The sequence below is a fragment of the Pseudomonas sp. Irchel s3h9 genome (genome assembly GCF_900187475.1).
GTDB lineage: Bacteria > Pseudomonadota > Gammaproteobacteria > Pseudomonadales > Pseudomonadaceae > Aquipseudomonas > Aquipseudomonas neuropathica.
In genome coordinates, this window is the sequence record NZ_FYDH01000011.1 from 172,449 (window position 1) to 228,345 (window position 55,897).

Genomic DNA, 55,897 nt, shown 5'->3' on the forward strand with positions numbered 1-55,897 from the left:
TGAAGAGAAATCCCGTGCCAAAGAGCGCGTGTACTCGTTCCGCGACAGCAAGCACCGCTGGGACCCGAAAAACCAGCGTCCAGAGCTGTGGAACGTCTACAACGGCAAGGTCAACAAGGGCGAATCCATTCGTGTGTTCCCTCTGTCGAACTGGACCGAACTGGACATCTGGCAGTACATCTACCTCGAAGGCATCCCGATTGTGCCGCTGTACTTCGCCGCTGAACGCGAAGTGATCGAGAAGAACGGCACGTTGATCATGATCGACGACGAGCGCATCCTCGAGCACCTGTCCGACGAAGACAAAGCGCGCATCGTCAAAAAGAAAGTGCGTTTCCGTACCCTTGGCTGCTACCCGTTGACGGGCGCCGTGGAGTCCGAGGCCGAAAGCCTCACGGACATCATTCAAGAAATGCTCCTGACGCGAACTTCCGAGCGCCAGGGCCGAGTCATCGACCACGATGGCGCCGGCTCGATGGAAGATAAAAAACGTCAAGGCTATTTCTAAGGGGCTGTCATGTCGCACGTATCTGATTTGATCAGCGAGGACATCCTCGCCTACCTGGGCCAGCACGAACGTAAAGAGCTGCTGCGCTTTTTGACTTGCGGTAACGTCGATGACGGCAAGAGCACCCTGATCGGGCGCCTGCTGCACGACTCGAAGATGATCTACGAAGATCACCTCGAAGCGATCACCCGCGACTCGAAGAAAGTTGGCACCACCGGTGACGACATCGATCTGGCGTTGCTGGTCGACGGCCTGCAGGCCGAGCGCGAGCAGGGCATCACCATCGATGTCGCCTACCGCTATTTCTCCACCGCCAAACGCAAATTCATCATCGCCGACACCCCCGGCCATGAGCAGTACACCCGCAACATGGCCACCGGAGCGTCCACCTGTGACCTGGCGATCATTCTGGTCGACGCGCGTTACGGCGTGCAGACCCAGACCCGTCGCCACAGCTTCATTGCGTCCTTGCTGGGGATCAAACACATCGTCGTCGCCATCAACAAGATGGACCTGAAAGACTTCGATGAAGGCGTGTTCGAGTCGATCAAGGCTGACTACCTGAAGTTCGCCGAAGGCTTGAAGATGAAGCCGACCAGCATGCACTTCGTGCCGATGTCTGCCCTCAAGGGCGACAACGTGGTGAACAAGTCCGAGCGCTCGCCGTGGTACACCGGCCAGTCGCTGATGGAAATCCTCGAGACCGTGGAAGTGGCGGGCGATCGCAACTTCACCGATCTGCGCTTCCCGGTGCAGTACGTCAACCGTCCGAACCTCAACTTCCGTGGTTTCGCTGGCACGCTGGCCAGCGGCATCGTGCACAAGGGTGACGAAGTCGTGGTGCTGCCGTCGGGCAAAAGCAGCCGGGTGAAATCCATCGTCACCTTCGAAGGTGAATTGGAACACGCCGGTCCAGGTCAGGCCGTAACGCTGACCATGGAAGACGAAATCGACATCTCCCGTGGCGACCTGTTGGTGCATGCCGACAACGTGCCGCCGGTCACCGACAGCTTCGAAGCGATGCTGGTGTGGATGGCTGAAGAGCCGATGCTGCCGGGCAAGAAATACGACATCAAACGCGCCACCAGCTACGTGCCGGGCTCGATTGCCAGCATCGTCAACAAGGTCGACGTGAACACGTTGGAAGAAGGCCCGGCGAGCGCGTTGCAGCTCAACGAAATCGGCAAGGTGAAGATTGCGCTCGACGCGCCGATCGCCCTCGACGGTTACGAAAGCAACCGCACCACCGGCGCGTTCATCGTCATCGATCGCTTGACCAACGGCACCGTCGGCGCCGGCATGATCGTCGCGCAACCGGTGACGCATGGCACTGCCACGCATCACGGCAAACTGGCGCACGTGGCCACTGAAGAACGCGCCCAGCGCTTCGGCCAGCAACCGGCGACCGTGCTGTTCAGCGGCCTGTCGGGCGCGGGCAAGAGCACGCTGGCTTACGCCGTCGAGCGCAAGTTGTTCGACATGGGTCGTGCGGTGTTTGTACTGGATGGTCAGAACCTGCGTCATGACTTGAACAAAGGTCTGCCACAGGATCGCGCCGGGCGTACCGAAAACTGGCGTCGTGCCGCGCACGTCGCGCGTCAGTTCAACGAAGCCGGTTTGCTGACGTTGGCGGCGTTCGTCGCGCCAAGCGCTGAAGGTCGCGAGCAGGCCAAGGATCTGATCGGCAAGGATCGTCTGCTGACGGTCTACGTGCAGGCCTCGCCGGCTGTCTGCGCCGAGCGTGATCCGCAAGGTCTGTATGCCGCCGCTGGCGACAACATCCCGGGCGAATCCTTCCCGTACGACGTGCCGCTGGATGCCGATCTGGTGATCGACACGCAGACGCTGAGTCTGGAAGACAGCGTCAAGCAAGTGCTGGATCTGCTGCGCAAGCGTGGCGCGATCTAAGCGTTAGCGACAAACAAAAAGCCCGCCGATGAGCAATCATCGGCGGGCTTTTTTATTGGGGCCAACTCGGTCCATTGTAGGAGTGAGCCTGCTCGCGATAGCGGTGGATCAGCCACCAACAATGTTGAATGACACACCGCTATCGCGAGCAGGCTCACTCCTGCAGGGGGTTAGTGTTTGCCCGGATATTTCGTGATCGTTCCCACGCTCTGCGTGGGAATGCAGCCCGGGACGCTCCGCGTCCCATCTAAAGCGGACGCAGAGCGTCCAGTGAGGCATTCCCACGAGGAGCGTGGGAACGATCATACGGAAGGATATTCGCGGTGCATCTGTTCGAGCAGCGCATCCTTGTCCAGCCACAGCTGATTGATCCAGCCTTGGAACTGCAGGCGATATTCACCGTCCTGATCGTAGTTCTTGTCAATGAACTGCTGCGGAATCTTCAGTTCTTCAAAGTGCACCACTACATCGCGCACATTACCGCAGAGCAAATCCCAGAACCCCGGACGCCCGGCCGGGTAGTGGATCGTCACGTTGACGATCGACTCCAGCTGTTCGCCCATTGCATCCAGCACAAAGGCGATCCCGCCAGCCTTGGGCTTGAGCAAATATTTGAACGGCGACTGCTGCTGCGCATGTTTGCCTTCGGTGAAGCGTGTGCCTTCGACGAAGTTGAAAATCCCCACCGGGTTATTGCGAAATTTCGCACACGTCTTGCGGGTGGTTTCGAGGTCTTTGCCTTTCTTCTCCGGATGCTTGGTCAGATACGCCTTGGAGTAGCGCTTCATGAACGGAAAGCCCAGCGCCCACCACGCCAGACCGATCACCGGCACCCAGATCAGCTCCTGTTTGAGGAAGAATTTCAACGGTTGGATCTTTCGGTTGAGCACGTATTGCAGCACCAGAATATCCACCCAGCTCTGATGATTGCTGGTGATCAGGTACGAGTGCTGGTAGTCGAGACCTTGCAGGCCGCTGATGTGCCAGCGCGTGCGCCGCACCAGGTTCATCCAGCCCTTGTTGTTGCTGATCCACGCTTCGTGGGTGTGGCTCATCAGCCACAGCGAGGCGCGTCGGGCGAGGTCGAATGGCAGCACTTTGATCAGCGCCACGCAAAACAGAAACGAGCACAGCAGAATCGTATTGAGTGCTAACAGCAGCGAAGCGATCACGCCGCGCACGGGTGCAGGTAGAAAGTCCAGCATTTACACATCCATAGGTCGGTTGGCGGCTTGAATCGCGGTGAGGGCGATGGTATAGACGATGTCATCGACCTGCGCGCCACGCGGCAAATCGTTCACCGGTTTGCGCAGGCCCTGCAGCATCGGGCCGAGGCTGACGCAATCGGCGCTGCGTTGCACGGCTTTGTGCGTGGTGTTGCCGGTGTTCAGATCGGGGAAGACGAACACCGTGGCGCGACCAGCCACCTGACTGTTTGGCGCCAGTTGCCGGGCGACGTCTGCGTTGGCGGCAGCGTCGTATTGCAGCGGGCCGTCGATCAGCAACGAGTGCTGTTGTTCGTGGGCGAGCAGGGTGGCCTCGCGGACTTTCTCGACCTCTTCGCCGGTGGCCGATTCGCCGCTGGAGTAACTGATCATTGCCACGCGCGGGGTGATGCCGAAGGCCGCTGCCGAGTCGGCGCTTTGCAGGGCAATCTCGGCCAGTTCGGTGGCACTCGGGTGCGGGTTCATCACGCAGTCGCCGTAAACCAGCACTTCCTCAGGGAAGAGCATGAAGAACACCGACGACACCAGCGTGCAGCCCGGCGCAGTCTTGATCAACTGAAGGGCCGGGCGAATGGTGTTGGCAGTGGTGTTGATCACGCCCGAGACCAGGCCGTCGACCTCGTCCAGCGCCAGCATCATGGTGCCGATCACTACGGTGTCTTCCAGTTGCTGTTCGGCCATCGGCGCGTTGAGGCTTTTAGTCTTGCGCAAGGCAACCATCGGTTCGACATAGCGCTCGCGGATCAGGTCAGGATCGAGGATCTCCAGGCCCGGCGGCAACACGATGCCTTGGGCGCGGGCCACGGCTTCGACATCTTCCGGTTTGGCGAGTAACACGCAGCGGGCGATGCCGCGTTCCTGACAGATTGCCGCCGCTTGCACGGTGAACGGCTCACTGCCTTCAGGCAGGACGATGCGCTTGTTCGCCGCTTGCGCACGCTGGATCAACTGATAGCGGAATACTGCTGGCGACAGGCGCATTTCCCGTGGCGTGCCACAGCGCTGGTGCAGCCATTTGGCATCGAGATGGCTGGCGACGAAATCGGTGATGATCTCCGCACGCTCGCGGTCGTCGATCGGTATTTCCTTGTTCAGACCGTTGAGCAGGTTGGCGGTGTCGTAGGAACCGGTGCTCACCGACAGCACCGGCAAACCGGCCTGCAACGCACCACGGCACAGATCCATGATGCGCGGATCGGGCAGGGTGTCGCTGGTCAGCAGCAGGCCGGCCAGCGGCACGCCGTTGATCGCGGCCAGACTGACGGCGAGGATGATGTCGTCGCGATCGCCCGGCGTCACCACCAACACGCCGGGCTTGAGCAGCTCGACGGTGTTGCGCATGGTCCGCGCGCAGATGATGATTTTGGTCATCCGGCGGGTTTCGTAATCACCGGCATTAAGCACTTGTGCACCCATCAGGTCGGCAACATCACGGGTACGTGGTGCGTTGAGTTCCGGCTGATAGGGAATGCAGCCGAGCAGGCGGAAATCACCGCTGCGCAGCAACGGCGAATGCTCCTTCAGGCGCGCAGCGAAGGCGTCCATGCTCTCTTCGGTCTTGACCTTGTTGAGGATCACCCCGAGGACTTTCGGGTCTTTCGGGCCGCCAAACAATTGCGCCTGCAATTCGACACGGCCGGAGAGTTCGGCGAGCACTTCGTTTTCCGGTGCCGAGACCAGAATCACCTCGGCATCCAGGCTCTTGGCCAAGTGCAGATTGACCCGTGCGGCGTAACTGGCGCTGCGGGTCGGCACCATGCCTTCGACGACCAGCACGTCTTTGCCAATGGCGGCTTGCTGATAGAGGGTGATGATTTCTTCGAGCAGCTCATCGAGCTGACCGTCGCCGAGCATCCGCTCGACGTGCGCCAGGCCCAACGGTTGTGGCGGTTTCAACCCGTGGGTGCGCGCCACCAGTTCGGTGGAACGCTCGGGGCCGGTGTCACCCGGATGCGGCTGCGCAATCGGTTTGAAGAAACCGACTTTCAGCCCGGCTCGCTCAAGCGTGCGCACCAGCCCGAGGCTGATGGAGGTCAGACCCACACCAAAATCGGTGGGCGCGATAAAAAAAGTTTGCATGCGAATTCTCTAAAGTTGCATGGCAATGGCGATCGCCTATAGCTGACGACCTACCGAAATTCAGTCGCCAAGGTTATCGCTAACCGAGCCTTGTGCGCACCAACCGCAGGCAAAGGGTTGGCCTATTTTTTCAATACGTTGCGCCGGGTCCAGCACCCAGGCGCGCGATTGCCAGGGCGGCTGATGGCGCAGGTGCTGGGTGTGGCCACAGGAAAGCTCGACGACCCAGTGACCGTCCTCGTCCTGATGAAAGCCTGCGATCGTCGAAACCCGTTTGTCCGGGTTGTGTTCGCTTTCGCGCGATTGCTTCGCTAAACTTGGCCTTTCTATATTCTTATGCAAAAGGTCTCGCCCCATGCTGATCGCCGCCAATAAGGCTGTCTCCATCGACTATACCCTGACCAACGACGCTGGTGAGGTCATCGACAGCTCCGCCGGCGGCGCTCCGCTGGTCTACCTGCAAGGCGCAGGCAACATCATCCCGGGCCTGGAAAAAGCTCTGGATGGCAAAGCTGTTGGTGACGAGCTGGAAGTTTCCGTTGAGCCGGAAGACGCTTACGGCGAATACGCCGCCGAGCTGGTCAGCACCCTGAGCCGCAGCATGTTCGAAGGCGTTGACGAGCTGGAAGTCGGCATGCAGTTCCACGCTTCGGCGCCGGACGGCCAGATGCAAATCGTCACCATCCGTGACCTTGACGGCGATGACGTGACCGTTGATGGCAACCACCCACTGGCCGGTCAGCGCCTGAACTTCAAAGTGAAGATCGTTGACATCCGTGATGCCAGCCAGGAAGAAATCGCTCATGGCCACGTCCATGGCGAAGGTGGCCATCACCACTGATTTTCTGCGCTAAGCTTCGAGTACTGGAGAGGCGCCTGCGGGCGCCTTTTTAGTCCGCGGCTGTCCTTGGTGACCTCGCCAAGTGGCTGTTTCGAGTAGAACACGGGAATCTTGGAGTTCGTCATGAGTGCTTTTCACGACCTTAAGTTGACAGCCCTGGATGGTCAGGAGCTACCGCTGGCGCCGTTCAAGGGCCAAGTCGTGCTGGTGGTCAACGTCGCCTCCAAATGCGGCTTGACCCCACAGTACGCGGCGCTGGAAAACCTCTATCAGCAATACAAAGGCAAAGGTTTCAGCGTGCTGGGCCTGCCATGCAACCAGTTTGCCGGCCAGGAACCAGGTACCGAACAGGAAATTCAGGATTTCTGCAGCCTCAACTATGGCGTGACGTTTCCGTTGTCGAGCAAGCTTGAAGTCAACGGTCATGATCGTCACCAGCTCTACCGTCTGCTGGCGGGCGAGGGCGCGGAGTTTCCTGGGGACATCACCTGGAATTTCGAGAAGTTTCTGCTCGGCAAGGACGGCCGCGTGCTGGCGCGGTTCTCGCCGCGCACGGCGCCGGATGATCCGACCATTGTGCATGCGATTGAAAAAGCGCTGAGCTGAAACAGCAAGATCAAAAGATCGCAGCCTTCGGCAGCTCCTACAGGTGACCTCAAACCCCGTGTAGGAGCTGCCGGAGGCTGCGATCTTTTGCGTTGCGTCTTTTAATCCTTAATCACCCAAATCAATAGTGCTGTTCAAAGGGTTCGCGTCTCCATATTATCGCCGTCATAAAGCCTTCTCTGTGGAGTCCTTCGATGCCCGTTCAAGCCCTGTTCAAACCGTTCCAACTCGGTGCCCTCGAACTGCCGACCCGCGTGGTCATGGCGCCGATGACTCGCTCCTTTTCCCCGGGCGGCGTGCCTAATTCGAAAGTCATCGAGTACTACCGTCGTCGCGCCGCCGCGGGCGTTGGCCTGATCATCACCGAAGGCACTACCGTCGGCCACATTGCCTCCAACGGTTATCCGAACGTACCGCAGTTCTTTGGCGACGCGCCATTGGCCGGCTGGAAGAAAGTCGTCGACGCGGTTCACGCCGAAGGCGGCAAGATTGTTCCGCAACTGTGGCACGTGGGCAGCGTGCGCCGAATCGGCACCGAGCCGGACGCTAGCGTGCCGGGTTACGGTCCGTCGGAAAAAATCAAAGACGGTCAGGTCGTGGTGCACGGCATGACTAAACAAGACATTCAAGATGTGATCGCAGCCTTCGCCCAAGCGGCCAAAGATGCACAAAGCATCGGCATGGACGGCGTGGAAATCCACGGCGCCCACGGTTATCTGATCGACCAGTTTTTCTGGGAGGGCAGCAACCAGCGCACCGACGAATACGGTGGCAGCCTGGCCAACCGTTCGCGTTTCGCCATCGAACTGATTCAAGCCATACGTGCAGCGGTCGGCGAAGGTTTCCCGATCATCTTCCGTTTCTCGCAGTGGAAACAGCAGGATTACACCGCACGTCTGGTGCAAACCCCGGAAGCGCTGGGTGAATTCCTCAAGCCGCTGTCTGACGCTGGCGTGGATATTTTCCACTGCTCGACGCGCCGCTTCTGGGAGCCGGAATTTGACGGTTCCGAGCTGAACCTGGCCGGCTGGACCCGCAAACTCACCGGCAAGCCGACCATCACCGTTGGCAGTGTTGGCCTTGATGGCGAGTTCCTGCAATTCATGGTCAACACCGACAAGGTCGCGCAACCGGCCAGTCTGGAGAATCTGCTGGAGCGTCTGAATAAAGAGGAGTTCGATCTGGTGGCGGTGGGGCGTGCGTTGCTGGTCGATCCGGATTGGGCGCAGAAAGTCCGCGAAGGGCGTGAGCAGGATATTTTGCCGTTCAGCCGTGAGGCGTTGATGACGCTGGTTTAACCAGCGGCTGTACTGACGCCATCGCGAGCAGGCTCACTCCTACAATTGGAATGCATTCCCCTGTAGGAGTGAGCCTGCTCGCGATAGCGGTCTCCAAGTCGCCTGGATTCAAGGCAATGTCTGCGCATTCGGCACCACTTGCTCCCCCACACAAGCCCCGCGCAAATGCTTTTCAAACTGCTCGATAACCGCCGGCCAGCCCTGGCGACTCGCATGCTGGCGCGCATTCAGGCGCACGCAGCGCAACCTCTCATCCTCTTCCAGCAACCATGCCGCCGCCTCGCAAAAGGCTTGCTCATCACCAGGCATCGCCAGCACGCCGTTGTAGCCATGGCGAATATGCTGCGCCGCCGCAGCCTGATCGTAAGCCACCACACCCAGTCCCGAGGCCAGTGCCTCAAGCACCACATTGCCGAAGGTTTCGGTCAGACTCGGAAATAGAAACAAATCACCAGACGCATAGTGCGCCGACAACGCTTCACCGCGCTGCGCACCGCAGAAAACCGCCCCGGGCAAATCCTTTTCCAGCGCCAGCCGTTGCGGTCCGTCACCGACCACGATCAGTTTCAGATTGCGCTGTGGATAAGTGTCACGCAGGTTTTCGAAGCAGCGTTTGAGCAGGCCAAGGTTCTTCTCCGGCGCGAGTCGTCCTACGTGAATCACCGCAATGTCCTGCTCGGACAGGCCCCATTGCTCACGCAAGGCATTCAGCCGTTTGCTCGGATGAAACAACTGGCTGTCGACACCGCGCGATAACAGTGCCAAGCGCTCGAAATGCCGCCGTTCCAGTTCCAGGCGCTGGCTGACGCTCGGCACCAACGTCATGGCCGAGCGATTGTGAAACCAGCGCAGATAATGCGTGAGCATCCGCGTCAGCAGACCGAGCCCGTATTGGCTGGTGTATTGCTGAAAATTGGTGTGAAACCCACTGACCACCGAAATCCCCAGACGTCGCGCCGCACGCAGGGCCGATAACCCGAGCGGTCCCTCCGTGGCGATATACAGCACATCGGGACGCTGGCGCTTCCAGCGCCGCAGCAGTTTGTGCATCGACGACTGACCCCATTGCAGCCCCGGATATCCCGGCAACGGCCAGCCCCGACACAGTAGCAGCGCGTCATCTTCACTGCGCTGCGGATCACCGGCCTGACGCGGCCGCACCAGTTCAACCTGATGCCCACGCGCGCGCAGTCCATCGCACAAGCGGCCAAGGGTATTGGCCACCCCGTTGATTTCCGGTGGGAAGGTTTCGCTGATCAGAGTGATATGTAGAGCTGTCGTCATGACCCCAGTGTCGACTGAGGCCATGTCGTCATTGTGTCGAGTTGATGATGGATTGATGACAGCCACTGGCCCCGCTGGGCTCAATATTTTCGCCAGTCGGTCGTTAGCCTTGATTGAACGTTTGAACCAAGGAAATGGCTATGGCGGAAAATGTCTACGCGTCCCCTGAGGCGAATCTGTTGAACGAAGATGTGCAGGCTGCGGGATTTTACGTGGTTGCCAGATGGAAATTCATTCTGCTGTCGGTGCTCAGTTTTGGCCTGTATTTCTATTATTGGTCGTACAAAAACTGGAGCCTGTACAAGCAGCGGACGCAGGAAGAGCTGTGGCCTGTGGCGCGCGGTATCTTCTATATATTTTTCGTGCACAGGCTGTATCGTCATGCAGACAAAACGATTCACGACAGCGGCCGAAAGTCCAGCTGGGATCTTGAGCAGTGGGCAACGGTGTTTGTTGTATTGACGTTGCTTGCAGTGGTGCTCGATAAACTATCGAGCCATTTCGAAGGCTTGTTGTACCTGAGTTTGTTTGCTATGGCACTGCTGCCGCTCAGAGCTTATGTCGCCAGTGAAGGCCAGCAACTGATCAACCTGGCCGCCAACGATCCGCAAGGCTTGGGCAACAACCGCCTGAATGCCTGGAATTTTTTGATCATCGTTCCAGGCATCGGCCTGTGGGCATTGGTGCTGATCGGGACGTGGAGCTTTTTCCACTGAGGCAGCGGCAAAACAACAGCGTCTGGCTCAGGCCTTTTCCTGAGCCAGCACCTCGCCACCGCGCTGACGCACCCAGAACAACGTCGCCCCGGCCACAGCCGCCGGCATCATCAGGATGTTGACCACCGGAATCAGCAGCACCAGATAGACGATCCCGCCAAAGCTCATGCTCTGCCAGCGCTTTTGCCGCAGCCAGGCGAGCATCTCGTTCCAGCCCAGTTTGTGGTTATCCGCCGGGTAGTCGATGTACTGGATCGCCATCATCCACACGCCGAACAACAGCCACAGCGGTGCAGCAATGATATTCACCACCGGGATGAACGAGAGAATGAACAGTCCGATCGCCCGTGGCAGGAAGTAGCCGAGTTTGCGCATTTCCCGGGCGAGGGTGCGCGGGACCATCGCGATCAGTTCGCCCCAGCTGAACGCCGGGAAGTCATCAGTGCCGCGTACCACCACTTCGACTTTCTCGGCAAGGAAGCCGTTGAACGGTGCGGCGATTACGTTGGCCAGCATGGTGAAAGTAAAGAACACCATCAGCGCCACTAGCACTACAAACAGTGGCCAGAGGATGTAGCTGAGGAAACTCAGCCATTCGGGCAGCGAGGGCATCAGCGTATCGACCCACAGGCTGAACTGGTGGCCGGCCAGATAAATCAATCCGACGAACAGCACCAGGTTGATCGCCAGCGGCAGCAAAACGAACAGGCGCAAGCCAGGGCTGAGAACCAGTTTGAGGCCTTCGCGCAGGTATTGCGGGCCGGACAGAACAGGGGCGGGCATAAGGTGCTCCGAGCAAGGGAAAACGCGCCGACCTTACCGGCTTTGCAACGACGGCGAAAGCGCGGTAGAGCGATCGACATTCACTGTAACAAAGACGTCCATCTCGTCAGTGTGTCGGCATAGAGACCACCTATGAGCTGGATTGTTAAACCGTATTTCCTTAATCTTGCCCCCCTCGATACGCTGCACCCAACTTTTTACAGGACTGTCGAGCTCAAGCCTTCCCCAAGGTTTTCCACGGTCCTTTTTTATTCCCGCCGGCAGTCCGGCGATCCGTGCCAGTTTTTCGGCCCGGTCAACAGGAGCAGGTCATGTCTGAAGTCCGTCATTCGCGAGTGATTATTCTCGGTTCCGGCCCTGCCGGTTACAGCGCTGCGGTATACGCGGCTCGCGCCAACCTCAAGCCACTGCTGATCACCGGCATGCAGGCTGGCGGTCAACTGACCACCACTACTGAAGTCGACAACTGGCCGGGCGACGTTCACGGCCTGACGGGGCCAGCCCTGATGGAGCGGATGCGCGAGCACGCCGAGCGTTTTGAAACCGAGATCGTTTTCGATCACATCAACGCCGTGGACTTCGCTGCCAAGCCGTACACCCTGACCGGCGACAGCGCGACCTACACCTGCGACGCCCTGATCATCGCTACTGGTGCCAGCGCACGTTACCTGGGCCTGCCATCGGAAGAAGCGTTCATGGGCAAAGGCGTTTCCGCCTGCGCAACCTGCGACGGATTCTTCTACCGCAACAAGCCTGTTGCAGTGGTCGGTGGCGGCAACACCGCTGTTGAAGAAGCACTGTACCTGGCCAACATCGCCAGCACCGTGACCCTGATCCACCGTCGCGAAACCTTCCGCGCCGAGAAGATCCTGATCGACAAGCTCAACGCTCGCGTCGCTGAAGGCAAGATCATCCTCAAGTTGAACGCCAACCTCGACGAAGTGCTGGGCGACAACATGGGCGTGACCGGTGCGCGCCTGAAGAACAACGATGGCAGCTTCGACGAAATCACCGTCGACGGCGTGTTCATCGCCATTGGTCACACCCCGAACACCTCGCTGTTCGAAGGCCAGTTGACCCTCAAAGACGGTTATCTGGTGGTGCACGGCGGCCGTGAAGGCAATGCTACGGCGACCAGCGTCGAAGGCATCTTCGCTGCCGGTGACGTGGCTGACCACGTTTACCGTCAGGCGATCACCTCGGCCGGCGCCGGCTGCATGGCGGCACTGGACACCGAGCGTTACCTGGACGGTCTGCAGAACGCTTCGTTCTAAATCGCAGACATAAAAAAACCGGCCAGATTGGCCGGTTTTTTTGTGCCCGATCGTTCCCACGCTCTGCGTGGGAACGCAGCCGGGGACGCTCCGCGTCCCAATGGACGCAGAGCGTCCGATGAAGCATTCCCACGCGGAGCGTGGGAACGATCAGATAGTGTTGGATCTGTATCAGCGGCGGGTCAGGGGTTGAGCGGTGAATTTGACGCCGGCCAGACCATGCTGGATCAACGCACGGATATTGCCGTGATCACTGCCCTCAGGTGTCGCCACTACCGAGCGGTAATGCTCGCCGAACGCCAACAGCGCTTCTTCATCGCTCAGGCCTTCCAGCAGCGCCAGACCCAGGGTCTTGCAAGAACCTTCGTTCTGCCCGGCGGCGTTTTCCACGCCACCGTTGTTGAACGCCTGCGGCTGATAGTCGTAACCGGCGGCGATGAAGGCCAGCGTGTCGGCGAAAGCGTGTTCGCCGCTCTTGAGGCTGGTGCGCAGGGTGTTCAGATCACTCATGGGTTTTTCCTTTGGCGAACGCGGCTTGTTGCTCGGCGTTGGCTTCTTGCTGAAATTGGGCTTTCCACTCGGCGTACGGCATGCCGTAAACCACTTCGCGGGCGTCGTCGAGGCTGATCTCGATCTGGCGCTCGTCGGCTTCGGCCTTGTACCACTTCGACAGGCAGTTGCGGCAGAACCCGGCAAGGTTCATCAGGTCGATGTTCTGCACGTCCTTACGGCTGTCCAGGTGGGCGACCAGGCGGCGGAAGGCGGCAGCTTCGAGTTCGAGGCGTTGTTGCTCGTTCATGGGAGTCTCTGCGAGACAGCTTCAAGCGACGAGCTTCAAGCTGCAAAATGGGTGGCGGTGATACGAAGTTTACAGCTTGCCGCTTGAAGCTTGAAGCTAGCGGCTCGCTGCAAGCGTGATTGACACCGACTCGGCAAAACGCAGCGCGTGCGGCTTGTCGACTTCGACTTCGGCATACAGCACTGAACCGTTGCTCATCACCAGGTCGAGCAACTCCTGCGTCAGGCGTTCGAGCAGCGCAAAGCGGTTGCCCTCGACGTGGGCGATGATCGCTTTGGTGATCGTGCGGTAATTCAGCGCGTGGTCGATATCATTGTCACGCACCGCCTCCTGCGCGGCGTACAGAATGGTCAGGTTGATCAGCACATCCTGCTTGTTGAGGATTTCGTCCTCGTTGATCCCGATAAAGGTGCGCAAGCGCAGATCCTTGACCCGGATGCGCGCCATTCCCGGCTGAAGTTGTGGCATTTACTTGCTCCGTCCAATCAATTGCAGGAACTCCTGGCGGGTGTTGCTCGACTCGCGGAACGCGCCGAGCATGACCGAGGTGTTCATGGTCGAATTCTGTTTCTCGACACCGCGCATCATCATGCACATGTGTCTGGCCTCAATGACGACCGCGACGCCGGCGGCATCGGTGACCTGTTGCACTGCGTCGGCGATTTGTCGGGTGAGGTTTTCCTGAATCTGCAGGCGCCGGGCGAACATGTCCACCAATCGCGCGATTTTCGACAGACCCAGCACCTTGCCCGTCGGAATATAAGCCACATGGGCCTTGCCGATGAAGGGCAGCAGGTGATGTTCGCACAAAGAATACAACTCGATGTCGGCGACGATGATCATCTCGTCACTGTTCGAGGCAAACAGCGCGCCGTTGACGATCTCATCGACGCTCTGTTCGTAACCATGACACAGGTATTGCATGGCCTTGGCCGCGCGCACCGGTGTGTCTTGCAGTCCTTCGCGGTCGGGATCTTCACCCAGGTCAATGAGGATTTCGCGGTAATTCTCGGGCAGTGAGCGGGTCATGGACATCCTCGCGAGTCGGCTTACTTGACGTGCCGTCCGCCGTTGACGGTCAGGGTCGTACCGGTGACATAGGGATTGTCGAGCAGATAGCGCAGGCTCTGGTAGATCACTTCGCTGCCGGGTTCGATGCCCAGCGCGGACTTGGCCAGTGCCTTGGCGCGGTACGCCGCGTCGTCGTCGGGGTTGAACAATAGCAGGGCCGGGGCGATGCCGTTGACCTTGATGGTCGGCGCATAGCGGGCGGCGAAGGACAGGGTCAGGCTGTCGAGCCCGGCTTTGCTGGCGCAATAGCCAATGTGCTTGCTGCTGCCCTTGCGGGTGACATCGTCGCTGATATGAATGATGTCGGCGGGCGTCGAGTGCTTTAGCAGTTCACCGCAGTGCAGGTTGATCAGGTACGGTGCGAGCATGTGCAGATTGAACATGCGCGTGAAGGCTTCGGCTTCGCTGCCCGGGGTTTCGGCCAGCCACTCGGAGGCGTTGTGCACGATGGCGCGCAAGCTGTCGGTGTGGGTTTTCAGTTCGGCGATGAAAGCGAGAATCGCGGCTTCGCTGGAAAAGTCGGCGAACAGGCCGAGGGCGCCCAGATCGCGCAGCGTTTGCACGCCGGGGCGTTCGCTGCGGTAAGTGAAGATGACGCGATAGCCATCCTCGAGCAGCCGCTGCGCACAATGCAGGCCGACACGCTGGCCGGCACCGGTGATGAGGATCGGGGCTGAGGAATCAGGCATGAACGGCTCGCATCGCGGTTGGAGCAAAAACTATAACAGCGACGAGCCCGAAAAGATCGCAGCCTGCGGCAGCTCCTGCCCTGGTCTGTGTTCAGTCCTGCAGGAGCTGTCGAGTGCAACGAGGCTGCGATCTTTAATGTTTCTGAGGTGTCGCCGATACAGGCAGTCGTACCGGCGTACTGTTCAGCCAGTTCGCCAGCAATCGGGTCGACAGCGGAATAAAGAAGTAAACCATCAGCGGGGTCAGGCACGCCGTGCTGATCAACATACGCGGCAACAGGCTCAGTTCTGCGAGCAACGGGCCGAGGACAAAGTTGAACAGCAGTGACACCGGAAAGAACGCCAGCCAGATCGCGACGGCCTGTTTCCACCGTGGAGGACGTTGCCCGGCAGCGCCGAACCAGCCTTCGATGCCACTGACTCGATGTTCTTTCGGGTGGGCAAACAGGTCGCTGCCACGGCTCAGCCACGCGGTACGTGAAACCGAATGCTCCCACGCATGCAACGTCTGCTCATCGACGAAGCGGAAGATGATCTGGAATTCGTTATCGCCGGGCGGCGGAGCGAGCACGCCAGAGCCCAGGTAACCGGGGAAATCAGTGGCCAGTTGTTCGCCTTCGCGCAGCCAGGCGATCAAGTCCTGATAACGGCCATCAGCGACGCGACGGGCAACCATCAGCGTGACAGGGGAAGTAGACATTATGTATCTCCGTATTTCAGTTGCGTCGCTCCGGGTAGGAGTTTCGCCTGACGCAGGGCCGGGGTAGAGGCCTGCGTTTTTCAACAAGCAAGGATTATTCCGGTTTTTCCCGATTAAACCAGCGACTTTCGTCGCATTTCTGCACTTGATCGCAATCGGGGCATAAGCGTTAGAATGGGATCCAAATATCTCCGACATGGAAGTTGAACACCCTATGCCTGTCATCACGGACGCAAAGCCTGCTTTGCAGACATCCTCTGCGCTCGAGCGCGAGGATCTGTTCCCTATCCGTGAGGTCGCACGCCTGACAGGTGTAAACCCGGTGACCTTGCGCGCGTGGGAGCGGCGCTATGGTCTGATTCAGCCGACACGCACCGAAAGTGGGCATCGGCTTTATTCGATGACCGATATCGAGCGCGTGCGCAGCATCGTCGACTGGATTGATCGCGGGGTCGCCGTGAGCAAGGTCGGCAAGATCCTCGCCAAGACTGAACCGATGAAAGTATTGGCGCACATCATCCCGGATGACTTGGTGCAGGCGGATTATCTTCAATGGCAGGAGCAGATCCAGCAGGCGGTCAGTGCGTTCGACGACCAGCAACTGGACCGCGTCTATGGGCAGATTTTCTCTTCATACTCATTGCCGGTGGTGTTTCAGGACATCCTCATGCCTTTGTGGCTGCAATTGTTGCAGCGCCAGGAGGCTTTCGGGCAAACCAGCGAGTGGCTGTTCTTCGATGGATTCCTGCGGGCGCGGGTATTGCAGCGGATCGTCATGCTGCGTGGTACGCAACCGCGCCGAGTGATCGTCAGCGCGCTGGCCGGGCAATGTCGAGAGCTGGAGTTGTTGGTGGCGGCGCTGTTTCTCAGCGACAGCAATTCCGGTGTTCGGGTGCTGACCACAGGCCAGCCATTCGATGAGCTGACGTTGGTGTGCGAAAAGATCAAACCTGATGCACTCGTGCTGTTTTCCAATCACGCGCCCAGCGCCGAATTGCCTCGGCGTTTGAACCGGTTGGCATTGAGTCTCGATTGTCAGTTGATGCTGGCGGGCGACGCTTCGGATCTGGCGCAGGACAGCCTGGCCGGATCCTCTGTTGCCTGTCTGGGCAATGAAGGCGCGAACATGCGTCAGCGCATGCTGCAGTTTCTGGCCGGCAATCTGGATACCTGAAACTCAGGTGTGAAGGGCGGGATGCGTCAGGCGATGTTGCTGCAGGATGAACTGGCGTAGACGTTCGGTTTCATCGGTGTCGGTCTGGCTCAGTTCGTAGGCGTAGAAGCCGCTCTCGGTTTCCCGTTCGAAATTGCCGCGCAATGAAATCCGCTCGTAACCCGAAGGGCTGAACCACAGGGCGAAATGCTTGGGCGGTTTGGTCTTGTTGCGCACTTCCAGCAGCACACCTTTGTGCGAAACCTCGTGGACCCATAAGGTACCCGGCTGACCTTTGGCGTTTTCCAGAGCTACCGGCTCTTCGAGAGTCAAACGCCATGGCCGCACCATCGGGCCGTCTTCGTAAATACTCGGTACGCCAAGACGCAGGTGCAACGCGTGAAACTCGTCTTCGACCAGATGCAACGGGAAGGTCATCTGCTGATTTTCGAAGTTGGCCTGAATGGTCACTTGCTCGTGAGCGGCCAGACGCGTGAGCAAATCACGGATCTGCGAACCGCCGTTAACCAGCAGACTCGACGTCGCATCCCGCACGTTCAGTTGCGGGTTGTGCTGCATGGTCTGGATGAAATCCAGCTCATCCTGAGTGAGGAGGGCGTCGCGCTGCATGGCTAACTCGAAAGATATAGATACAAAGTCATTGGTGATTGTAGTTAATGACACTTAGTTCGCGATTTTGTTTTGACCGTTTGTCGCTTTCAATGCAGCCAGTTCTGCTTTGAGGGCAACGACCTCAGCTTCCAGTTGAATCACGCGCTGTTGTGCCTTGACCTGAACGGTGACGTCCTTCTGGACGCCAACGAAATATGTCTGCCCGTCTTCGACGTTTTTCACCGTCGAAATCGACAGTTCATTCCAGAACGGCGTACCGTCCTTGCGATAGTTACGCAGGATTTCCCGGCACGAGCCGCCGTTATCCAGCGTCTCGCGAATCAGTTTCAGGCTGTCCTGATCGCGGTCTCCAGACTGCAGAAAGCGGCAGTCCTGATAGAGGATTTCCTCACTCGTGTAGCCGGTCAGTCGTTCAAAGGCCGGGTTCACATAGATAAGGATATCGTTCTGTTCACCTTCTTTCTCCGCGACCACTATCCCGTCATTCGACGCATTGATCACCATTTGCAGCAGACTGGCGTTGATCATCTTTGAATCCTTTCAGAGTTGTCAGTGGCAGGCATTCTAGAAGAACCGCACGGCCTGTCTACTGGCCATTACCGCCAATTGAGATCCAGTCGCAGCTTTGCGCTTGAGACTGTTACTATCGCGGCTCTTTTTTTTCAGTTTCAGGATCAGATTGATGAAAGTCGCCATCCTCTCCGGTTCGGTCTACGGCACCGCCGAAGAAGTCGCCCGTCACGCCGAGAATCTGTTGAAAGCCGCTGGCTTTGAAACCTTCCACAACTCGCGCGCCAGCCTGGCCGACATCCAGGCGTTCGGCCCTGAAGCATTGCTTGCGGTGACCTCGACCACCGGCATGGGCGAATTGCCCGACAACCTGCAACCGCTGTACTCAGCGATTCGCGACCAGTTGCCCGCCGCACTGCTCGGTTTGCCGGGCGCAGTGATTGCCTTGGGCGACGCCAGTTACGGCGACACTTTCTGCGGCGGTGGCGAGCAAATGCGTGAACTGTTCGGCGAGCTCGGTGTGCGCGAAGTGCAAGAGATGCTGCGCATCGACGCCAGCGAAAGCGTCACCCCGGAAACCGACGCCGAGCCTTGGCTGGCGCAGTTGATCGACACGCTCAAGGGCTGATTCCACGCTCGCGCAACAGCGCCAGCCATGCCTGCGCCGCTTTTGACAGATACGCGCCGCGCCGCCAGATAAACGCGATATCCCAACGCAGATAATCCGGCGCGCGTAAGGTCAGGCGCACCACGCCTGGCCGCACCAGACCGCGTGCAACCACGCTGGGCAGCAGCACCACGCCTTGCCCGGCGGCCACCAGCGCCGCAAGAAAATCCGCCTGACCGCTGCGCCCGCCTTCCTTCGGCGTAAAGCCCAGTTGCTGGCACGCCTGCAGCAAGCGGTCGTTGAGCACGAAGCTGCGCTGATAGAGCAGAAAGGGCGTCTCGGCCAATTCCTCCAGACCGATTTCACCTCGATCGGCCAGTGGATGATCCACCGGCAGCAGGGCGTCGAGTTGCTCATCGCAAAACGGCTGACAGTCGAATTGCGGATCCTTTGGCAACAGACTGCCGCCCAACTCCAGTTCACCGCTCAGCACAGCCTGCTCGATGTTGCGGCTACCGCCCTCGAGCAACTGGATGCTGATATTCGGATAGCGCCGCCGGTATTCGGCAAACAGTTCGGCGAATAGCGCGTCGCTGCCGAGTAATGGCAGGCCGAGGCGCAACTCTCCGCGTGCCAAATGACTCAGGTCATCCAGCTCCGCGAGCAGTTCGTTGCGCAAGCGCAGCATGCCTTCGGCCCGTTGCAGCACCACGCTGCCAGCGGCCGTCAGGCGCAATTGCGAACCCAGCCGCTCCAGCAAAGGCGCGCCGAGACTTTGTTCCAGTTGCGCGATCTGTTTGCTCACCGCTGACTGGCTGATGTGCAGGGTTTTTGCGGCTTGGGTAAAACCGCCTTGATGCATGACTTCGACAAAGCTGCGCAGTTGTTTGAATTCCATTGTCCGATTCCATTTTGGAATGGTGTTGAGTCTAACAATTCGCTTCGGGGATGGCAGGGCGCTTCGTAAAATAAGCGCCTGTCTGGAGCAAAATCATGAACGCCGTCCCGCTCAAACATCTGTCTCGTCTTCTCGCTGAACTCGCTGTATTGCTCGGCCTCTACTTGCTCGGCTGCCAACTCGCGGTCTGGCTGGCGTGGCCGATTCCTGGTGGTGTGATCGGTATGGCGCTGTTGCTGCTGGCCTTCGCCTTTGGCTGGATAAAACCCGCCGCCCTGCAATTGGGCGCAGGGTTGCTGATGGCCGAGATGTTGTTGTTCTTCATTCCGGCGCTGATGAGCCTGCTCGACTATGGCGCACTGTTGCGCAATGACGGCTGGCGAATCCTGTTGGTGATCGCCGCCAGTACATTGATGGTCATGCTGGTGACGGCTTTCACCGTAGAACTTGCCGTGCGCATGAGGCGTTCCCATGAAGCTTGAATGGATGCCGATGTTCTGGCTGGCCTTCACCCTGTTGGCGTACCTGTTCAGCCGCTGGATTTATCGGCGCACTGGGCACTACGTGTTGTCGCCGCTGATCCTGGTGCCGGCGTTGCTGTTGGCGCTCGCTGTGCCGTTGCACACCGCTTATGCCGAATATTCCAGCAACACCCATTGGCTGATGCGGGTGCTCGGCCCGGTCACTGTCGCGTTTGCTGTGCCGATCTGGCAGCAGCGGCGCTTGCTGATGCGGCATTGGTCGGCGCTGCTGTTGGGCATGGTTGCCGGCAGTGCAGCGTCGATCGGCACTTCATTCTGGCTGGCCAGGGCGCTGGCGCTCGACAGCTCGGTGACGCTGTCACTGGTGCCGCGTTCGATCACCACACCGTTCGCCATGTCGCTGGCGCAGGACCTCGGCGGCGTGCCGGAGTTGACCGCGGTATTCGTGATGTTCACCGGTGTGTTCGGGGCGATGCTCGGCGGCGTGTTGTTGAAGTGGTTGCCGTTGCGCAGTGCCTTGGCGCGCGGCGCGTTGTTCGGGGTTGGCGCGCATGGTGCCGGTGTCAGTCGGGCCCATGAAGTGGGCGGCGAAGAAGGCTCTGTCGCCGGGCTGGTGATGGTTTTGACCGGGTTGCTCAATCTGTTTGCCGCGCCTTTGTTGGCGTCGTGGCTTTGACATGGATCCAAGGAGTTTGCCTGGCTGACCCGCTCAGTCATCAAGCTGGCTGGCAATGCAACTACGCAATGCTCTGCGCCTGACTAGACTGCTCGTACGTGCAGAACTATAAGAACGCAGAGGTGCATACAGTGAGCGTAGCCCCCGTCCAATCGTCCCTTAATGTCAAAGACCAGGTCAGTGCCGCAGAGTGGCAGACCCGTGTCGATCTCGCCGCTTGTTATCGTCTGGTCGCGCTGCATGGCTGGGACGATCTGATCTTCACCCATATTTCCGCCAAGGTGCCGGGCACCGAAGATTTCCTGATCAACCCGTTTGGTCTGATGTTTCATGAGATCACCGCGTCGAGCCTGGTGAAAGTCGATCAGGCCGGCAACAAACTCATGGACAGCCCTTACGAAATCAACCCCGCCGGCTACACCATCCACAGCGCCGTGCACGAAGTGCGGCACGATGTGGTTTGCGTGCTGCATACCCACACCGCTTCCGGTGTCGCGGTGTCGGCGCAAAAGCAGGGCGTGTTGCCGATCAGCCAGCAGTCGCTGTTCGTGCTTTCGAGCCTGGCCTATCACGGCTACGAAGGCGTGGCGCTGAACCACGAAGAGAAGGCGCGCCTGCAAGCCGATCTTGGCGAGAACAATTTCCTGATGCTGCACAACCACGGTCTGCTGACCTGTGGCGGCACCATCGCCGACACTTTTCTGATGATGTTCACCTTCCAGCGCGCCTGCGACATTCAGGTCATGGCGCAAACCGGTGGCGCTGAACTCATCGCCATCGAACCGCAAATCCTGGCAGGCGCCAAAGCGATGATCGCCGGTGTCACCCAAAGTGCTCAAGGCATGGGTGGCGCGCTGGCCTGGCCAGCGTTGCTGCGCAAACTCGATAAACAAGACCCCGGATATAAACTCTAATGCCTCTTGCCGAGATTCCTCTGTGTGTCTGGCGTAAACGCAGCCAGACGTTTGTTTTTCGTGGCCAGCCGATCCGCTATTGGACGGCGGGGCAGGGTGAGCCGCTGTTGCTAATCCACGGTTTCCCGACCGCCAGTTGGGATTGGCATTATCTGTGGCAGCCGCTGGCCCAGCGATATCGAGTGATTGCCTGCGACATGCTGGGCTTTGGTGATTCGGCCAAACCGCTCAATCACACCTACAGCCTTTTGGAGCAGGCTGACCTGCAGCAGGCATTGCTCGCGCATCTGCAGGTCGGGCAACCGGTTCACTTGCTTGCTCACGACTACGGCGACAGCGTTGCCCAGGAACTGCTCGCCAGGCACTACGAAGACAAGATCGAGATCGCCAGTTGCGTGTTCCTCAACGGCGGGTTGTTTCCGGAAACCCATCGCCCGGTGCTGATGCAGAAACTGCTGCTCAGCCCGTTGGGCTGGATGATCGGTCGTGCGTTCACTCGCGATGCTCTGGTGAAAAGCTTCCGGCAGATCTTCGGCCCGCAAACCCGGCCGAGCGAAAGCGAGCTGGACGATTTCTGGAGCCTGGTCGACAGCAATCGCGGGCCACGGATCATGCACAAGTTGATCAGCTACATTCCCGAACGCCGTGTGCAGCGTGATCGCTGGGTGACGGCGATGCAGCGCGGTGAAATCCCGTTACGGGTGATCGATGGCGAAGTCGATCCGATTTCCGGGGCGCACATGGTCGAGCGTTACCGTGAGTTGATCCTTGACGCCGACACGGTGTTGCTGCCGGGCATCGGCCACTATCCACAGACCGAGGCGCCGGTGCAGGTGCTCAAGCATTATCTGGAGTTTCGCGATCGTTTTGTGCTGCCACCGCGCAAAGTCGCCTGCTCCTGAAAGATCAAAAGATCGCAGCCTGCGGCAGCGCCTACACAAATTCAATGTAGGAGCTGCCGCAGGCTGCGATCTTTTGATCTTTTGATCTTTTGACGCCTTCATCATCCCCCAACCTTATCGCACACCATTCAGCCTCAGCCGTGTTCGTTGTGACCAAAAGCCGCGTGCCTGACACTCGGGGTCATTACTGGCCTGCTGGAGTTGCTGCGATGAATGAGTCTGTGCGTTTCGAAGAAAAAGTCGTCATCGTCACCGGAGCCGGTGGTGGCCTCGGACGCGCCCACGCATTGCTGTTCGCCAAACAGGGCGCCAAAGTGTTGGTCAACGACCTCGGCGGCTCGACCCAGGGCGAGGGCGCCAATGCGTCCGCTGCCGACCGCGTCGTCGCCGAAATCCGCGAGGCCGGCGGCATTGCCGAAGCCAACCACGACTCAGTCACCGACGGCGACAAACTGGTGCAAAACGCCCTTGATGTCTTCGGTCGCGTCGACGTCGTGGTCAACAACGCCGGGATCCTGCGCGACAAGACCTTCCACAAAATGGACGACGCCGACTGGGATCTGGTTTACCGCGTCCACGTCGAAGGCGCCTACAAAGTCACCCGCGCCGCGTGGCCACACCTGCGCGAGCAAAACTACGGCCGGGTAATCTTCACCGCCTCGACCTCAGGCATCTACGGCAACTTCGGCCAGTCCAACTATGGCATGGCCAAACTGGGTCTTTACGGTTTGACCCGCACCCTGGCCATCGAAGGTCGCAAGAACAACATCCTCGTCAACGCCATCGCGCCTACCGGCGGCACCCGCATGACCGAAGGCTTGATCCCGCCGCAAGTATTCGAGCAATTGAAGCCAGAACTGGTCAGCCCGCTGGTGGTATATCTGGCTAGTGAACAATGCCAGGAAACGTCAGGGCTGTTCGAAGTCGGTGGCGGCTGGATGGGCAAGGTGCGTTGGGAGCGCAGCCTCGGTGCCGGCTTTGATCCGCACGTAGGCTTCTCGCCGGAAGATGTCGCGGCGCACTGGCAGCAGATTTGTGATTTCGAAGGGGCGGCGCATCCGAAGGACAATATTGAGGCGTTGAAAGAGATGATGGCGAATTTGCAGAAGTATTCGCTTTAAGAAACGTTTGAGCCTCGCTGCGTTCTGGATGCGGCGAGGCTCCTTCTATTACTCCTCGTACCGCTTATCAATCATGAATTCCGGGATTTCCCAGTTTGGACCCGGAATGGCAACAGCCGCATTACCCTCAGCCAGTACACCCTCACGAAATAATACCTCGTATGTTCTCCACAATTCACCGCGCGCGATAACTTCAAAACGATAACGTCCGAACAGTGTGTCGATGGAGGGAAATGCCAAACCGATAGCCAAAACTGATAACAAATCTCTGAGATTTTCTTGCCTGACAGCTTGTTCGAGTTTGGCAGTCGAACTCTTGGATCTGCTGACGCATTCAAATGCTTCCAATTCTTGTTTTTTCGCCGCGTCGATGGCCTCTTCCGTATAGCGTAATGACTCATCGTCGCTCAGTTTGAAGTCTTCAAGTGTGGCGGTATGGAGGTTATTCCAAAGGGACGGATTACTTTTGGGAATGTAGTCGTCGGCGAATCCCATCGCTCTGAATCGCTCCATCATTCGAAGTGAATAGGCATAGAACCGTCGATCGGTATCGGTCATCTCGAGCTTGCGCTCCAGTATGGCGTCAAGACGCTTGATCATGATGAGGTTGGCTGTAGACCCTTTTCCTTCAATTTTTATTTCGGCGCCCTCAACAAAACTTTGCTCCAACATTCGTTTTACTCACTGTAAATTTTTCGGTTTGCGGAGCAATTAACCTACATCAGCTTTCGAACGGAAATATCTGCATCAATCGTCAGTAATGACCTGCCTGGTTGTATGAATAATGTGGAAAGCGGTTTGATAACTTGGCATTAAAAGACCAAAAGGATATTTCCTACAGCAATGGGGGGATCTTCCCGCTGATGCAGGTGATGTGAGTAAAACGGCGCCCATAAAAAAGGCCGCTGCAAACGCAGCGGCCAAGGTAAGACGTTGGATCAAGGAGCTACAAATCAACGTCAGTGAACACCGGGGCGATAAACCGAAGTCTTCGATTCATCTGAAATCTGTCAGCAATGGCCTGAGTCGCTCAAAGGCCAGTGCTTCGTGCTTTGCGGCGTGTCCCGTGAAAGCGCGTTCAGAATAAGGTGTTGAACACGTAGGAAAAATACCGATTCCGGACATGCACTGTTGCGGGGCACGTAACAGTCCCATGTGCTGATGTGCACCATGCGCGGCACTGATGATCTTCCATCCAGCCGATCCATGAACGGCGCAAAGCCCCGTCGTTCAAGGCCATTCATCCTTTCGAGCGACAACACGAATACCTCCTTGGTGCGCTTATCGACGCGGTTGCCCGGCAGTAGGGTGGGGCCTTCTGTCACTCACCGGGGAAGACGCATGACAAAAACAACAATGCGCGCCATCTTCACACCGCAGGCGCTGGCCGCCGCGGTGGCTTTGGGTTGCTGCGCCCAGGCGCACGCGGTTGCGTTCAACATTGGCGAGATCGAGGGCACCTTCGACTCGTCGCTGTCGATCGGTGCGAGCTGGGGCATGCGCGATGCCGACAAGTCGCTGGTCGGCACGGTCAATGGCGGGACCGGGCAATCCTCGACCGGTGATGACGGGCGTTTGAATTTCAAGAAGGGTGAGACCTTCTCGAAGATCTTTAAAGGTATTCACGATCTTGAACTCAAGTACGGCGACACCGGTGTGTTCGTGCGTGGCAAGTACTGGTATGACTTCGAGCTGAAGGACGAAGACCGCGAGTTCAAGCCGATCAGCGACAGCGGACGCAAGGAAGGTGCGAAGTCCTCCGGCGCGCAGATTCTTGATGCGTTCGTCTATCACAACTATTCCATTGCCGATCTGCCAGGCACCGTGCGCGCGGGCAAGCAGGTGGTGAGTTGGGGCGAAAGTACGTTTATCGGTAACTCGATCAACAGCATCAACCCGATCGACGTTTCAGCTTTTCGTCGTCCCGGTGCCGAGATCAAGGAAGGTCTGATTCCGGTCAACATGCTGTTTGGCTCCCAAGGCCTGACCGATCAACTGACCGTTGAAGGTTTCTATCAACTGGAATGGGACCAGACCGTTCTCGACAACTGCGGCACTTTCTTCGGGGTCGATGTGGCGGCGGACGGTTGCAACAACGGCTACACCGTTGGCAACCCGGCGATCGCGCCGTTTGTGCCGCTGACCCAGGCCTTTGGCCAAGGTATTCAGGTCACCCGTGAGGGGGTGGTGATTCCCCGTGGCGGCGACCGTGATGCGCGGGATTCCGGGCAATGGGGGACGGCGTTGCGCTGGCTCGGTGATGACACCGAATATGGCCTGTACTTCATGAACTACCACAGCCGTACGCCGGCGGTAGGCACAACCACGGCCGGTCTTTCGACGTTGGCGGCATTGCCGGGCATGGTCGGGATCGCCAATGGCCTGGCACCCGGCAGCGGTTCCGGCCTGGCGCAGAGCGTGATGCTCGGGCGCGGTGGCTACTACCTCGAATACCCGGAAGACATTCGCCTCTACGGCGCGAGTTTCTCCACCACATTGCCCACCGGCACGGCATGGACTGGCGAGATCAGCTACCGCCCGAATGCACCGGTGCAGGTCAACACCAACGACCTGACGCTGGCGCTGCTCAACCCGATTGCCGGTGGCGCTGCTTCGCCGATCGCCACCACTGCGGGAGCCGACAACAAAGGCTATCGGCGCAAAGAAGTCACGCAAATCCAGAGCACCCTCACGCACTTTTTCGATCAGGTGTTAGGCGCGGAACGCCTGACCGTGGTCGGCGAAGCTGCGGTGGTGCATGTCGGTGGCCTGGAGTCGCGCAGCGAGCTGCGTTATGGCCGCGATTCGGTGTATGGCCAATACGGTTTCGGTGGTGATACCGACGGTTTCGTCACCTCGACCTCATGGGGCTACCGTGCCCGGGCGATCCTCGATTACGCCAACGTGATCGGCGGGGTCAACTTCAAACCCAACCTGTCGTGGTCGCATGACGTCGCCGGTTATGGCCCCAACGGCCTGTTCAACGAAGGTGCGAAAGCGATCAGCGTCGGCGTCGATGCCGACTACCGCAACACCTACACCGCAAGCCTCAGTTACACCGACTTTTTCGGTGGCGACTACAACGTCCTCGAAGACCGTGACTTCGTCGCCCTGAGCTTCGGCGTGAACTTCTGATCTGCCCGAGAAGGATGAATGCAATGCGCAAAATGATTCTGCAATGTGGTGTGCTGGCCCTGAGTCTGCTGGCGGCCAATGTGATGGCGGCGGTGTCGCCGGAAGAGGCCAGCAAGCTCGGCACCAGTCTGACGCCGCTGGGGGCCGAGAAGGTCGGCAATGCTGATGGTTCGATACCGGCATGGACCGGCGGCATCCCGAAAAACGCCGGGGCGGTGGACAGCAAAGGCTTCCTCGCCGACCCGTTTGCCAATGAAAAACCGCTGTTCACCATTACTGCTTCCAACGTCGACAAGTACAAGGACAAGCTCTCGGACGGGCAGGTGGCGATGTTCAAACGCTACCCGGAAACCTACAAGATCCCTGTCTATCCGACCCACCGCACGGTCGCCGTGCCAGCGGAAATCTATGAGTCGGCCAAACGCAGCGCGCTCAATGTCACCAGCATTAACGATGGTAATGGCCTGGCCAATTTCACTGGTAACCGCTACTACGCCTTCCCGATTCCGAAGACTGGCGTGGAGGTGTTGTGGAACCACATCACCCGATATCACGGTGGTAACCTGCGGCGCATCATCACCCAGGTGACCCCGCAGACCAACGGCAGCTACACGCCGATCCGCTTCGAAGAAGAGATCGCCGTGCCACAACTGATGAAGGATCTCGACCCGGAAAAAGCCGCCAACGTGCTGACCTTCTTCAAGCAGTCGGTAACGGCGCCGGCACGTCTGGCCGGTAACGTGCTGCTGGTCCACGAAACCCTCGATCAGGTGAAGGAACCGCGTCTGGCGTGGATCTACAATGCCGGCCAGCGCCGCGTGCGTCGGGCGCCGCAAGTGGCCTATGACGGCCCGGGCACCGCCGCCGATGGCCTGCGCACGTCGGACAACTTCGACATGTTCTCCGGCGCTCCGGATCGCTACGACTGGAAACTGGTCGGCAAAAAGGAAATGTACATCCCGTACAACAGCTACAAACTCGATTCGCCGAAGCTCAAGTACGACGACATCGTCAAGGCCGGGCATATCAATCAGGACCTGACCCGTTACGAACTGCACCGCGTCTGGGAAGTGATCGGCACGGTCAAACCGAGCGAGCGGCACATCTACGCCAAGCGTCACATGTACATCGATGAAGACAGCTGGCAAGTGGCGCTGGCAGACCACTACGACGGTCGCGGGCAACTGTGGCGTGTCGCCGAAGGTCACGCTCAGTACTACTACGATCACCAGGCGCAGGCCTACACCCTCGAAGCGCTCTACGACATCATTGCCGGTCGCTACATTGCCCTGGGAATGAAGAACGAAGAGAAGCACAGTTTCGAGTTCGGCTTCGAAGCCAAGGCTGCCGACTACACGCCAGCGGCCTTGCGCGCAGAGGGCGTACGGTAACGGTTGTGATACACAAGCGAGGCAAAAGGCGACCGCTCGGTCGCCTTTTTTATGGACACCAATCAGCGCGCTGAATACTCGTCAACAAGTGCAGGGGAGAGGGCTAGGGTGAGGGCACAACGATAAAAAGGCTCACCCGATGACCGCCATGACTGCCTGTCTGGATCGCCCCGGATTCTTGCCCAGACTTTCTTCTCATCATCAACTTCGCCCTCGACTGAGTGAGCCGCTACTGACGACTGTGGCGCGGATCAGGCTGATCTGCGCGCCGCCCGGCAGTGGCAAAAGCGCGTTGCTCTCCGAATGCTTGTCACAGGCACCGGCACACTGTGCGGTGCACTGGCTGCCACTGATGGGCGTGTTGTTGAGTACGGAGGAGTTCTGTCGGCGGCTGAGTCTGGCATTGGGGCTGGCAGCAATGGATGAGGCGCAATTGGCGGCGGCACTGGCACGCTGGTCAGCGCCCACCTGGCTGTTTATCGACGACTATTGTCGGCTCCCCGATCCGGCTCTCGATGCATTGTTGGACCGCTTGCTGGCGCTCAGCAGCCCGGCATTGATCTGGTGGATCGGCGCGCGTCGACGCCCCCAGTGCAATTGGCCACGGTTGCTGCTGGACGACGAATTGTTTGAATGCGAAAGCGCGACGCTGGCGCTGACCCCGGAAGAAATCGCTCAGGCGTTAAAACACCTGTCCGCGGAGCAGGCTGCCAGTGTGGCCGCGCGGATTGTTCATCGAACCGGTGGCTGGTGCGCCGGGGTGCGCATGGCGCTGCTGCAAAAATGCGACTGGTCGCAAACCCTTCAGCCGCAGCAAAGGGTGGAAACGCTGCTGGATTATTTGCAGCACGAACTGTTCAGCGGCCTGACGCCGGAGTTGGCCGAGGTCTGGCGGGTACTGGCGAATCTGCCGCGTTTCAATGCTGAGTTGTGTGAGCACCTGTTCGGTGCCGGAGAAGGCGCGGACTACCTGCGCACCCTGCAAACGCTGGGTTGCTTCATCGAACCATGGAATGACTCGTCCCAGTGGTTGCAGATCTTTGCACCTTTGGCTCAGGTGATGCGCGATGAGCGCTGGCCTGCGGCCCGCTCATGGCATCGTCGGGCATGCCAATGGTTCGCCGCTGCCGGGGACTGGCGCTCGGCTTTCGAGCAGGCGTTGCTTGCCGAGGAATTCGAAACGGCAGTGAGTCTGTTGCAGCACTTCAACTTCGAGCATCTTTTTGAAGAGCAAACGGTGGTGCTGTTGTTGCGCCTGCATGAATCTCAGGGCGAAGGAGTGACCTTGGGATCACCGCAGTTGGTTGGGCTGATTACCGCAGCTCTTTTGTTTGCCGGCCGTTTTGAACAGGCCACGCAGTGCATCGCGCACCTGGCGAGGTTCATGCCGCAACCTTCGGCGGCACTGGAACGACAACTGATTGCACGCTGGCAAGCGCAACAAGGCTGGCTGATGCATTTGCAGGGGCGCATGACGCCTGCGCGCGAACTCTTTCAGCAAGCTCTGGAAGCGCTCGATGGCGATGCCTGGGCCACAAGGTTGCTGTGCCTGTCAGGGCTGACTCAACAAGCCTTGCTCTGTGATGAACTCGAACAAGCGCACGCCATCAGTCGCGAAGCGTTGTGTCTGGCGCGGGCACAAGGCTCCTTGCTGTTTGAAGGCTTGCTGGAACTTGATCACGCGCAGTTGCTTGAGCAGCGTGGTGCTCCAGCCCGCGCTGACAACCTGCTACTGAGCATTGAGCAGTTACTTGGCCAGCGCGCTGAGCGGCCGTCGCCGCTGCTCGGTCGTATCGCCCTGCGTCGTGGTCGATTGGCGTTGGTCATGGGGCTGGAGGAACAAGCCGCCGTTCTGTTCAAACGTGGCCTGGAGGATTGTCTGCGCAGTCACGATAAACGGGTGTTGTTCGGCTATCTGGGGCTGGCGCAGATAGCGGCCAACCACTGTGAATACACGCAAGCATTCGAGCGCTTGCACGAGGCCGAGCGGTTGATGCAGCAACGCAGGATTCCAGACACGGTTTACCGTGGTGTGTTGTTACAGGTCAGTAGCCAGATCTGGCTGCAGCAGGGGCGGGCGCAGTTGGCACATGAGGCGTTGAGCCGGGTGCTGCGCCACTATCAACCGCCGAACGCGTTGCAGGCACCTCCGGCGACGGTTCAACTGATTGCGCGTATTCAGTATTTGCTGATATTGGCCACGGCATCTTTGCAACGCGGTAGTGATCTCTCGGAGCAACTTCAGGTGTTGCTGGATAAAGCCCGCAAGTGCGGGGCGCAGACACTTGAGGCGGAGTTGCATTTTGCCCTCGCCGAAGTGGCATTGCTGCACAGCGAGTCGTTACGGGTGGTTGAGCATGTGGAGTGCGCGTTGAAGATTGTCCGGCGCTCGGGGTCACAATTGCTGATACGCCAGGCCACCCTGCGTTCGCCGAAAATATTTGATCCGACAATTGTGCTGGAGGAAAAGCAGCAAGTTGTAGCCGAGTCTGAAGCTGAAAGTTCACTGAGTCAGCGAGAGTTACAAGTCTTGGTATTGATTGCGGCAGGTGATTCCAATCAACAAATCGCAGAAAAACTTTTCCTTTCATTGCATACCGTTAAAACTCATGTCCGAAGGATCTATATAAAATTGGGGGTGATGCGTAGAACGCATGCAGTGGCCAGGGCCAGAACATTGGGTTTGATGTAGGTGTGAGGTTGTTAGATGTTTGTAGTTGTAACTTAGGGGCTTGTTGGTGTTGTAATTAAACACTGTTGGAAACAGTGCGGTGGGTATCTTTTTGTTCTGGATCTGAATTAGCTTGATTTGGCGAGGCAAGTTGTAATTGGTCACTTGTCATTATCAAGCTGATAGAGATTCCATTATGGAAATTAATAAAGAAGCCGAAAGCCAAAGTCTGCGTGAAGTGGGGAAAGCCCTGGAAAGTATCTCGCAGGAATTGAAGCTTGTTCCGTCATTTTCAGTGGTGGTGCAGGACACGTTGCGTGAAGCGCTATGGAAGATCTCCGAAGGTGTGCGGCTAAGCAGCCTGTTCGTCAATGTCGTGGCGGGCGCCAAACCGAAAAATAAACAGCCGGTCGGACGTTTGCTGGATGTCGCGCTTGAGTGCCTGCAAAGTGGTCGGCCGCCAAACTATGATGTCAATGATTATGGTGTTTTCAATCACCCGAATTTTACCAGTCGTGAAGACATTCTTACGCAAGTCCCGATCTCGGCTATTGAAAAAGTAGTAGCAGATCTGCTGAAGAAACTGGCGGTTGATTACACGGCGACTGTGCGGCAGTACTGGGAAAATCTGACCGTTCAAAAAACAAGTGGAGCTTATCCTCAGTTAACGCGAAAGTCTGCTTTAGGTGTACTCGAAGCTAACCTTTTCATTAGTGAGCTGGAGGCACTGACGATTCAAGGGGTCATTACTCAGCAACAACGAGCGCTGATCAGTACGACCGTACAACCCAGTCTGACCGGCACTTGTTACGGGGTTTTCATTGAAGGTCAGAATGGCAAATACATCGAGCAGAACGCGATGTTTGTATTGCCCCTTACAACCCCTATCTATGAACAGTTGGTTCCCGGTGAGCAGGGCGCTGTCGTACTCTACTGCGCGAATCGTGGTCTCGAATTGTTCTCTTCCATTTGGAAACTTGAACAAGCGTTGTTGAGCCGACTGGGCTCCTCGGAAACTCAGGAAGAGTTTCTGCAAACGCTGTCGCTCAGTGAACGCGTTGGGTTCGCATACGTCCCTGCTATTCGTTTTTTGAAAGTTCGTGCGAATTTGTTTGAGAGATTCGTTGGTAAGCGGATTCAGACGATGTACAGCGACATCACTGGGTATCTTGAATCTGTCGGTAAGCCAGGCTCGGAGTTTGATAAAACTGTTGTCGCCGTAGAGGCCGCACAATCGTTGCCCGATTTGAATCATCAGGCCAGAAAACGCCAGGTACAACTGATTAAGCATGTCGAGCGGAATGCTTGGCCGCAATGGTTGAAAAGCACTTCCGATGTCAATCAGGAAGTGTATGTTTCCCTGCAAAAAGAGCTGCTTGAAGCCGAAGTCAAACTTCATGAGGTCACTCACGGAGTTGCTTCGCTGAAAGACTACGCGCGGTTGGCCGTAGAGGACTTCATATCGCCGGGTAAAGATGAACGTATCGACCCGGACACGGTATTCGTGAAAGTCACCCATACCGTGCCTCTGGCGGATGGAAAAAAGGTGGAACTCACCGAGCGCAAAACGCTGACTCAGGCCTTTATGCAAGGTGCTCATGATCTGGCAGGGCAATATCAGATCGTTCCGGAGGTCCCGTCCAGTCTGCCAAAGTTGAGTCCATCGAACATCCTGCGTGCCATCAAGTCGTTGGACGTTCGTGTTGCCTATACCACGGCTCAACGTCTTCTGTATTCGCAAGCCGAAGTTACCGGGTCGCTGCGAGTGGTCCTTAGCCGTAAAACAGCGCTGACCCTGTTCGCGGCGATCCTGCAGAAACACGTGGGACCTTCAGCTCATAAATTGGTGATGGGTTATAACCTCGGCGATACGTCCATTGAAACGCTGGGCGTGGCGCTCAAACACTGGTTCAAGCCTTTCAATGGTTTGCTGGTTTATCGCAGGAAAGGTGTGGCAGCCGATCGCAGCGCGCATGTCCTGCACATACCGGGTTCGCCAGCCGGGCAGGAGTGGTTTGAATTCACCGACCTGAAAAGCCTGCAGCACAAGTTGGCGCAATGGGCGGCCAAGGCTGAAACCTGGGCGTACTTGCTGAGTCAGGCACACGCCAGCGACAGTGCGCAGATGCAAAGTGATTATCTGAGTCTAAAACCATCTGAGGTACTGAATGAATGGTGGTCGAAGATTAAGTTGGTCGATTTACCCGAAGAGGAGCCTTTGTTCGGAGCCGTTCAAAATCACATTTTGTGGAGTATCGATCAAACCGAAGCTGCCACCCCTCAATGGTACAGAAAGGCCAGCTCGAACGATCAGCACCTGCTCAATCGTCTGAACGCTGATTTCAAGGCTATTCATCATCATTCCCGGGAAATGCTGGCGGTCGAGCCGTTCAAACAGTTTTCCAGCCATTTGGTGAAGAAGGAGCTGAAGCAGTATTTTGCCCGGACAGGTTCATCTGTGGACATTAACCCTGACGAGGTATGGGTCAAATTTCACGCAGACTCGAAGATCAGCCTGACCGATCTGTTTATTCAGTGGCAAAAGTGGCGCAGTGACGTAAGCGCGTTCGAGAAATTTTTCACCTGGGTGAACCCTCAATTAGCCGGGATTGAAAATTTGCGAGAGCAACTCAGGCAGGCCACCTTCTGGACGTTTACCGGACAGCCCATTGCCCAACTGAATGCCAGAGTTATCAATGATCTGATCGATCTGAGGCCTGGTGAAAAGTATCTTCAATATCTGAAAGATAAATTCCTCAATGCGTCCGACATTGACTTGAAAGCAAGTCTGTATCGAAAAACAAAACAAAATGAAATGCTCCGGGCTGCATTGATTCAGAAAATCAAAGGCGAGCTCTCCCTCGACCAATTCAGCTGGTTGCAGGGGCTCATTAACGGATTTGATCGCGATCTGCCTCGTCAGGGCATCATCACCACGGGTGGGAAGCCGGGCATTGGCGTATACGAGTTCACTCTCAGGGGACGCGCCCTTGTCGGGGCTTACGTTTTTGGGCGCAAAGTCAGCGGGCGTGATGAGTTTTTTGTCTATATTCCCGATACGCCTGGTGGCAAGGATTTCTTCCCTGTCCAGGAACTTGCTGGTCGATTGAAAAGCGTGATCTTCAACAAAAAGGTCTTGAGCCTCGCTCGTCTGGAACATCAGCAGGCAGTGAAAAACCTCCTGGACACCTACTGGGACTCGAACCCGGTAGCGACCAGCAATCCGGAATTGACCAACAGTTATCCAGTACTGGCTTTCAAACAGGAGTACCTGGCTAAAATCGGGCAACTCGTCGCCGATGTGGATTTTCAGACGAGCAGTTATCTGGAAGCGCTGTGGAAGGATGTGAGGGTACTGGCCGAATTTGCCCTGGATGTGGCTTCGATGTTCGTTGCGCCACTTGGCCTGGCACTGACCATACTGCGCATTACTCAGTCGGTTGTGCTGGGCATTGTGGCTTCCAGTCAGGGCTCCGATGAGGCTGCGAACGCACATTTTGCATCGGCGTGGCGAGGGGCGATTCTGTTGTACGTTGGCAAAGTGGCGGCGATCGGCGCGCCCGTGAACCCGATTGCTCTGCTATCGAGCGTCAGGGATTTCGCCGATGTGATGGCAGGCGTTACCGGTGTTGAAGTCAGCATCAACTACGTGACAGCAATCACCGCACCTCCTACGGTCGTGAACAGCACCACTCGTCTGCTCAACTGACAGATGAAACTGCGCGAGTAACGGCCCTCGTTACTCGCTCGATTGGCGCCATTCAGCCCTGCAGAGGTTCATAACCCATCCGCCAGCTCACGGCCCGCGTCGCCGCCAGCAACCGCTGCGCCGCCGGGCCGTTTTCGTCGGCATGGAACAATGAAGTGGGACCAACGATGGTCAACACGGCGGCGACCTGGCCGACGGCGTTGAACACCGGGGCGGACAATGCATCCACACCCGGCATCAGCAGGCCATGCACATGATGCAGACCGCGTTCGCGGATCTGTTCGCACAGGGTTGCGTAGGTTTTTTCGTCCTTCAATGGATGATCCACAGCGGCAATTTCCTGCTCGCGCAACTCATCGGTTTCCCGATGGGGCAAGTAGGCGCTGAACACCAGTCCAGTCGATGAACTGAGCAGTGGCAACACTGAACCCAGTTGCGTCACCACCGTCACCGCGCGCACCGCCGGTTCGATATGCACCACGGTCGCGCCCTGATTGCCCCACACCGCCAGAAAGCAGGTTTCGTTGAGTTCGTCGCGCAGTTCGGCCAACGGCAGGGCGGCGACTTTCAGCACGTCCATACTGTTGAGTGCGGCCAGGCCTACGCGCAAGGCTTCGCGGCCGAGCCCGTAATGGTTGGTAGCGGTGTTCTGCTCGGCGAATCCTGAAGCGATCAACGCTTGCAGATAGCGATGAACCTTGCTCGCCGGCATCTGCACATGTTCGGCCAGACGCGACAACGAAGTGGACGGCGACAACTCGGCCAGAGCCTTGAGGATGTCGGTGCCGACTTCGGCGGAGCGGACTTTCTGTTTGCCGTTGCTGTCGCTGGTTTTTTCCATGGTGCGGCCGGGTTCCGAAACGAATGGGCGTCTTTATAGCTTGACGCTGGATAGCGAGCAAATTACGTTATGCGTAATCGAATTACGATAATAACAACCCCGGCGTGCCGAAACCTCTGAGCCAGAGCGATGGGCCACTGCCGACTCCCTGTTCAGGAGGCTCCATGAACCTCGATTCAACCGCTCAGGCGCTGGCGTATCAGTCCGGTTTCGGTAACGAATTCAGCTCTGAAGCGTTGCCCGGTGCGCTGCCCGTCGGCCAGAACTCGCCGCAAAAAGCCCCCTACGGCCTCTATACCGAATTGTTTTCCGGTACCGCGTTCACCATGACCCGCAGTGAAGCGCGGCGCACCTGGATGTACCGCATTCAGCCGTCGGCCAATCACCCGGCCTTCGTCAAACTGGAGCGGCAACTGGCCGGTGGCCCGTTGGGTGAAGTGACGCCCAATCGCCTGCGCTGGAATCCGCTGGAGATCCCGGCCGAGCCGACCGATTTCATCGACGGTCTGGTGAGCATGGCCGCTAACGCGGGTGCAGAGAAACCGGCCGGCATCAGCATCTACAACTACGTCGCCAACCGCTCGATGGAGCGGGTGTTCTTCAACGCCGACGGCGAACTGCTGCTGGTGCCGCAACTCGGCCGTCTGCGCATCGCCACCGAATTGGGTGTGCTGGAAGTCGCGCCGCTGGAAATCGCCGTGCTGCCGCGCGGCCTGAAATTCCGTGTTGAATTGCTCGACCCGCAAGCCCGCGGCTATGTCGCCGAGAACCACGGCGCGCCGCTGCGTCTACCGGATCTGGGGCCGATCGGCAGCAACGGTCTGGCCAACCCGCGTGACTTCCTGACTCCGGTTGCCGCTTACGAGAACCTCCAGCAACCGACCACGCTGGTACAGAAGTTTCTCGGCCAGTTGTGGGCCACCGAGCTCAATCACTCGCCGTTGAACGTGGTCGCCTGGCACGGCAATAACGTGCCGTACAAATACGACCTGCGCCGGTTCAACACCATCGGCACCGTCAGCTTCGATCACCCGGATCCGTCGATCTTCACCGTGCTGACTTCGCCGACCAGCGTGCACGGTCTGGCCAACCTCGATTTCGTGATCTTCCCGCCGCGCTGGATGGTCGCCGAGAACACCTTCCGTCCGCCGTGGTTCCACCGCAATCTGATGAATGAATTCATGGGCCTGATCCAGGGCGAATACGACGCCAAGGCCGAAGGTTTTGTGCCCGGCGGTGCCTCGCTGCACAGCTGCATGAGTGCCCACGGCCCGGATGGCGAGACCTGCACCAAAGCGATCAACGCCGAACTCAAACCGGCGAAGATCGACAACACCATGGCCTTCATGTTCGAGACCAGTCAGGTGCTGCGCCCAAGCCGCTTCGCCCTCGACTGTCCGCAACTGCAATCCACTTATGACGCCTGCTGGGCCACTTTGCCCGCCACGTTCGACCCGACCCGGAGATAACCCATGACGCAGAATTCCATCACCCGCAGCTGGGTTGCCTCGGCCAACGGCCACGCTGATTTCCCGCTGCAGAACCTGCCGCTGGGTGTGTTCAGCAGCAACGGTGCGATGCCGCGCGCTGGCGTGGCGATTGGTGACCATATCTTCGATCTGCAAGTAGCGCTGGAAGCCGGGCTGTTCGACGGTGTCGCGCGCAGCGCTGTCGAAGCCATGCACGGCGGCCAGTTGAACGCATTCTTCGAACTCGGTCGCGAGGTGCGTGTGGCACTGCGCACCCGTCTGCTGGAACTGTTCAGCGAAGGCAGCACACACCGCGGCAACATCGAAGCCCAAGGCGCAAAATTGCTGCCCCTGGCCGCCGATTGCCGGCTGCATCTGCCGGCACGCATCAGCGATTACACCGACTTCTACGTCGGCATCGAGCACGCGCAGAACGTCGGCAAACTGTTCCGCCCGGATAACCCGCTGCTGCCGAACTACAAGCATGTGCCGATCGGTTATCACGGTCGCGCCTCCACCGTGCGTGCTTCCGGTACCGACGTGCGTCGCCCTAAAGGCCAGACGCTACCGGCCGGTCAGACCGAGCCTGTGTTTGGCCCGTGCGCGCGCCTGGACTATGAGCTGGAACTGGGCATCTGGATCGGTCAAGGCAACGAGATGGGTGACTCGATCGCCATCGGTGACGCGGCTGATCACATTGCCGGTTTCTGCCTGCTCAACGACTGGTCGGCGCGCGATATCCAGGCCTGGGAATACCAGCCACTGGGGCCGTTCCTTTCGAAAAGTTTTATCACCAGCGTCTCGCCATGGGTTGTAACTGCTGAAGCCTTGGAACCGTTCCGCACCGCGCAACCGAAGCGTCCTGAAGGTGATCCGCAGCCGCTGCCGTACCTGTTCGACAAGCGCGATCAGGACGGCGGTGCCTTCGACATCGAACTGGAAGTTTTGCTGCTCACCGAAGCCATGCGCGAGCAAAACCTGCCGGCCCATCGCCTGACGCTGAGCAACACCCGCTACATGTACTGGACCGTCGCGCAAATGGTCGCGCACCACAGCGTCAACGGTTGCCAGTTGCAGGCCGGTGACCTGTTCGGTTCGGGCACGTTGTCCGGCCCGCAGAGCGGTCAGTTCGGTAGCCTGCTGGAAATCACCGAGGGTGGTAAAAAACCGATCGAACTGGCTTCTGGCGAGGTGCGTAAATTCCTTGAGGACGGTGATGAAATCATCCTGCGTGCGCGTTGTGCCCGTGACGGTTTCGCCTCGATCGGCTTCGGCGAGTGCCGCGGCAAAGTGCTGGCGGCGCGCTGACAGGAGCGGGTTATGGATCTCTATACCTATTACCGTTCGACCTCGTCATACCGCGTGCGAATCGCGCTGGCGCTGAAGGGCCTCGACTATCAGGCGTTGCCAGTCAATCTGATCGCGCCACCCGGCGGCGAGCATCGGCAAGCGGCGTATCTGGCGATCAATCCACAGGGGCGGGTGCCGGCCTTGCGCACTGATGAGGGCGGTTTGCTGATTCAATCGCCGGCCATCATCGAGTACCTGGAAGAACGTTATCCACAGGTGCCGTTGCTGCCGGAAGATTTGTTCGCCCGCGCGCAGGTGCGCGGTGTGGCGGCGGTGATCGGTTGCGATGTGCATCCGCTGCACAACGTCAGCGTGCTCAATCGCCTGCGCCAGTCAGGGCACGACGAGCCGCAGGTGGTCGAGTGGATCAGTCACTGGATCAGCCAGGGGCTGGCGACGGTGGAGCAATTGATTGGCGACGAGGGCTTCTGTTTCGGCGAGTGGCCGTGCGTGGCCGATGTGTACCTGATTCCGCAGTTGTATGCGGCTGAGCGCTTCAACGTCAGCCTTGAGGCGTATCCGAAAATTCGCCGTGTGGCGGCGCTGGCGGCTGAACATCCGGCGTTCATCAAGGCCCATCCTGCCAACCAACCCGATACCCCGTAATTCCCCTGTGGGAGCGAGCCTGCTCGCGAAGGCTGAGTGTCAGTCACCATTCATTTGGCTGACACAGCGCATTCGCGAGCAGGCTCGCTCCCACAAGGGGTCTCGGTTCCGGCATCAAAAATCATAAAAACAAAACAGGTACCTTGCGATGCACAACCAGATTGCCAGCTTCCGCGCGGCACTCGACGCCCGTCCTGTGTCCCGTTATCAGTGGTTGCTCTTGATCCTGCTCGCCTTGCTGCTGGTCACCGATGGCTATGACGCCCAGGTGCTCGGTTATGTAGTGCCCGCGCTGGCGCAGGACTGGGGGCTGGAAAAGTCTGCATTCGGGCCTGTTTTCAGTGCCAACTTGCTCGGCCTCACCCTCGGTTCCCTGGCTGTCACGCCACTCGCCGACCGCTTTGGCGTGCGGCGCATTCTGCTAGCCTGCGTGCTGATCTACGCCACGCTGACGGTGCTGATGGTCTTCGCCGACTCGTTGAACACGCTGATGATCGCGCGCTTTATCTGCGGCATCGGCATGGGCGGGGCGATGCCCAGTGCTATGGCGTTGATGTCGGAATACTCACCACCGCGTTTGCGCACCTTGATGGTGACGCTGGCGGCCTGTGGCTTTTCATTCGGTGGCGCAGCCGGTGGTTTCGTCGCCGCAGGCTTCATCGACCAGTTCGGCTGGCAGGCGGTGTTCCTCGCCGGTGGCGTCACGCCGTTGCTGCTGTTCCCATTTCTCTGGTGGATGCTGCCGGAGTCGTTGCCACGTCTGCTGCGCGATGCGCCGCCGTACGCGCGGCTGCGCAAATTCACCGCGCGCATGCTGCCGGATTGGCAGCCGCCCGTTGCCAGCGTCGAACAGAACGAACGCGAGCAGGGCAGCAAACTGACCGTAGTCGAGTTGTTCCGCAATGGCTACGCGCGACCGACCTTGCTGATCTGGGCAACGTTTTTCGTCAGCCTGATTCTGTTGTATTTCATGATCAGTTGGCTGCCGACGTTGCTCCTGGAAAGCGGCCTGAAACTCAACGAAGCCAATCTGGTGACGTCGATGTTCCTGTTCGCCGGCACCTTGGGCGCGATCTGCATGGCCTGGTTTGCTGACCGCTTGAAGCGCAAGGTGCGTTTGCTGTCGGCGGTGTTGGCAGGTGCGGCGCTGTGCACGATTCTGCTCGGACTCAATCATGACAATCCGCGTTATCTGGTCGCCTGCGTGTTCGCCGCCGGGTTCTGCATCATTGGCGGGCAACTGACGCTGAATGCGTTTGCCAGTAATTTCTACCCGGCGCATGTGCGTGCGACCGGCACCGGTTGGGCATTGGGCGTGGGGCGTTTCGGTTCGATTCTCGGGCCGCTGTTCGGCAGCCTGTTGTTGGCGATGCACATTCCAGTGGCGCAGATTTTCTTCTTCTGTGCGATTCCGGCGGTAATTGCTGCATTGCTGATCATTCAGGTGCGTTCGCCCACCGAAGGAAGTTCGGCAGTTGGAATGGGGATATCTGTCAAATCCTGAAGAGCAAAAGATCGCAGCCTTCGGCAGCTCCTACACGGGAATACACATTTCAATGTAGGAGCTGCCGAAGGCTGCGATCTTTTATTTTTAATGGACGACGGAGTTGGGCGGCAGGTGGCTGAGGCGTTCAGTCAGGCGCAGGCGCTGAATCGGATCGTCGCTGAGCATCAGCGCATGCTCCAGATCAAAGCGCTCGGCATTCGGGCAGTCGAGCCGCTGATAAAGACTGGCCCGTGCCAGGTAATCGGCGGCGCCGGCGTCACCCAGTTCGAGCACCCGTTCGGCGTCGATCAGCGCGGCAATGAAGTCATCATGCGTCAGGTGCAACTGCCGCAGGTTGCGCGACAGGCGCTGAAGCATTTGCACCGGCGAGGCGGTCAGCAGATGCTCGGCGGTCAGCTTCATGTTCGGCCCGTACTGGCGCTGCAACAGTTCGCGACAATCGTTTGGGTACAAACGCCGGCCGCCGCACGGATCCAGCAAGTGATCAGCGCCGGGCACCCGCAACAGGAAGTGTCCGGGGAAGTTGATCCCGACCAGAGGAATCTCCAGGCCACGCGCCAGCTCCAGGGCAATCAGCGCCAATGCCAACGGCTGGCCGCGACGGGTCTGCAACACCTTGTGCAACAGCGCTGCTTGCGGGCGCAGCGGCAGGAAGTGGTCCTGGGCAAAGCCCAGATCAGTCATGCGGCGCAACAGGGGCTGCGCCAGTTCACTGACCGGCAACATCGGCAAGCCGTAACTGACTCGTTGTTGCAGGTCTCTGAATTCTTGTAACAGCGCGTCGGGATCGACCGTTTTTTCGTGCTCGGCCGCCATCCACAGCGCGGCTTCGAACAGCGCGGGCGGTGAACGGTGCAGGCATTCGAAAAAACGTTGACGCGCACTCATCGAAATCTCCGGGGAATGCCTCGTTTTAGCCCCGCCCGCAAGATTCGTCCAGTCCCCTGCTGCGCAGGTGTCAGGTTATGCCGCAAAGCCGTTGTCGGCGAGGGCGCTTATTCCGGTGCGCTCCAGCAATTTTCAGGCGCAGGCCTATACTGGCGTTCTACAAGAAGTGATTCGGGAGCCCAACGATGTTTGCGCTCATGCAAAGCACTCGCCTGGAATCGCTGCACCTTAGCGTTGATCCGGTCACCGGGTTGAAGGCGGTCATTGCCATCCATAACAGTCGCCTCGGGCCAGCCTTGGGCGGATGTCGTTATCTCGCCTATCCCAATGACGAATCCGCCGTCGAAGATGCCATTCGCCTCGCTCAGGGCATGAGCTACAAGGCTGCGCTGGCGGGGCTGCCGCAGGGCGGAGGCGTGGCAGTGATCGTGCGCCCGGCTCATGTGGAAAATCGTGGCTCGCTGTTCGAAGCTTTTGGCCGTTGTATCGAACAGCTCGACGGTCGCTACATCACCGCCATCGACAGCGGCACCTCGGTGGCGGATATGGATTGCATCGCCCAACAGACTCAGCACGTCACCAGCACCACCTCGGCCGGCGACCCCGCTCCGCATGCCGCGATGGGTGTATTTGCCGGCATTCGGTCAACGGCCATGGCGCGGCTGGGCAGCGACAACCTGGAAGGCTTGCGCATCGCCATTCAGGGGCTGGGCAATGTCGGTTTTGCCTTGGCCGAGCAATTGCACGCCGCAGGCGCGGAACTGCTGGTCAGCGATATCGACCACGGCAAGGTACAACTGGCGATGGAACAGCTCAACGCGCACCCGATTGCCAACGATGCATTACTCAGTACACCGTGCGACATTCTTGCGCCGTGCGGTCTGGGCGGTGTGCTGAACAGCCACAGCGTCACGCAACTGCGTTGCTCTGCCGTGGCAGGTTCGGCGAATAATCAACTGACGCATCTGGATGTCGCCGACCAACTGGAACGGCGCGGGATTCTGTATGCGCCGGATTATGTGATCAACGCCGGTGGCTTGATCTACGTTTCGCTGAAACATCGTGGCGAGGAATTGCCGACGATTACTGCGCATCTGTCGAAAATCAGTTCGCGGCTGACCGAGGTGTTCGCCCATGCACAGGCGGAAAAGCGTTCACCGGCGCGGGTGGCAGATGAGTTGGCGGAGAAAGTTTTGTATCGCTGAGTTTCACAGGCATGAAAAAGGCCCTGAGCAATTCGACTCAGGGCCTATTCAATTCGGGCTGGATTACTTCGCAGCCTTCGCCGCTTTGGCTGGCTTGGCCGGTGCTTCAGCAGGTTCCGCCGCCTCAGCTTGTTCAACTGGTTCTGCCGGTGCATTGAGCAGCTCGGACAGTGCATCCGGCTGGCTCTTGAACGCCCGGGCGAACACATCGCGATTCTTCGCCATGTAGATCCCGGCTTCTTCCACTTGCTGTTCAGTCAGGGACGGAACGGCTTTTTGCAGCACATCGGCCAGATATTCGGCCAGTTCGAGCATTTTGTCATGACGGTCAGCTTCGGCTTTATCCATGAACAAGCGCTCCAGATCTCGGCTGCTGCGGTATACCACTTCGACGGCCATTCACCACCTCACATGCCTTCACATTAAGTTGTCTTGACGACTACTGTATCCATATACAGCGAAAAGGATAAGCGAATCCCTGCGCCATGGGTAGTGGCTTTTCAATGTAGACCGGATTTCGGGTTTGTCAGGCCGACCGTGTCGCTGCATTCGCGAGCAGGCTCGCTCCCACAAAAGCACAGCGGTGCGACCAAACGCCACGGCGCGGGTCTGGCGGCGGTTCGCCATGATGGCGTGGCCTCTTTTCTGCATGAAAACCGTTACGTGCAGAAAACCGTCACGTCCAACACGCATCATCCGCTCGCATTCGAGCTAAGGAACATCATCGTGAAAATCAACTGGGCCGAGAAACTGCGGCAAAACGTGCATCAACTGGCCGAGTCCCTGGGCAACCTGTTCGTCGAAACCTTTCACTATCTGGCGCTGTTCGCCATCGGTGCGGTGACGGCGTGGGCGGCGGTGATGGAGTTTCTCGGGATGCTCGAGGAAGGCCACATCAAGATCGATGACATTTTGTTGCTGTTCATCTATCTCGAACTTGGGGCGATGGTCGGAATTTATTTCAAGACCAACCACATGCCGGTGCGCTTCCTGATCTACGTGGCGATCACCGCGCTGACCCGTTTGCTGATCTCCAACGTCTCGCACCACAACCCGCCGGACATGGGCATTATCTACCTGTGCGGCGGCATTCTGTTGCTGGCGTTCTCGATTCTTGTGGTGCGTTACGCCTCGTCACAATTTCCTTCGGTGAAGATCGAGAAACCGCAGCGCAAACTTGGCGCCGGTTCCAGCGAACATCCGGAAGTCGAGAAGGGCGAGCTTTAAAGCCCGGCTGCTTGCCCGGGCTGGCCGATGAGGCGTGGTGGTGGCGGGGTCAGCCCGTCGCCGCTGGTCATCGCTTCGAGGATTGCCATGGCGCTGTGGCCTTGCTCGATGGCAATGCCGAACTGGATGCTTTGCACCAGACGCTTGAGGCGCACGGGGTCGTTGCGCTGCTCGGCGCTGATCATGCGCTTGGCCACGATCCGGCCGCTGTTGGACAGGGTCAGCATGATGCTGCCGTCCAGGCCTTGAATGCTCAGGTTGATCTGATAGTCCGGCGCAAAGGCATCGGTAATGATCTGAAAAGGATTGTCCATGATGCGTCACCGCCTGATTGAACGTGCAGTTGTTGACCGGCCGTGATCGGGTTGGTTCGCCCAACCGGATCATCGGCCATTCCGTGGCCTGTATTTGTTGCTTTCATGTAGGAGCTGTCGAGGAAACGAGGCTGCGATCTTTTGCTCTTCAGTGTTTTGATTTCGGTCACGAAGAGCAAAAGATCGCAGCCTGCGGCAGCTCCTAAAGGTATGTAGCAAGGGCTGTGCCGGGAAAATTGTCGAACAATGAACACGGGGATTAAAAAGGCGAGCCACGCGGCTCGCCTTTTTTAATGGCCCGTTTTCAGGGCAGAACCGAGTAGATGATCGCTGACAGTGCAATCAGGCCGATCAGCACCACAAACACGTTGGACACCTGCCCCGAATACTGGCGCAAGGCCGGCACGCGGCGGATGGCGTACATCGGCATCAGGAACAACAGGCAGGCAATCACCGGCCCGCCGAGGGTTTCGATCATGCCAAGGATGCTCGGGTTGAACGTTGCCACGGCCCAGCAACTGAGGATCATGAACACGGCGGTCGCACGGTTCAGCCAGCTCGCTGACATCACCCGGCCACGGCTGCGCAGGCTTTTCACGATCATGCCCTGGAAGCCTTCACTGGCGCCGATGTAGTGGCCGAGGAAGGATTTGGTGATCGCCACCAGCGCAATCAGCGGCGCGGCGTAAGCGATGACCGGGGTCTGAAAGTGGTTGGCCAGGTACGACAGGATCGAAATGTTCTGCGCCTTGGCCGCTGCCAGATCCGCCGGCGACAGCGCCAGCACACAGCTGAAGCAGAAGAACATCACCGTGACGACCATCATGCCGTGAGCCATAGCGAGGATGCCGCTGCTTTTGCGTTCGGCCTGCTCGCCGTAACGTTGTTTCTGCTCAACCGCGAACGCGGAAATGATCGGCGAATGGTTGAATGAAAACACCATCACCGGAATCGCCAGCCACATTGTCTTGAAGAAAGCGGACATTGGCATGGCTTCTTGGGCACTGGCAAAAAACGCACCGTTCCAGTTTGGAATCAGGCTGAGCGCCAGTAGCAGCAATGCGGCAACAAATGGATAAACCAGCACGCTCATGGCTTTGACGATGACGCTTTGACCACAGCGCACAATCGCCATCAAACCGAGGATCAACACCAGCGAGAGGATCGCCCGTGGTGGCGGAGTGATGTGCAATTGGTGTTCGAGGAAACTGCTCAGGGTGTTGGTCAGCGCCACGCTGTACACCAGCAGAATCGGGAAGATCGCGAAGAAATACAGGAGCGTGATCAGCTTGCCGGCACCGATGCCGAAGTGTTCTTCGACCACTTCGGTGATGTCCCCGGAACGCCCGGACAACACGAAACGGGTCAGCCCACGGTGGGCAAAAAACGTCATCGGGAAAGCCAGTACGGCGAGAATCAGCAAAGGCCAGAAACCGCCGACGCCGGCATTGATCGGCAGGAACAAGGTGCCAGCACCGATCGCAGTGCCGTACAGGCCGAGCATCCAGGTGGTGTCGAATTTGTTCCAGCCCTTGTGGGCCGTTTCTGCATTGCGTGTGCGGTCTACAGCGGGATTTTCGGCAGCAGGTGTACGTACATCGGTCATCGGTATCGCCTCGTTATTATTTTTGCTCGGGCTCACGGTTGGCAGGCGGCTTTGTGCGGCCTGCCGGGGCGGTCAGGGAATGGGCCTCAGCATTCCACCCAGCTCACGGCCAGGCCGCCCCGTGAAGTCTCTTTGTATTTGTCGTGCATGTCGGCGCCGGTGTCGCGCATGGTGCGGATCACCCGGTCGAGGGAAATGAAGTGTTTGCCGTCGCCGCGCAGGGCCATTTGCGTGGCGTTGATCGCTTTCACGGCGGCGATGGCATTGCGCTCGATGCACGGCACCTGTACGAGGCCGCCGACCGGGTCGCAGGTCAGGCCAAGGTTGTGTTCCAAGCCGATTTCGGCGGCGTTCTCCAGTTGTTCCGGGGTGGCACCGAGCACGTCGGCCAGGCCAGCAGCGGCCATCGCACAGGCCGAACCGACTTCGCCCTGGCAGCCGACTTCAGCGCCGGAGATCGAAGCATTTTTCTTACACAAAATGCCGACAGCAGCCGCGCCCAGAAAGAAAGCGACGACATCATCGTCAGACGCGTCCGGATTGAATTTCATGTAGTAGTGCAGAACGGCCGGGATGATTCCGGCTGCACCGTTGGTCGGCGCGGTGACCATGCGCCCGCCGGCGGCGTTCTCTTCGTTGACGGCGAGGGCGAACAGGTTGACCCATTCCATTGCCGACAGAGTGGAACTGATCACGTTCGGCTTGCCGATTTCCAACAAGCTGCGATGCAATTTCGCTGCACGACGCGGCACATTCAGACCGCCGGGCAGAATCCCCTCGTGGCGCAGGCCCTGTTCAACGCACTCACGCATCACCGACCAGATGTGCAGCAGGCCCTGGCGGATTTCCGCGTCAGTGCGCCACGCGCGTTCGTTGGCCATCATCAGCTCGGAGACGCGCAGGTTGTGCTGTTTGCACAGCGACAGCAGTTCGGCGGCGCTGGAGAAATCGTACGGCAACACCACTTCACTCGCCGGGGCGACACCGGACTCGGCTTCTGCCGCCTCGATGATGAAACCGCCGCCAACCGAGTAATAGGTCTGCTCGAACAGCTCGGCCGTTTCGCCAAAGGCTGTCAGCGACATGGCGTTGGGGTGGTAGGGCAGGCTCTCATCCAGCAGCAGGAGATCACGCTGCCAGTCGAAGGCAATTTCTCTCTGACCGGCGAGGGACAGTTGGCCTGTCTCGCGCAGTTGCTGGATACGTGAATCGATGGTCGCCGGATCGATGCTGTCCGGCCATTCGCCCATCAGGCCCATCACCGTTGCGCGGTCGGTGGCGTGCCCGACGCCGGTGGCCGACAGTGAGCCGTATAAACGGATTTCCACACGGCGCACATCGTTCAATAAACGTTGATCAATCAGCTCCTGAGCGAAGGTCGCGGCGGCGCGCATCGGGCCTACGGTGTGGGAACTGGACGGGCCGATGCCGACTTTGAATAGATCGAAAACACTGATAGCCATGCTAAACCCTTACAAGCAATGGAGTAGGAATCGCTGCCATTTTTTGTAGGACAAGCGCAATGTCGGCGATACTGCCTACCTCGGTCCTACGTGACTAACGAAACTTCCTAAGTAAGCCTTTAGCAGGACTAAACGATGAGTCGTCAATTGCATGCGCAGACCTATGTCTGGCTGCAGGTGTTTTCCTGTGCCGCGCGGCACCTGTCGTTCACCCGTTGTGCCGAAGAGCTGCACATCACCCCGGGGGCGGTCAGTCAGCAAATTCGTCAACTTGAAGAACGACTTGGTTTCCGTCTGTTTCATCGGCGCGCGCGTGGTGTGGAGCTGAGTGCGGAGGGGCAGCGGCTGGCGATTACCGTCAACGAGGCATATGGCAGCATCGATGCCGAATTGCGTCGACTTGATGCCGGAATGATCAGCGGGATTTTGCGAGTGCGCTCGATTCCGTCGTTCCTCAGCAAGTGGCTGACGCCGCGCTTGCCACGCCTGCAGCAACGCTATCCGGACATTCAGTTGCGTTTGGTGGCAGAGGACAGCAGCGTGCCCTTGCACGAAGGCGATTTTGATCTGGCGATCGATTTGAACGACGGCAGTTACCCGGGATTGTTATCCACAGCCTTGCTCGACGAGCAGATTTTCCCGGTGTGCGCACCGAGCCTGTTGCGCGGGCGACCACCGTTGCACGGGCCGGCGGATCTGGTGCATTTCCCGGTACTGCACGACATCACCGCGTGGCGTGGCAGTTATGAATACGCGGAATGGGAATTCTATTTGAACGCGATTGGTTTTGAGGGCGCCGACGTACGGCGTGGGCATACCTTCAATCGCAATCATCTGACCATCGAAGCGGCGATTGCCGGCATGGGCGTGGCGATTGCCCGCCGCACCTTGCTTAACGATGAATTGGAGCGAGGGACGTTGATTGTGCCGTTTGGCCTGTCGGTGCCTAATCACAAACGCTATGTGTTGCTCTATGCACCGGGGGCTTTAAGCCATCCGGGTGTGCGTGCGGTGCATGATTGGCTGGTCGAGGAGGCGGGGATATTTCGCAGTTTGCACCCGTTGAACGACGGGCAGTTGTGAGCAAATTTTGCCGGGGTGTGAGGCGACCCAACTCCCGACCTTACCAGTGCTTTGCTCGGTTGTCCGGCTTTTTTTGCGAATGAATATTTATCTTTTTTCAGGGGTTGAAATGTTCGTCGGTCGGGCCGATTGTTGTAACCAGGAGGTCAGGAAATTCAACTCAAGGCCTCTCACGAGCTAGCTGAAATAAGGGATGAACTATGCAAATCCAAGTCAACAGCGATAACCATATTCAAAGTAGTCAACGACTGGAGGAGTGGGTACGTACAACCATTGAGAGCACGCTCGAACGTTATGAAGAAGACCTGACCCGTGTCGAAGTCCACCTGAGCGACGAGAACGGTGACAAACCAGGTCCCCATGACTTGCGCTGCCAACTGGAAGCGCGGCCAAAAGGCCATCAACCGATTTCCGTGACCCATAAAGCCGATTCGCTGGAACTGGCGATCGACGGCGCTGCCGAAAAACTCGAGCACGCCCTGGAGCACCTTTTCGGCAAACTGCGAGGTAAACCACGTGCCGCTGTGGTGCCATTTAGCAAGGCGAATGACGCTCTGCTGGAGGAAGAATTTCTTGAGAATGAACGGGCAGCGATCAACAGTTGATGCGCTGATTTTATAAGCCAGCCAATGAGAACGGGCCTGCGAATGCAGGCCCGTTTTTGTTTGTGGCGGATTTTTGCGCAAGGCACAAGAGCGCGGCCCCTCACCCCAGCCCTCTCCCACCGGGAGAGGGGGCCGACCGAGGTGTCTTATGAGTTACATCGACCTGAAATACCGAGTTGATTATGGATTCGGCACAATACTTTCAGGTCGGTGTATTGCTCAAACATCCCGAAATCAGTCCCCCTCTCTGGGAGAGGGCCGACCGAGCTGTCTGAAGAGGTCGACCGAGGTGTCTTACGTGATACATCGACCTGAAATGCCGAGTCGATTATGGATTCTGCACAGCACTTTCAGGTCGATGTATTTCTCAAGCATTCCCCGATCAGTCCCCTCTCCCTCTGGGAGAGGGTTAGGGTGAGGGCATTTTTCGATTCGCTGCAGTTCTTATGATCTGCTCCAGCACATCGTCCATCTGCTGGATCACCTGGAGATTACTGAAGCGCGCGACTTCAATGCGCTTCTGATTCAGATAGTGCGTCCGGCGTTGGTCATGAATCAGTCCCTGCGTTTCAAAGTGCTGACCGCCATCCAGCTCAATCGCCAATTTCAACTCCGCACAGTAAAAATCCAGCACGTAAGGCGGACACGGAAATTGCCGACGAAATTTCAGATTGGCGATTTGGCGGGAGCGGAGTTTTTGCCAGAGCAGGTGTTCACAGTCGGTTTGATTGACTCGTAGATGGCGGGCGAATTGGGCGAGGGTGGGGCGAGTTTGCATGCTTCACGATCCTTGTGAAGTTGGTTTGAAGTTTTACTGTAGACCATGACCCGCTGACCCTCACCCCAGCCCTCTCCCGGAGGGAGAGGGGGCCGACCGAGTCGTATTGCGGGGTACATCGACCTGAAAGACCGAGTCGATTATGGATTCGGCAAAGCGGTTTCAGGTCGAGTCGATTATGGATTCGGCACAGCACGTTCAGGTCGGCGTACCTCGCAAGCATCCCCCAATCAGTACCCTCTCCCTTAGGGAGAGGGCTAGGCGGGCGGCGTTCCGATGAGGGGCTTTTCAATCCTCAGAACGCTACAGAAGTCTGGACGTACACCGTACGCGGCTCACCCACATACTTGCCCTTGTTGTTGTCATCAAACGAGCGCGTGAAGTACTGCGTGTTGAAGATGTTCTTCACGCCCACCGCCACATTCAAGTCCGACAACTGCGGACCGAAGTCATACCCCGCGCGGCTGCTGAACAGCATGTAACCGGGGATCTTGCCAGTGCTGCCATCAGCACTTTCCTTCGAGGTGTTGGCGTTGTCGGCGAATTGGTCGCTCTGGAAGCTGCTGTCGAGATTCAGCTTCCACGGTCCTTCGGTGTAACCCACGCCAATCGTGCCTTTGTGTTTCGACGAGAACGGCACGCGATTGCCCTTGTTTGGTCCGTCTTCGCGGATAGTCGCGTCAACATAAGCGTAAGTGGCGTAGACATCGAAGCCGGCGAGCGCCGGGCTCAAGTCATCCAGCGCGTAATTGACGCTGGTCTCGATCCCTTGATGGCGAGTTTCGCCACGGGCGATCACCGAATCGTTGGTCTGGTTGCTTTCGTACTGGTTGTCGAAGTTGATCAGGAACGCGCCGATTTCCGCGCGCAACGCGCCGTTGTCATACCGCGTGCCGAGTTCCCACGTACGCGCCTTCTCCGGTTTTACTTCGCCGCTGGTCACCCGGTTGGGCATCTGGCTGTATTGCACACTGCCGAACGAGCCTTCGGTGTTGGCGTACAGGTTCCAGCTGTCGGTCAGGTGATAGAGCACGTTCAACGCTGGCAGTGCGGTGTTGTAGTCGCCCTTGTATTTGACGTTGGTCAGGTTGTTGGTCTGCTGCGACTCGATCATCTCGTAGCGCACGCCCGGGGTGATGGTCCATTTGCCGATGTCGATGCGGTCGTCGACGAAGAACGCATTGGCTTCGGTGCCGCCACGGGTGTCGCGGTCATTGCGACTGTTGGTGGTTGGGTATTGGTTGCTGCTGATCGGCGTGCGATAGCGCAGTTCGTGACCGGCCTCGTTGATGTAGCGGTAGCCGACGCCGACTTCATGGCTGGTCGGGCCGAGGTCGAAACCTTGGGCGAATCGGGTTTCCAGGCCACGCACCCAATACTCGCGCGGCGACAGCGAAAGGAAGGTGCCCTGATCGAGATAACCGCTGCGCAAGGTCTTGGTGAAGAACGTGTTGGCAGTGAATTCGCGGCGATCTTCCTGATAGCGATAGCCGAAATTGAACATCGTGCGGCGGCCCCAGAACTGGTCCTTCGGACGCGTCGATTGATACGGATCGGCGTCGTAATCGGCCACGTTCAGACCGCCGGGCATGTCAGCCTTGCCTTCGTAATACTGGGCCATGGCGTTGAAGCTATTGGCTTCGTCGAGCTGGTATTTGCCCTTGAGGATCAGGTCGTCGATTTCAGTGTCGCTGTGTTCGCGCCAGTCGCCGCCGCGCGTCCCGGAGTAGAGCAACGCACCGCCGAGGCCATTGGCGTTAGTGCCGCCGGCCAGCAGGTTGGCGCTGGTCTTGAAGCCGTCGTGGCTCGACGATGGGCTGGTTTCAGTTTGGAAACCGCCCTTGACCGTTGGCTCGTCGGGAATCGCCCGGGTGACGAAGTTGACCACGCCGCCGACGTTTTGCGGGCCGTAACGCACCGCGCCGCCGCCGCGCACGACGTCCACGGCATCCATGTTGCCCATGCTGATCGGCGCGAACGATAACTGCGGCTGGCCGTAGGGCGCGAACGGCACCGGAATGCCGTCCATCAACACGGTCGAGCGCGCGGCCAGTCGCGGGTTCAAGCCACGGATACCGAAATTCAGCGCCATGTCGTGGCTGCCGGTGCCGTTGTTGTCTGGAGCGTTGACGCCGGGGATGCGATTGAGCACATCCCGCGCCTGAGTGGCGCCCTGGCGTTCGAACTCTTCGCGGCGGATCACATCGCGCGCGCCCGGGTGCTCGAACACATTGATTTGCGCAGCGTCGCCGAGCCAGTCGCCGACGACTTTCGAGGTGTCCAGCTCCAGCGCGGCATCCGCCACCGGTTGCAGGCTGAACGCATTGTTGCCTTCGGCGCGCGCTTGCAGACCGGTGCCTTCAAGCAATGCATTCAAACCCTGCTCAGGTGTGTAACTGCCTTCCAGGCCACGGCTTTGCACACCGCTGGTGACTTGCGAACCAAACGAAATCAGCACGCCCGCTTCACGGCCAAACTGGTTGAGGGCGTTCTCCAGCGACGACGGCGCGATGTGATAAGCCTTGGCATCAGCGGCCAGCGCGGCGGGCAGGGCACTGAAACTCAGGCTGGCGCCGAGGACAAGATTGCGCAGGGTACGAGCCAGTGGCGTGAGGCGGGTGGAGTGCATGTCGGATGATCCTGAGAAGGTTGAATCAAGGGGGCTTTCCTTCTCTGTCACGCCAGATCTGAAAAACGGCTCATTTATTTTTGATGTTTTTTAAACCCGCGCTTCGACGCTCACCCAGTAACGGGTAAAGCGCTTCACCTTCACCGGCAAACTGATTTCCAGCAGGTCGAGAATCCGCTCGCTGTCGTCCAGTGGGTAAGTCCCGGAAATCAGCAGGTCGGCGACGTTCCTGTCGCAATTGAGCTGGCCGCGACGATAGCGGCCGAGTTCATCGAGGAAGTCGCCCAAACGCATATGCGCGGCCACCAGCATGCCGTCGGCCCAGGCGCCGCTGTTGGCATCCAGCGGTTTGGCTTCGCTGATGGATTTCGAGGTGAAACTCAGTTGCCGTGCAAGCGGCAGCAGCATCGGCGCGCGTCTATTGCTGCTCAGTTCGACGCGGCCGTCAAACAGCGCAACCTGCGTGCGATCGGCAAACTGACGCACATTGAGACGTGCACCGTGAGTTTCAAGAATGCCCTGAGCGGTGCGCACTTCGAAAGATTGCGCGGCAGTCAGGAGGATTTCGCCTTCGAGCAAGCGGATCAGTCGCGCCGAGACATCCACATCGGCGGCACTGGCTGTGTTGAGTTGCAACTGATCGCCCGCACCGAGCGCCACCTTGCGCCGTTGCCCGATCGGACTGCGGTAATCAGCGAGCAGCGACGGCAATGGATTGTGCTCACGCACCCCCCAGGTGACAGCCGATCCGGCGCCGAGAATCAGCAGCAGTTTCAGCGCCTGACGACGGCTGCCGGACTTCGGCCCGTTCAACGCCGCGTGTGCCAGCGGCGACGACACACCGCGCAGACGCTGATTGACTCGCTGAATATGCTCCCACGCCCGGCGGTGTTCGCTGTGTGCCTCCAGCCATTGTTGCCAGGCCTGTTGCTGGCGCGGGGAGAGCGTGCCCTGCTGCATTTCCATCAGCCAATGCACGGCCTGTTCAGCCACTTGGGAGGAGAAATCCGGCACGCGGTTCATAAGGCGAAGTAGCAGCGCATGGCGGCTTTGTTCAGATGACGTTTGACCGTGGCCACGGATATGCCCAGTTCAGCGGCGATCTGTGGATAAGTCAGGCCATCGACCTGCGCCAGCAAAAAGGCGCGTTTGACCTGACGCGGCAAACCGTCGAGCAACTGATCCAGCTCCATCAGGGTTTGCAGGATGATCGCCTTGTCTTCTTCCGACGGCGCGACCATGTCCGGCATCTGCGCCAAGGTGTCGAGGTAAGCGCGTTCGACATCCTGACGGCGGTAATGATTGAACAGAACGCGCTTGGCCAACGTCGTCAGAAAGGCGCGCGGCTCGATGATCACCGGAGGTTCGCGGGCGGTCAGCACCTTGATAAACGTGTCCTGCGCCAGATCCGCCGCGCTGTCCGGGCAGCCGAGTTTGCGCCGCAGCCAACTGATGAGCCAGCCGTGATGGGCCTGATAGAGCGATTCGACAGGATGGGCGGACGACAACGGTATTACTCCGGGCGCTTGATGGCGCGGTAGAGAGTATGCGTTAGAGAACAAGAACTGTTCGCATTGTAAGGGGCGAAACGCTTAACCGGCAATCAGATGCTTTTGCGTATGAGAATATTTATCATTAATATTGCTCGCCTGTAGGTTCGGCTCATCGGCCGAACGTTTTTCGTTTCAGGGTCGAAACATGAAAGGCAAACTCGCCACACTCCCCATGTCCTATCGTCTGGCTGTCACCTCACGGGTGTTGGCGGCGGTGTTTGGCGGCTATCTCGTCGCGGCGCTGGCCAGTGTCACCCTGACGCTGTGGCTGCCGTTGAGCCGCGCCGAAGCGGTGGTGACCGGCATGACCATTTCCTTTCTGGTCTATCTGGTGGCGGTGCTCTGGTGTTTTGCCTGCCGCACGGCGTGGTCGGCCTGGGTCGGTTTGCTGGTGCCGAGTGTGATTCTGGCGACCATCTCTGGCGCAGCACGTGGATTGGGCCTGGCATGAAAGAGGGCTTTCGTCAGGCGATGGCCTGGCTGCACACCTGGGCCGGACTGCTGTTCGGCTGGTTGCTGTTCGCGATTTTCCTGACCGGGACGCTGGCCTATTTCAAAGATGAGATCAGCCACTGGATGCAGCCGGAAATCCCCGCGCGTTCGGTGAGTGCCGAGACGAGCCTGACGCTGGCCCAGGATTATCTGCAGCAACACGCGGCCGGCGCCTCACGCTGGCTGATCGATTTGCCTGATGCCCGAGATCCCGGCCTGACCGTGCGCTGGCAGCCAGTGCCGGCCAATCCCGGTGAGCGCGGGCGCTTCGAGTCGAAAACCCTCGACGCGCAAACCGGCGCCGAAGTGCAGGGCCGCGACAGCATGGGCGGCGAGTTCTTCTATCGCTTCCACTTCCAGTTGCAAATGCCTTATCCGTGGGGCCGCTGGCTGGCGACGATTGCCGCGATGGTGATGTTCGTCGCGCTGATCACCGGGATCATCACCCACAAGAAAATCTTCAAGGACTTCTTCACCTTCCGCCCTCGCAAGGGTCAGCGCTCCTGGCTCGACGGGCATAACGCGGTGGGTGTGCTGGTGTTGCCGTTTCACTTGATGATCACCTACAGCAGCCTGGTGATTTTCATGTCGATGGTCATGCCGGCGAGCATCGTCGCGTCTTACGGCAGTGACGTGCGCACGTTCTATGATGAAGTGTTCCCCGCGTCGAAAACCCCGGAGCGCGCCAACATCGCGGCACCTTTGGCAGCCATGGCGCCGCTGTTGAGCAAGGCCAGCGAGCAATGGTCGGGCGGCCACACGGCGCGTCTGTCGGTGAGCAATCCGGGGGATGCCAATGCCACGGTGGTGCTGTCCCGTGCGGGGGATCGCGTGGTGCATGATTTCGGCCGTGCCGTGACGTTCAACGGGGTGACCGGGCAGATGCTCGGCAGCACACCGGAGCAGCCAATGGCGATGGCGGTGGGTGGTGCGTTCTATGGCTTGCACATGGGTCACTTCGCCGGGCCGCTCCTGCGTTGGCTGTATTTCATTTGCGGATTGGCCGGCACGGCGATGATCGGCACCGGGCTGGTGATCTGGTTGGGCAAGCGTCAACTCAAACATGCCAAGAGCGGCGTGATGCCGTTCGAACTGCGGCTGGTTGAAGTGCTGAACATCGCCAGCATGGCCGGGTTGGTTGCGGCGGTGGCTGTATTCTTCCTGGCCAATCGTCTGTTGCCAGTGAGCCTCGCCGAGCGCGCAGATTGGGAAGTGAATGCGTTCTTTATCGCTTGGGCTTTGAGTGTGCTGCACGCGCTGCTGCGTCCGGGACGAAAGGCCTGGGTTGAGCAACTCACCCTGAGCGCCGCCCTGTTTGTCGCGGTGCCGCTGGTCAATGCGCTGACCACCCCTTGGAATCTCGGCGTTACCTTGATGCAGAGGGATTGGGCATTGGCCGGTTTTGATCTGACGTGCCTCGCAACCGGTTTGTTCCTGGCTTGGGCCGCGTGGAAAATGCAGCGCGCCGGCAACACCGTCAGCATTAAAAACCCCCGCCGCGAACAGGCCCGGCCGATCACCCTTGAACAAGGGGCGAACTGATGCTCTTGCCCTTGTTGCTTACCTACGCCGGATTCACCGCGTTGTGCCTGTCGATGCCTCGCCACCACGATGAATTGCTCGGTCACAAACCGTCCACGCGTCGCCGTCAGGGCCTGAAAGTCGGCGGATGGTTATTGCTGTGTTTGTCGCTTTGG

General features: G+C 58.6%; 53 protein-coding genes and 1 pseudogene (2 of these 54 only partly in view). 29 read left to right on the top strand and 25 right to left on the bottom strand.

Features of this window, described 5'->3' with window-relative positions; genetic code table 11:
• Together cysD and cysN are read left to right on the top strand one after the other, a co-directional pair.
• Window positions 1–508, top strand: the 3' portion of a protein-coding gene (cysD, locus tag CKW26_RS19540; protein WP_007912374.1) for a sulfate adenylyltransferase subunit CysD. It extends 410 nt beyond the left edge of the window; only the last 508 of its 918 coding nucleotides appear in the window; its start codon lies off the left edge, out of view; it ends in the stop codon at window positions 506–508.
• A gap of 9 nt (window positions 509–517) precedes the next feature.
• Entirely contained in the window at window positions 518–2,416 is a 1,899-nt protein-coding gene (gene cysN, locus CKW26_RS19545; protein ID WP_095049761.1) for a sulfate adenylyltransferase subunit CysN, read from the top strand.
• 302 nt (window positions 2,417–2,718) lie between these two features.
• On the opposite strand, the gene CKW26_RS19555 is transcribed toward cysN, so the two are convergent.
• The 3 genes from CKW26_RS19555 to CKW26_RS19565 are packed head-to-tail and all read right to left on the bottom strand — an operon-like array spanning window position 2,719 to window position 6,108.
• A complete protein-coding gene (locus CKW26_RS19555; protein WP_095049763.1) occupies window positions 2,719–3,621 on the bottom strand; it encodes an acyltransferase in 903 nt (300 codons plus the stop codon).
• Window positions 3,622–5,721 carry a phosphate acetyltransferase gene (pta, locus tag CKW26_RS19560; RefSeq protein WP_095049764.1) on the bottom strand — a complete coding sequence of 700 codons (2,100 nt, stop codon included), beginning with the start codon at window positions 5,719–5,721 and terminating at the stop codon, window positions 3,622–3,624.
• A gap of 60 nt (window positions 5,722–5,781) precedes the next feature.
• Window positions 5,782–6,108, bottom strand: coding sequence for a DUF3565 domain-containing protein (locus CKW26_RS19565; protein ID WP_093436299.1), 327 nt, complete (start codon window positions 6,106–6,108; stop codon window positions 5,782–5,784).
• Between CKW26_RS19565 and CKW26_RS19570 the strand changes: the two genes are divergently transcribed.
• From CKW26_RS19570 to CKW26_RS19580, 3 genes are all read left to right on the top strand, one after another.
• Window positions 6,077–6,562, top strand: a complete 486-nt coding sequence (locus tag CKW26_RS19570) for a peptidylprolyl isomerase (protein ID WP_008085027.1) — start codon at window positions 6,077–6,079, stop codon at window positions 6,560–6,562. The two genes, CKW26_RS19565 and CKW26_RS19570, sit on opposite strands and share 32 nt — an antisense overlap.
• 123 nt (window positions 6,563–6,685) lie before the next feature.
• Window positions 6,686–7,168, top strand: coding sequence for a glutathione peroxidase (locus CKW26_RS19575; RefSeq protein WP_095049765.1), 483 nt, complete (start codon window positions 6,686–6,688; stop codon window positions 7,166–7,168).
• A gap of 194 nt (window positions 7,169–7,362) precedes the next feature.
• Entirely contained in the window at window positions 7,363–8,466 is a 1,104-nt protein-coding gene (locus tag CKW26_RS19580; protein ID WP_095049766.1) for an NADH:flavin oxidoreductase, read from the top strand.
• A 108-nt stretch (window positions 8,467–8,574) separates the two neighbouring features.
• Here the strand turns inward: CKW26_RS19580 and CKW26_RS19585 are convergent, their stop codons facing one another.
• Window positions 8,575–9,774: a glycosyltransferase family 1 protein gene (locus CKW26_RS19585; protein ID WP_095049767.1), complete on the bottom strand. Its 1,200-nt coding sequence runs from the start codon at window positions 9,772–9,774 to the stop codon at window positions 8,575–8,577.
• Window positions 9,775–9,890: 116 nt separating this feature from the next.
• On the opposite strand from CKW26_RS19585, the gene CKW26_RS19590 reads away from it, so the two are divergent.
• On the top strand, window positions 9,891–10,466 hold the full coding sequence (locus CKW26_RS19590) for a hypothetical protein (protein ID WP_095049768.1): 576 nt from the start codon (window positions 9,891–9,893) through the stop codon (window positions 10,464–10,466).
• 27 nt (window positions 10,467–10,493) lie between these two features.
• Here CKW26_RS19590 and cysZ read toward each other — a convergent pair whose 3' ends face one another.
• Window positions 10,494–11,249: a sulfate transporter CysZ gene (cysZ, locus tag CKW26_RS19595; RefSeq protein WP_095049769.1), complete on the bottom strand. Its 756-nt coding sequence runs from the start codon at window positions 11,247–11,249 to the stop codon at window positions 10,494–10,496.
• 311 nt (window positions 11,250–11,560) lie between these two features.
• Here cysZ and trxB point away from each other — a divergent pair, with 311 nt between their 5' ends.
• Complete coding sequence (gene trxB / locus CKW26_RS19605; protein ID WP_007912350.1) at window positions 11,561–12,523, top strand: thioredoxin-disulfide reductase; 963 nt, start codon at window positions 11,561–11,563, stop codon at window positions 12,521–12,523.
• A 171-nt stretch (window positions 12,524–12,694) separates the two neighbouring features.
• On the opposite strand, the gene CKW26_RS19615 is transcribed toward trxB, so the two are convergent.
• The 6 genes from CKW26_RS19615 to CKW26_RS19640 all read right to left on the bottom strand — a co-directional run bounded on the left by CKW26_RS19615 (window position 12,695) and on the right by CKW26_RS19640 (window position 15,782).
• Window positions 12,695–13,033, bottom strand: a complete 339-nt coding sequence (locus CKW26_RS19615; protein WP_095049771.1) for a HopJ type III effector protein — start codon at window positions 13,031–13,033, stop codon at window positions 12,695–12,697.
• Window positions 13,026–13,322, bottom strand: a complete 297-nt coding sequence (locus tag CKW26_RS19620) for a DUF1244 domain-containing protein (protein WP_093436032.1) — start codon at window positions 13,320–13,322, stop codon at window positions 13,026–13,028. The genes CKW26_RS19615 and CKW26_RS19620 overlap by 8 nt, the downstream gene beginning before the upstream one ends.
• A gap of 96 nt (window positions 13,323–13,418) precedes the next feature.
• Entirely contained in the window at window positions 13,419–13,790 is a 372-nt protein-coding gene (gene folX, locus CKW26_RS19625; RefSeq protein ID WP_007914273.1) for a dihydroneopterin triphosphate 2'-epimerase, read from the bottom strand.
• Entirely contained in the window at window positions 13,791–14,351 is a 561-nt protein-coding gene (gene folE, locus CKW26_RS19630) for a GTP cyclohydrolase I FolE (RefSeq protein ID WP_218251773.1), read from the bottom strand. It lies immediately after the preceding gene.
• Between the two features lie 20 nt (window positions 14,352–14,371).
• Entirely contained in the window at window positions 14,372–15,082 is a 711-nt protein-coding gene (gene folM / locus CKW26_RS19635) for a dihydromonapterin reductase (RefSeq protein ID WP_093436042.1), read from the bottom strand.
• A gap of 133 nt (window positions 15,083–15,215) precedes the next feature.
• Window positions 15,216–15,782, bottom strand: coding sequence for an antibiotic biosynthesis monooxygenase (locus CKW26_RS19640; RefSeq protein WP_093436046.1), 567 nt, complete (start codon window positions 15,780–15,782; stop codon window positions 15,216–15,218).
• Window positions 15,783–15,996: 214 nt separating this feature from the next.
• On the opposite strand from CKW26_RS19640, the gene CKW26_RS19645 reads away from it, so the two are divergent.
• Window positions 15,997–16,956 (top strand): MerR family transcriptional regulator, encoded by a 960-nt coding sequence (locus CKW26_RS19645; protein ID WP_095049773.1) that lies wholly within the window; start codon window positions 15,997–15,999, stop codon window positions 16,954–16,956.
• Window positions 16,957–16,959: 3 nt separating this feature from the next.
• Here CKW26_RS19645 and CKW26_RS19650 read toward each other — a convergent pair whose 3' ends face one another.
• Both CKW26_RS19650 and CKW26_RS19655 read right to left on the bottom strand, forming a co-directional pair.
• The gene (locus CKW26_RS19650; RefSeq protein WP_016987019.1) at window positions 16,960–17,565 is read right to left on the bottom strand and encodes a hypothetical protein; all 606 of its coding nucleotides are present in this window, start codon (window positions 17,563–17,565) and stop codon (window positions 16,960–16,962) included.
• A gap of 54 nt (window positions 17,566–17,619) precedes the next feature.
• Window positions 17,620–18,096: a PAS domain-containing protein gene (locus CKW26_RS19655; protein ID WP_095049774.1), complete on the bottom strand. Its 477-nt coding sequence runs from the start codon at window positions 18,094–18,096 to the stop codon at window positions 17,620–17,622.
• A 154-nt stretch (window positions 18,097–18,250) separates the two neighbouring features.
• Between CKW26_RS19655 and CKW26_RS19660 the strand changes: the two genes are divergently transcribed.
• The gene (locus CKW26_RS19660) at window positions 18,251–18,706 is read left to right on the top strand and encodes a flavodoxin (RefSeq protein WP_095049775.1); all 456 of its coding nucleotides are present in this window, start codon (window positions 18,251–18,253) and stop codon (window positions 18,704–18,706) included.
• On the opposite strand, the gene CKW26_RS19665 is transcribed toward CKW26_RS19660, so the two are convergent.
• Entirely contained in the window at window positions 18,696–19,583 is an 888-nt protein-coding gene (locus CKW26_RS19665; RefSeq protein ID WP_095049776.1) for a LysR family transcriptional regulator, read from the bottom strand. The genes CKW26_RS19660 and CKW26_RS19665 overlap by 11 nt on opposite strands.
• A gap of 95 nt (window positions 19,584–19,678) precedes the next feature.
• On the opposite strand from CKW26_RS19665, the gene CKW26_RS19670 reads away from it, so the two are divergent.
• The 5 genes from CKW26_RS19670 (at window position 19,679) to CKW26_RS19690 (ending at window position 23,678) form a co-directional block, all read left to right on the top strand.
• The gene (locus tag CKW26_RS19670; RefSeq protein ID WP_095049777.1) at window positions 19,679–20,065 is read left to right on the top strand and encodes a CidA/LrgA family protein; all 387 of its coding nucleotides are present in this window, start codon (window positions 19,679–19,681) and stop codon (window positions 20,063–20,065) included.
• Entirely contained in the window at window positions 20,055–20,741 is a 687-nt protein-coding gene (locus CKW26_RS19675; RefSeq protein WP_095049778.1) for an LrgB family protein, read from the top strand. Before CKW26_RS19670 ends, CKW26_RS19675 begins: the two co-directional genes overlap by 11 nt.
• 131 nt (window positions 20,742–20,872) lie before the next feature.
• Window positions 20,873–21,655 carry a class II aldolase/adducin family protein gene (locus CKW26_RS19680; protein ID WP_095049779.1) on the top strand — a complete coding sequence of 261 codons (783 nt, stop codon included), beginning with the start codon at window positions 20,873–20,875 and terminating at the stop codon, window positions 21,653–21,655.
• Window positions 21,655–22,557, top strand: coding sequence for an alpha/beta fold hydrolase (locus CKW26_RS19685; RefSeq protein WP_095049780.1), 903 nt, complete (start codon window positions 21,655–21,657; stop codon window positions 22,555–22,557). Before CKW26_RS19680 ends, CKW26_RS19685 begins: the two co-directional genes overlap by 1 nt.
• Window positions 22,558–22,766: 209 nt before the next feature.
• A complete protein-coding gene (locus tag CKW26_RS19690; RefSeq protein ID WP_095049781.1) occupies window positions 22,767–23,678 on the top strand; it encodes an SDR family oxidoreductase in 912 nt (303 codons plus the stop codon).
• 48 nt (window positions 23,679–23,726) lie between these two features.
• On the opposite strand, the gene CKW26_RS30290 is transcribed toward CKW26_RS19690, so the two are convergent.
• Complete coding sequence (locus tag CKW26_RS30290) at window positions 23,727–24,350, bottom strand: hypothetical protein (RefSeq protein WP_256579920.1); 624 nt, start codon at window positions 24,348–24,350, stop codon at window positions 23,727–23,729.
• A 669-nt stretch (window positions 24,351–25,019) separates the two neighbouring features.
• Here CKW26_RS30290 and CKW26_RS19700 point away from each other — a divergent pair.
• The 4 genes from CKW26_RS19700 to CKW26_RS19715 all read left to right on the top strand — a co-directional run bounded on the left by CKW26_RS19700 (window position 25,020) and on the right by CKW26_RS19715 (window position 34,584).
• Window positions 25,020–26,813: a DUF1302 domain-containing protein gene (locus tag CKW26_RS19700; RefSeq protein ID WP_095049782.1), complete on the top strand. Its 1,794-nt coding sequence runs from the start codon at window positions 25,020–25,022 to the stop codon at window positions 26,811–26,813.
• 23 nt (window positions 26,814–26,836) lie between these two features.
• Window positions 26,837–28,204, top strand: coding sequence for a DUF1329 domain-containing protein (locus tag CKW26_RS19705; protein ID WP_095049783.1), 1,368 nt, complete (start codon window positions 26,837–26,839; stop codon window positions 28,202–28,204).
• A gap of 139 nt (window positions 28,205–28,343) precedes the next feature.
• Window positions 28,344–30,896: a LuxR C-terminal-related transcriptional regulator gene (locus tag CKW26_RS19710; RefSeq protein WP_095049784.1), complete on the top strand. Its 2,553-nt coding sequence runs from the start codon at window positions 28,344–28,346 to the stop codon at window positions 30,894–30,896.
• 175 nt (window positions 30,897–31,071) lie between these two features.
• Complete coding sequence (locus CKW26_RS19715) at window positions 31,072–34,584, top strand: dermonecrotic toxin domain-containing protein (RefSeq protein ID WP_095049785.1); 3,513 nt, start codon at window positions 31,072–31,074, stop codon at window positions 34,582–34,584.
• A 52-nt stretch (window positions 34,585–34,636) separates the two neighbouring features.
• Here CKW26_RS19715 and CKW26_RS19720 read toward each other — a convergent pair whose 3' ends face one another.
• The gene (locus tag CKW26_RS19720; protein WP_093436103.1) at window positions 34,637–35,425 is read right to left on the bottom strand and encodes an IclR family transcriptional regulator; all 789 of its coding nucleotides are present in this window, start codon (window positions 35,423–35,425) and stop codon (window positions 34,637–34,639) included.
• A 164-nt stretch (window positions 35,426–35,589) separates the two neighbouring features.
• On the opposite strand from CKW26_RS19720, the gene hmgA reads away from it, so the two are divergent.
• The 4 genes from hmgA (at window position 35,590) to CKW26_RS19740 (ending at window position 40,354) form a co-directional block, all read left to right on the top strand.
• Window positions 35,590–36,894: a homogentisate 1,2-dioxygenase gene (gene hmgA, locus CKW26_RS19725; protein ID WP_095049786.1), complete on the top strand. Its 1,305-nt coding sequence runs from the start codon at window positions 35,590–35,592 to the stop codon at window positions 36,892–36,894.
• Between the two features lie 3 nt (window positions 36,895–36,897).
• On the top strand, window positions 36,898–38,202 hold the full coding sequence (fahA, locus tag CKW26_RS19730; protein ID WP_095049787.1) for a fumarylacetoacetase: 1,305 nt from the start codon (window positions 36,898–36,900) through the stop codon (window positions 38,200–38,202).
• A 12-nt stretch (window positions 38,203–38,214) separates the two neighbouring features.
• Window positions 38,215–38,850: a maleylacetoacetate isomerase gene (gene maiA / locus CKW26_RS19735; RefSeq protein WP_095049788.1), complete on the top strand. Its 636-nt coding sequence runs from the start codon at window positions 38,215–38,217 to the stop codon at window positions 38,848–38,850.
• Window positions 38,851–38,998: 148 nt separating this feature from the next.
• Window positions 38,999–40,354: an aromatic acid/H+ symport family MFS transporter gene (locus CKW26_RS19740; protein ID WP_095049789.1), complete on the top strand. Its 1,356-nt coding sequence runs from the start codon at window positions 38,999–39,001 to the stop codon at window positions 40,352–40,354.
• 87 nt (window positions 40,355–40,441) lie between these two features.
• Here CKW26_RS19740 and CKW26_RS19745 read toward each other — a convergent pair whose 3' ends face one another.
• Complete coding sequence (locus CKW26_RS19745) at window positions 40,442–41,245, bottom strand: SirB1 family protein (RefSeq protein WP_095049790.1); 804 nt, start codon at window positions 41,243–41,245, stop codon at window positions 40,442–40,444.
• Window positions 41,246–41,430: 185 nt separating this feature from the next.
• Between CKW26_RS19745 and CKW26_RS19750 the strand changes: the two genes are divergently transcribed.
• The gene (locus CKW26_RS19750) at window positions 41,431–42,450 is read left to right on the top strand and encodes a Glu/Leu/Phe/Val dehydrogenase dimerization domain-containing protein (protein ID WP_095049791.1); all 1,020 of its coding nucleotides are present in this window, start codon (window positions 41,431–41,433) and stop codon (window positions 42,448–42,450) included.
• 144 nt (window positions 42,451–42,594) lie between these two features.
• On the opposite strand, the pseudogene CKW26_RS19755 reads toward CKW26_RS19750, so the two are convergent.
• Window positions 42,595–42,849 (bottom strand): annotated as a pseudogene (locus CKW26_RS19755) (YebG family protein); the annotation flags it as partial.
• A gap of 327 nt (window positions 42,850–43,176) precedes the next feature.
• Between CKW26_RS19755 and CKW26_RS19760 the strand changes: the two are divergent.
• Window positions 43,177–43,677, top strand: coding sequence for a phosphate-starvation-inducible protein PsiE (locus CKW26_RS19760; protein ID WP_026000737.1), 501 nt, complete (start codon window positions 43,177–43,179; stop codon window positions 43,675–43,677).
• On the opposite strand, the gene CKW26_RS19765 is transcribed toward CKW26_RS19760, so the two are convergent.
• From CKW26_RS19765 to CKW26_RS19775, 3 genes are all read right to left on the bottom strand, one after another.
• Window positions 43,674–43,991: a DUF3509 domain-containing protein gene (locus CKW26_RS19765; protein WP_095049793.1), complete on the bottom strand. Its 318-nt coding sequence runs from the start codon at window positions 43,989–43,991 to the stop codon at window positions 43,674–43,676. The genes CKW26_RS19760 and CKW26_RS19765 overlap by 4 nt on opposite strands.
• A 304-nt stretch (window positions 43,992–44,295) precedes the next feature.
• On the bottom strand, window positions 44,296–45,597 hold the full coding sequence (locus tag CKW26_RS19770; RefSeq protein ID WP_095049794.1) for a serine/threonine transporter: 1,302 nt from the start codon (window positions 45,595–45,597) through the stop codon (window positions 44,296–44,298).
• Window positions 45,598–45,683: 86 nt separating this feature from the next.
• Window positions 45,684–47,060 (bottom strand): L-serine ammonia-lyase, encoded by a 1,377-nt coding sequence (locus tag CKW26_RS19775; RefSeq protein WP_095049795.1) that lies wholly within the window; start codon window positions 47,058–47,060, stop codon window positions 45,684–45,686.
• Between the two features lie 135 nt (window positions 47,061–47,195).
• Between CKW26_RS19775 and CKW26_RS19780 the strand changes: the two genes are divergently transcribed.
• The gene (locus CKW26_RS19780) at window positions 47,196–48,143 is read left to right on the top strand and encodes a LysR substrate-binding domain-containing protein (RefSeq protein ID WP_093436172.1); all 948 of its coding nucleotides are present in this window, start codon (window positions 47,196–47,198) and stop codon (window positions 48,141–48,143) included.
• A 200-nt stretch (window positions 48,144–48,343) separates the two neighbouring features.
• Window positions 48,344–48,748 (top strand): HPF/RaiA family ribosome-associated protein, encoded by a 405-nt coding sequence (locus tag CKW26_RS19785; protein ID WP_095049796.1) that lies wholly within the window; start codon window positions 48,344–48,346, stop codon window positions 48,746–48,748.
• A gap of 409 nt (window positions 48,749–49,157) precedes the next feature.
• On the opposite strand, the gene CKW26_RS19790 is transcribed toward CKW26_RS19785, so the two are convergent.
• The 4 genes from CKW26_RS19790 to CKW26_RS19805 form a co-directional block, all read right to left on the bottom strand.
• Window positions 49,158–49,526, bottom strand: a complete 369-nt coding sequence (locus tag CKW26_RS19790; protein ID WP_095049797.1) for an endonuclease domain-containing protein — start codon at window positions 49,524–49,526, stop codon at window positions 49,158–49,160.
• 295 nt (window positions 49,527–49,821) lie between these two features.
• A complete protein-coding gene (gene fecA, locus CKW26_RS19795) occupies window positions 49,822–52,155 on the bottom strand; it encodes a TonB-dependent Fe(3+) dicitrate receptor FecA (RefSeq protein ID WP_095049798.1) in 2,334 nt (777 codons plus the stop codon).
• Window positions 52,156–52,245: 90 nt separating this feature from the next.
• Entirely contained in the window at window positions 52,246–53,178 is a 933-nt protein-coding gene (locus tag CKW26_RS19800) for a DUF4880 domain-containing protein (protein WP_095049799.1), read from the bottom strand.
• Entirely contained in the window at window positions 53,175–53,663 is a 489-nt protein-coding gene (locus tag CKW26_RS19805; protein ID WP_095049800.1) for a sigma-70 family RNA polymerase sigma factor, read from the bottom strand. The genes CKW26_RS19800 and CKW26_RS19805 overlap by 4 nt, the downstream gene beginning before the upstream one ends.
• A gap of 190 nt (window positions 53,664–53,853) precedes the next feature.
• Between CKW26_RS19805 and CKW26_RS19810 the strand changes: the two genes are divergently transcribed.
• The 3 genes in view from CKW26_RS19810 to CKW26_RS19820 are tightly spaced (each overlapping or abutting the next) and all read left to right on the top strand, a layout consistent with a single transcriptional unit that may run on beyond the window.
• On the top strand, window positions 53,854–54,159 hold the full coding sequence (locus tag CKW26_RS19810; RefSeq protein WP_016986986.1) for a DUF3649 domain-containing protein: 306 nt from the start codon (window positions 53,854–53,856) through the stop codon (window positions 54,157–54,159).
• Window positions 54,156–55,742: a PepSY domain-containing protein gene (locus CKW26_RS19815; RefSeq protein WP_095049801.1), complete on the top strand. Its 1,587-nt coding sequence runs from the start codon at window positions 54,156–54,158 to the stop codon at window positions 55,740–55,742. The genes CKW26_RS19810 and CKW26_RS19815 overlap by 4 nt, the downstream gene beginning before the upstream one ends.
• Window positions 55,742–55,897, top strand: partial view of a DUF3325 domain-containing protein gene (locus CKW26_RS19820; RefSeq protein ID WP_095049802.1) — the 5' end (the start) only. Its footprint extends 171 nt past the window's final position; the window shows 156 of its 327 coding nt (coding positions 1–156); its start codon is at window positions 55,742–55,744; the stop codon falls past the right edge of the window. Before CKW26_RS19815 ends, CKW26_RS19820 begins: the two co-directional genes overlap by 1 nt.

Excerpts from the sequence above, each read along its gene's own strand:
- cysN (WP_095049761.1), top strand. The coding sequence starts at position 518 with ATGTCGCACGTATCTGATTTGATCAGCGAGGACATCCTCGCCTACCTG.
- CKW26_RS19555 (WP_095049763.1), bottom strand. The coding sequence starts at position 3,621 with ATGCTGGACTTTCTACCTGCACCCGTGCGCGGCGTGATCGCTTCGCTG.
- pta (WP_095049764.1), bottom strand. The coding sequence starts at position 5,721 with ATGCAAACTTTTTTTATCGCGCCCACCGATTTTGGTGTGGGTCTGACC.
- CKW26_RS19570 (WP_008085027.1), top strand. The coding sequence starts at position 6,077 with ATGCTGATCGCCGCCAATAAGGCTGTCTCCATCGACTATACCCTGACC.
- CKW26_RS19565 (WP_093436299.1), bottom strand. The coding sequence starts at position 6,108 with ATGGAGACAGCCTTATTGGCGGCGATCAGCATGGGGCGAGACCTTTTG.
- CKW26_RS19575 (WP_095049765.1), top strand. The coding sequence starts at position 6,686 with ATGAGTGCTTTTCACGACCTTAAGTTGACAGCCCTGGATGGTCAGGAG.
- CKW26_RS19580 (WP_095049766.1), top strand. The coding sequence starts at position 7,363 with ATGCCCGTTCAAGCCCTGTTCAAACCGTTCCAACTCGGTGCCCTCGAA.
- CKW26_RS19585 (WP_095049767.1), bottom strand. The coding sequence starts at position 9,774 with ATGGCCTCAGTCGACACTGGGGTCATGACGACAGCTCTACATATCACT.
- CKW26_RS19590 (WP_095049768.1), top strand. The coding sequence starts at position 9,891 with ATGGCGGAAAATGTCTACGCGTCCCCTGAGGCGAATCTGTTGAACGAA.
- cysZ (WP_095049769.1), bottom strand. The coding sequence starts at position 11,249 with ATGCCCGCCCCTGTTCTGTCCGGCCCGCAATACCTGCGCGAAGGCCTC.
- trxB (WP_007912350.1), top strand. The coding sequence starts at position 11,561 with ATGTCTGAAGTCCGTCATTCGCGAGTGATTATTCTCGGTTCCGGCCCT.
- CKW26_RS19615 (WP_095049771.1), bottom strand. The coding sequence starts at position 13,033 with ATGAGTGATCTGAACACCCTGCGCACCAGCCTCAAGAGCGGCGAACAC.
- CKW26_RS19620 (WP_093436032.1), bottom strand. The coding sequence starts at position 13,322 with ATGAACGAGCAACAACGCCTCGAACTCGAAGCTGCCGCCTTCCGCCGC.
- folX (WP_007914273.1), bottom strand. The coding sequence starts at position 13,790 with ATGCCACAACTTCAGCCGGGAATGGCGCGCATCCGGGTCAAGGATCTG.
- folE (WP_218251773.1), bottom strand. The coding sequence starts at position 14,351 with ATGACCCGCTCACTGCCCGAGAATTACCGCGAAATCCTCATTGACCTG.
- folM (WP_093436042.1), bottom strand. The coding sequence starts at position 15,082 with ATGCCTGATTCCTCAGCCCCGATCCTCATCACCGGTGCCGGCCAGCGT.
- CKW26_RS19640 (WP_093436046.1), bottom strand. The coding sequence starts at position 15,782 with ATGTCTACTTCCCCTGTCACGCTGATGGTTGCCCGTCGCGTCGCTGAT.
- CKW26_RS19645 (WP_095049773.1), top strand. The coding sequence starts at position 15,997 with ATGCCTGTCATCACGGACGCAAAGCCTGCTTTGCAGACATCCTCTGCG.
- CKW26_RS19650 (WP_016987019.1), bottom strand. The coding sequence starts at position 17,565 with ATGCAGCGCGACGCCCTCCTCACTCAGGATGAGCTGGATTTCATCCAG.
- CKW26_RS19655 (WP_095049774.1), bottom strand. The coding sequence starts at position 18,096 with ATGATCAACGCCAGTCTGCTGCAAATGGTGATCAATGCGTCGAATGAC.
- CKW26_RS19660 (WP_095049775.1), top strand. The coding sequence starts at position 18,251 with ATGAAAGTCGCCATCCTCTCCGGTTCGGTCTACGGCACCGCCGAAGAA.
- CKW26_RS19665 (WP_095049776.1), bottom strand. The coding sequence starts at position 19,583 with ATGGAATTCAAACAACTGCGCAGCTTTGTCGAAGTCATGCATCAAGGC.
- CKW26_RS19670 (WP_095049777.1), top strand. The coding sequence starts at position 19,679 with ATGAACGCCGTCCCGCTCAAACATCTGTCTCGTCTTCTCGCTGAACTC.
- CKW26_RS19675 (WP_095049778.1), top strand. The coding sequence starts at position 20,055 with ATGAAGCTTGAATGGATGCCGATGTTCTGGCTGGCCTTCACCCTGTTG.
- CKW26_RS19685 (WP_095049780.1), top strand. The coding sequence starts at position 21,655 with ATGCCTCTTGCCGAGATTCCTCTGTGTGTCTGGCGTAAACGCAGCCAG.
- CKW26_RS19690 (WP_095049781.1), top strand. The coding sequence starts at position 22,767 with ATGAATGAGTCTGTGCGTTTCGAAGAAAAAGTCGTCATCGTCACCGGA.
- CKW26_RS30290 (WP_256579920.1), bottom strand. The coding sequence starts at position 24,350 with ATGTTGGAGCAAAGTTTTGTTGAGGGCGCCGAAATAAAAATTGAAGGA.
- CKW26_RS19700 (WP_095049782.1), top strand. The coding sequence starts at position 25,020 with ATGACAAAAACAACAATGCGCGCCATCTTCACACCGCAGGCGCTGGCC.
- CKW26_RS19705 (WP_095049783.1), top strand. The coding sequence starts at position 26,837 with ATGCGCAAAATGATTCTGCAATGTGGTGTGCTGGCCCTGAGTCTGCTG.
- CKW26_RS19710 (WP_095049784.1), top strand. The coding sequence starts at position 28,344 with ATGACCGCCATGACTGCCTGTCTGGATCGCCCCGGATTCTTGCCCAGA.
- CKW26_RS19715 (WP_095049785.1), top strand. The coding sequence starts at position 31,072 with ATGGAAATTAATAAAGAAGCCGAAAGCCAAAGTCTGCGTGAAGTGGGG.
- CKW26_RS19720 (WP_093436103.1), bottom strand. The coding sequence starts at position 35,425 with ATGGAAAAAACCAGCGACAGCAACGGCAAACAGAAAGTCCGCTCCGCC.
- hmgA (WP_095049786.1), top strand. The coding sequence starts at position 35,590 with ATGAACCTCGATTCAACCGCTCAGGCGCTGGCGTATCAGTCCGGTTTC.
- fahA (WP_095049787.1), top strand. The coding sequence starts at position 36,898 with ATGACGCAGAATTCCATCACCCGCAGCTGGGTTGCCTCGGCCAACGGC.
- maiA (WP_095049788.1), top strand. The coding sequence starts at position 38,215 with ATGGATCTCTATACCTATTACCGTTCGACCTCGTCATACCGCGTGCGA.
- CKW26_RS19740 (WP_095049789.1), top strand. The coding sequence starts at position 38,999 with ATGCACAACCAGATTGCCAGCTTCCGCGCGGCACTCGACGCCCGTCCT.
- CKW26_RS19745 (WP_095049790.1), bottom strand. The coding sequence starts at position 41,245 with ATGAGTGCGCGTCAACGTTTTTTCGAATGCCTGCACCGTTCACCGCCC.
- CKW26_RS19750 (WP_095049791.1), top strand. The coding sequence starts at position 41,431 with ATGTTTGCGCTCATGCAAAGCACTCGCCTGGAATCGCTGCACCTTAGC.
- CKW26_RS19765 (WP_095049793.1), bottom strand. The coding sequence starts at position 43,991 with ATGGACAATCCTTTTCAGATCATTACCGATGCCTTTGCGCCGGACTAT.
- CKW26_RS19770 (WP_095049794.1), bottom strand. The coding sequence starts at position 45,597 with ATGACCGATGTACGTACACCTGCTGCCGAAAATCCCGCTGTAGACCGC.
- CKW26_RS19775 (WP_095049795.1), bottom strand. The coding sequence starts at position 47,060 with ATGGCTATCAGTGTTTTCGATCTATTCAAAGTCGGCATCGGCCCGTCC.
- CKW26_RS19780 (WP_093436172.1), top strand. The coding sequence starts at position 47,196 with ATGAGTCGTCAATTGCATGCGCAGACCTATGTCTGGCTGCAGGTGTTT.
- CKW26_RS19785 (WP_095049796.1), top strand. The coding sequence starts at position 48,344 with ATGCAAATCCAAGTCAACAGCGATAACCATATTCAAAGTAGTCAACGA.
- CKW26_RS19790 (WP_095049797.1), bottom strand. The coding sequence starts at position 49,526 with ATGCAAACTCGCCCCACCCTCGCCCAATTCGCCCGCCATCTACGAGTC.
- fecA (WP_095049798.1), bottom strand. The coding sequence starts at position 52,155 with ATGCACTCCACCCGCCTCACGCCACTGGCTCGTACCCTGCGCAATCTT.
- CKW26_RS19800 (WP_095049799.1), bottom strand. The coding sequence starts at position 53,178 with ATGAACCGCGTGCCGGATTTCTCCTCCCAAGTGGCTGAACAGGCCGTG.
- CKW26_RS19810 (WP_016986986.1), top strand. The coding sequence starts at position 53,854 with ATGAAAGGCAAACTCGCCACACTCCCCATGTCCTATCGTCTGGCTGTC.
- CKW26_RS19815 (WP_095049801.1), top strand. The coding sequence starts at position 54,156 with ATGAAAGAGGGCTTTCGTCAGGCGATGGCCTGGCTGCACACCTGGGCC.